The sequence below is a fragment of the Bacteroidia bacterium genome (genome assembly GCA_027493955.1).
Lineage (GTDB): Bacteria > Bacteroidota > Ignavibacteria > SZUA-365 > SZUA-365 > JAOSJT01.
Window position 1 is genome coordinate 4,902,082 of sequence record JAOSJT010000001.1, and the last position, 57,671, is coordinate 4,959,752.

At 55.0% G+C, this 57,671-nt stretch carries 42 protein-coding genes and 1 tRNA gene; 28 read left to right on the forward strand and 15 right to left on the reverse strand.

Annotated elements, in window-relative coordinates; translation table 11 throughout:
* The first annotated feature begins 401 nt into the window (after positions 1 to 401).
* The 3 genes from M5R41_18590 to M5R41_18600 are packed head-to-tail and all read left to right on the forward strand — an operon-like array spanning position 402 to position 3,127.
* Entirely contained in the window at positions 402 to 854 is a 453-nt protein-coding gene (locus tag M5R41_18590) for a transcriptional repressor (GenBank protein MCZ7558400.1), read from the forward strand.
* The gene (locus M5R41_18595) at positions 851 to 1,069 is read left to right on the forward strand and encodes a ferrous iron transport protein A (protein ID MCZ7558401.1); all 219 of its coding nucleotides are present in this window, start codon (positions 851 to 853) and stop codon (positions 1,067 to 1,069) included. Before M5R41_18590 ends, M5R41_18595 begins: the two co-directional genes overlap by 4 nt.
* Positions 1,070 to 1,099: 30 nt before the next feature.
* A complete protein-coding gene (locus M5R41_18600) occupies positions 1,100 to 3,127 on the forward strand; it encodes a ferrous iron transporter B (GenBank protein ID MCZ7558402.1) in 2,028 nt (675 codons plus the stop codon).
* Positions 3,128 to 3,494: 367 nt separating this feature from the next.
* On the opposite strand, the gene M5R41_18605 is transcribed toward M5R41_18600, so the two are convergent.
* Positions 3,495 to 5,198, reverse strand: a complete 1,704-nt coding sequence (locus M5R41_18605) for a T9SS type A sorting domain-containing protein (GenBank protein ID MCZ7558403.1) — start codon at positions 5,196 to 5,198, stop codon at positions 3,495 to 3,497.
* A 19-nt stretch (positions 5,199 to 5,217) separates the two neighbouring features.
* Positions 5,218 to 9,432 carry a T9SS type A sorting domain-containing protein gene (locus M5R41_18610; GenBank protein MCZ7558404.1) on the reverse strand — a complete coding sequence of 1,405 codons (4,215 nt, stop codon included), beginning with the start codon at positions 9,430 to 9,432 and terminating at the stop codon, positions 5,218 to 5,220.
* Positions 9,433 to 10,439: 1,007 nt separating this feature from the next.
* On the opposite strand from M5R41_18610, the gene M5R41_18615 reads away from it, so the two are divergent.
* A complete protein-coding gene (locus tag M5R41_18615) occupies positions 10,440 to 11,369 on the forward strand; it encodes a hypothetical protein (GenBank protein MCZ7558405.1) in 930 nt (309 codons plus the stop codon).
* A 253-nt stretch (positions 11,370 to 11,622) separates the two neighbouring features.
* Here M5R41_18615 and M5R41_18620 read toward each other — a convergent pair whose 3' ends face one another.
* Positions 11,623 to 12,864 (reverse strand): DUF1015 family protein, encoded by a 1,242-nt coding sequence (locus M5R41_18620; protein MCZ7558406.1) that lies wholly within the window; start codon positions 12,862 to 12,864, stop codon positions 11,623 to 11,625.
* Between the two features lie 24 nt (positions 12,865 to 12,888).
* Positions 12,889 to 13,797: a D-2-hydroxyacid dehydrogenase gene (locus M5R41_18625; GenBank protein MCZ7558407.1), complete on the reverse strand. Its 909-nt coding sequence runs from the start codon at positions 13,795 to 13,797 to the stop codon at positions 12,889 to 12,891.
* A gap of 235 nt (positions 13,798 to 14,032) precedes the next feature.
* Here M5R41_18625 and serC point away from each other — a divergent pair, with 235 nt between their 5' ends.
* Entirely contained in the window at positions 14,033 to 15,118 is a 1,086-nt protein-coding gene (gene serC / locus M5R41_18630) for a 3-phosphoserine/phosphohydroxythreonine transaminase (protein MCZ7558408.1), read from the forward strand.
* Positions 15,119 to 15,202: 84 nt separating this feature from the next.
* Positions 15,203 to 16,168 (forward strand): D-glycerate dehydrogenase, encoded by a 966-nt coding sequence (locus M5R41_18635; GenBank protein ID MCZ7558409.1) that lies wholly within the window; start codon positions 15,203 to 15,205, stop codon positions 16,166 to 16,168.
* 280 nt (positions 16,169 to 16,448) lie between these two features.
* Here M5R41_18635 and M5R41_18640 read toward each other — a convergent pair whose 3' ends face one another.
* The 3 genes from M5R41_18640 to M5R41_18650 all read right to left on the reverse strand — a co-directional run bounded on the left by M5R41_18640 (position 16,449) and on the right by M5R41_18650 (position 18,745).
* Entirely contained in the window at positions 16,449 to 16,868 is a 420-nt protein-coding gene (locus tag M5R41_18640) for a helix-turn-helix transcriptional regulator (GenBank protein ID MCZ7558410.1), read from the reverse strand.
* Positions 16,869 to 16,874: 6 nt separating this feature from the next.
* The gene (locus tag M5R41_18645; protein MCZ7558411.1) at positions 16,875 to 17,045 is read right to left on the reverse strand and encodes a type II toxin-antitoxin system HicA family toxin; all 171 of its coding nucleotides are present in this window, start codon (positions 17,043 to 17,045) and stop codon (positions 16,875 to 16,877) included.
* Positions 17,046 to 17,266: 221 nt separating this feature from the next.
* Positions 17,267 to 18,745: an aminoacyl-histidine dipeptidase gene (locus M5R41_18650; protein MCZ7558412.1), complete on the reverse strand. Its 1,479-nt coding sequence runs from the start codon at positions 18,743 to 18,745 to the stop codon at positions 17,267 to 17,269.
* 532 nt (positions 18,746 to 19,277) lie between these two features.
* Between M5R41_18650 and M5R41_18655 the strand changes: the two genes are divergently transcribed.
* The 3 genes from M5R41_18655 (at position 19,278) to M5R41_18665 (ending at position 21,217) form a co-directional block, all read left to right on the forward strand.
* On the forward strand, positions 19,278 to 20,024 hold the full coding sequence (locus tag M5R41_18655; protein ID MCZ7558413.1) for a DUF1573 domain-containing protein: 747 nt from the start codon (positions 19,278 to 19,280) through the stop codon (positions 20,022 to 20,024).
* A gap of 67 nt (positions 20,025 to 20,091) precedes the next feature.
* A complete protein-coding gene (locus M5R41_18660) occupies positions 20,092 to 20,823 on the forward strand; it encodes a PASTA domain-containing protein (GenBank protein MCZ7558414.1) in 732 nt (243 codons plus the stop codon).
* Position 20,824: 1 nt separating this feature from the next.
* A complete protein-coding gene (locus M5R41_18665) occupies positions 20,825 to 21,217 on the forward strand; it encodes a hypothetical protein (GenBank protein ID MCZ7558415.1) in 393 nt (130 codons plus the stop codon).
* On the opposite strand, the gene bshB1 is transcribed toward M5R41_18665, so the two are convergent.
* From bshB1 to M5R41_18680, 3 genes are all read right to left on the reverse strand, one after another.
* Positions 21,210 to 21,938, reverse strand: a complete 729-nt coding sequence (gene bshB1 / locus M5R41_18670) for a bacillithiol biosynthesis deacetylase BshB1 (GenBank protein ID MCZ7558416.1) — start codon at positions 21,936 to 21,938, stop codon at positions 21,210 to 21,212. The two genes, M5R41_18665 and bshB1, sit on opposite strands and share 8 nt — an antisense overlap.
* 17 nt (positions 21,939 to 21,955) lie before the next feature.
* Positions 21,956 to 24,886, reverse strand: coding sequence for a hypothetical protein (locus tag M5R41_18675; GenBank protein ID MCZ7558417.1), 2,931 nt, complete (start codon positions 24,884 to 24,886; stop codon positions 21,956 to 21,958).
* 319 nt (positions 24,887 to 25,205) lie between these two features.
* Entirely contained in the window at positions 25,206 to 25,598 is a 393-nt protein-coding gene (locus tag M5R41_18680) for a hypothetical protein (GenBank protein ID MCZ7558418.1), read from the reverse strand.
* 394 nt (positions 25,599 to 25,992) lie between these two features.
* On the opposite strand from M5R41_18680, the gene M5R41_18685 reads away from it, so the two are divergent.
* The 7 genes from M5R41_18685 (at position 25,993) to M5R41_18715 (ending at position 27,836) form a co-directional block, all read left to right on the forward strand.
* Positions 25,993 to 26,163, forward strand: coding sequence for a hypothetical protein (locus M5R41_18685; protein ID MCZ7558419.1), 171 nt, complete (start codon positions 25,993 to 25,995; stop codon positions 26,161 to 26,163).
* A 13-nt stretch (positions 26,164 to 26,176) separates the two neighbouring features.
* Positions 26,177 to 26,401: a 50S ribosomal protein L31 gene (gene rpmE / locus M5R41_18690; GenBank protein MCZ7558420.1), complete on the forward strand. Its 225-nt coding sequence runs from the start codon at positions 26,177 to 26,179 to the stop codon at positions 26,399 to 26,401.
* Between the two features lie 5 nt (positions 26,402 to 26,406).
* The gene (rpsR, locus tag M5R41_18695) at positions 26,407 to 26,667 is read left to right on the forward strand and encodes a 30S ribosomal protein S18 (protein ID MCZ7558421.1); all 261 of its coding nucleotides are present in this window, start codon (positions 26,407 to 26,409) and stop codon (positions 26,665 to 26,667) included.
* Between the two features lie 30 nt (positions 26,668 to 26,697).
* Positions 26,698 to 26,922 (forward strand): 50S ribosomal protein L28, encoded by a 225-nt coding sequence (gene rpmB / locus M5R41_18700; GenBank protein MCZ7558422.1) that lies wholly within the window; start codon positions 26,698 to 26,700, stop codon positions 26,920 to 26,922.
* A gap of 257 nt (positions 26,923 to 27,179) precedes the next feature.
* Positions 27,180 to 27,377, forward strand: coding sequence for a type II toxin-antitoxin system HicA family toxin (locus M5R41_18705; GenBank protein MCZ7558423.1), 198 nt, complete (start codon positions 27,180 to 27,182; stop codon positions 27,375 to 27,377).
* The gene (locus M5R41_18710) at positions 27,374 to 27,613 is read left to right on the forward strand and encodes a hypothetical protein (protein ID MCZ7558424.1); all 240 of its coding nucleotides are present in this window, start codon (positions 27,374 to 27,376) and stop codon (positions 27,611 to 27,613) included. Before M5R41_18705 ends, M5R41_18710 begins: the two co-directional genes overlap by 4 nt.
* A 134-nt stretch (positions 27,614 to 27,747) precedes the next feature.
* Positions 27,748 to 27,836, forward strand: a tRNA-Ser gene (locus tag M5R41_18715).
* Between the two features lie 2,423 nt (positions 27,837 to 30,259).
* Here the strand turns inward: M5R41_18715 and M5R41_18720 are convergent.
* Together M5R41_18720 and M5R41_18725 are read right to left on the reverse strand one after the other, a co-directional pair.
* Positions 30,260 to 30,745 carry a hypothetical protein gene (locus M5R41_18720; protein ID MCZ7558425.1) on the reverse strand — a complete coding sequence of 162 codons (486 nt, stop codon included), beginning with the start codon at positions 30,743 to 30,745 and terminating at the stop codon, positions 30,260 to 30,262.
* Positions 30,732 to 31,859 (reverse strand): AAA family ATPase, encoded by a 1,128-nt coding sequence (locus M5R41_18725; GenBank protein MCZ7558426.1) that lies wholly within the window; start codon positions 31,857 to 31,859, stop codon positions 30,732 to 30,734. Before M5R41_18725 ends, M5R41_18720 begins: the two co-directional genes overlap by 14 nt.
* Positions 31,860 to 32,605: 746 nt before the next feature.
* On the opposite strand from M5R41_18725, the gene M5R41_18730 reads away from it, so the two are divergent.
* The 10 genes from M5R41_18730 (at position 32,606) to M5R41_18775 (ending at position 49,333) form a co-directional block, all read left to right on the forward strand.
* The gene (locus tag M5R41_18730; protein ID MCZ7558427.1) at positions 32,606 to 33,271 is read left to right on the forward strand and encodes a hypothetical protein; all 666 of its coding nucleotides are present in this window, start codon (positions 32,606 to 32,608) and stop codon (positions 33,269 to 33,271) included.
* Positions 33,272 to 33,379: 108 nt separating this feature from the next.
* Complete coding sequence (locus tag M5R41_18735) at positions 33,380 to 35,605, forward strand: site-specific DNA-methyltransferase (protein MCZ7558428.1); 2,226 nt, start codon at positions 33,380 to 33,382, stop codon at positions 35,603 to 35,605.
* Positions 35,606 to 35,719: 114 nt separating this feature from the next.
* Positions 35,720 to 36,550, forward strand: a complete 831-nt coding sequence (locus M5R41_18740) for a KilA-N domain-containing protein (protein MCZ7558429.1) — start codon at positions 35,720 to 35,722, stop codon at positions 36,548 to 36,550.
* Positions 36,550 to 39,237, forward strand: a complete 2,688-nt coding sequence (locus tag M5R41_18745) for a DEAD/DEAH box helicase family protein (protein ID MCZ7558430.1) — start codon at positions 36,550 to 36,552, stop codon at positions 39,235 to 39,237. Before M5R41_18740 ends, M5R41_18745 begins: the two co-directional genes overlap by 1 nt.
* Before the next feature lie 48 nt (positions 39,238 to 39,285).
* The gene (locus M5R41_18750) at positions 39,286 to 43,674 is read left to right on the forward strand and encodes a hypothetical protein (GenBank protein ID MCZ7558431.1); all 4,389 of its coding nucleotides are present in this window, start codon (positions 39,286 to 39,288) and stop codon (positions 43,672 to 43,674) included.
* A 105-nt stretch (positions 43,675 to 43,779) separates the two neighbouring features.
* On the forward strand, positions 43,780 to 44,667 hold the full coding sequence (locus M5R41_18755; GenBank protein MCZ7558432.1) for a DUF1186 family protein: 888 nt from the start codon (positions 43,780 to 43,782) through the stop codon (positions 44,665 to 44,667).
* 393 nt (positions 44,668 to 45,060) lie between these two features.
* Positions 45,061 to 46,314, forward strand: a complete 1,254-nt coding sequence (locus M5R41_18760; GenBank protein MCZ7558433.1) for a TlpA family protein disulfide reductase — start codon at positions 45,061 to 45,063, stop codon at positions 46,312 to 46,314.
* 78 nt (positions 46,315 to 46,392) lie between these two features.
* Positions 46,393 to 46,710, forward strand: coding sequence for a hypothetical protein (locus M5R41_18765; protein MCZ7558434.1), 318 nt, complete (start codon positions 46,393 to 46,395; stop codon positions 46,708 to 46,710).
* A 414-nt stretch (positions 46,711 to 47,124) separates the two neighbouring features.
* Complete coding sequence (locus M5R41_18770) at positions 47,125 to 47,685, forward strand: hypothetical protein (protein MCZ7558435.1); 561 nt, start codon at positions 47,125 to 47,127, stop codon at positions 47,683 to 47,685.
* Positions 47,686 to 48,346: 661 nt separating this feature from the next.
* The gene (locus tag M5R41_18775; protein MCZ7558436.1) at positions 48,347 to 49,333 is read left to right on the forward strand and encodes an NAD(P)-dependent alcohol dehydrogenase; all 987 of its coding nucleotides are present in this window, start codon (positions 48,347 to 48,349) and stop codon (positions 49,331 to 49,333) included.
* An 849-nt stretch (positions 49,334 to 50,182) separates the two neighbouring features.
* Here M5R41_18775 and M5R41_18780 read toward each other — a convergent pair.
* Together M5R41_18780 and M5R41_18785 are read right to left on the reverse strand one after the other, a co-directional pair.
* Positions 50,183 to 50,680 (reverse strand): hypothetical protein, encoded by a 498-nt coding sequence (locus tag M5R41_18780; protein MCZ7558437.1) that lies wholly within the window; start codon positions 50,678 to 50,680, stop codon positions 50,183 to 50,185.
* Complete coding sequence (locus tag M5R41_18785; GenBank protein ID MCZ7558438.1) at positions 50,670 to 52,271, reverse strand: hypothetical protein; 1,602 nt, start codon at positions 52,269 to 52,271, stop codon at positions 50,670 to 50,672. Before M5R41_18785 ends, M5R41_18780 begins: the two co-directional genes overlap by 11 nt.
* Positions 52,272 to 52,840: 569 nt before the next feature.
* Between M5R41_18785 and M5R41_18790 the strand changes: the two genes are divergently transcribed.
* Positions 52,841 to 54,736 carry a T9SS type A sorting domain-containing protein gene (locus M5R41_18790; protein MCZ7558439.1) on the forward strand — a complete coding sequence of 632 codons (1,896 nt, stop codon included), beginning with the start codon at positions 52,841 to 52,843 and terminating at the stop codon, positions 54,734 to 54,736.
* A gap of 179 nt (positions 54,737 to 54,915) precedes the next feature.
* On the opposite strand, the gene M5R41_18795 is transcribed toward M5R41_18790, so the two are convergent.
* Positions 54,916 to 56,139 (reverse strand): hypothetical protein, encoded by a 1,224-nt coding sequence (locus tag M5R41_18795; GenBank protein ID MCZ7558440.1) that lies wholly within the window; start codon positions 56,137 to 56,139, stop codon positions 54,916 to 54,918.
* A gap of 387 nt (positions 56,140 to 56,526) precedes the next feature.
* Between M5R41_18795 and M5R41_18800 the strand changes: the two genes are divergently transcribed.
* On the forward strand, positions 56,527 to 57,504 hold the full coding sequence (locus tag M5R41_18800) for a hypothetical protein (protein ID MCZ7558441.1): 978 nt from the start codon (positions 56,527 to 56,529) through the stop codon (positions 57,502 to 57,504).
* Positions 57,505 to 57,671 lie beyond the last annotated feature (167 nt).

The following is a 57,671-nucleotide window of genomic DNA, read 5'->3' on the forward strand; positions in this document are numbered from 1 at the left end:
GGTCCATAGCACAAACATCGCTACATGCGAGCGCAAGCGGGCCCGCCCGCCGTAGCATCACAGGTCCATAGCACAAACATCGGTACATGAGAGCGCAGGCGGGACGATTTACGATTTGTCGCAAAACGTTGTCACCGAAGCTGAGGGTTATCTCTCATCGTAATCAGTATTTCATACTGTATCCTCGTTTAACGTTTAACCTTTAACGTTTAACGTTTAACGATTCCCGATTCCCGATTCCCGATTCCCGATTCCCGATTCCCGATTCTCTCCGCCCTGATCACAACGAACTCCAGCCCCACCCGTGGAAGCAGCGGACTTCACATCGTACATCGTCAATCTTGCTCCGTGCTATGCTTTTGTGTATGTTCTATTTAGATTTTATCTAAATTGTGCTTGTTATGAAAATTGCCGATCCCAAAACCTATTTCACTCAGTACCTGCGCAACAACAATTTGCGCGTCACGCCGGAGCGCTTTGAAATCCTCGATGCCGTCATGGCCTGCGGGGGACATTTCGACGCGGACGATCTGTACCTGAAAATGAAGAGCAGCGGCAGCAAAGTGTCGCGCGCGACAGTGTACAATACGCTGGAAAAGCTCACCCTGTGCGGCATCATTTCGCGCTACCGCTTCGGGGAACGACTGGCACGCTACGAGCTGATGTACGGCAACGAACATCATCATCATATCATCTGCAGATCCTGCGGACGCATCGAAGAATTCATCGACAAGCGGGTGGATCGCTTCGCGCGCGATGCGGCGCGTATGATGCATTTCGATTTTCAGGATGCCGTGCTGCATATTTACGGCTTTTGCAGGGAATGCGTGCGCGACGGAAAGGCGGTACTATGACGCTCGGAACACTGAAAAAAGGCGCGAAGGCCCGCATCCAGGGTCTCCCCGAAGGAGAAATCCGTTCGCAGTTCATCCGCCTCGGCATTGTAGAGGGAGCCACGATTCGCTGCATTGATCGCCTTCCGGGCGGAACCATCGTGCTGGAATTCAGCCGACAGGAAATCGCCCTCAGTGGCGATCTCGCCGCCTCCATTACGATCAGCGTCGCCTGACACAGCATATCAACACGAAAGACTCGCACCATGGCCGCACCTGCCGTAGACCACAATCCGCACCGCCACCTCATGACCGAGGTTCTTCCCGCCGATCCGCTCAAGCCGAAAATCGTTCTCGTCGGAAATCCCAATGTGGGCAAATCCGTGGTGTTCAATTATCTCAGCGGTCTGTACGTGGACGTATCCAACTTCCCCGGCACGACGGTGGAAGTCTCCAAGGCGTCGTACCTCCATTACGAAGTCTACGACACGCCGGGGATTTACGGTGTTTCCTCATTCAACGACGAAGAGCGTGTCGCGCGGGACATCATCCTCAACGCGGACATCATCATCAATATCGTGGATGCCGTGCATCTCGAGCGCGATCTCTTCCTCACGCAGCAGCTCATTGATATGGGCAAGCGCGTCGGCGTAGTGGTGAATATGATGGACGAGGCGCGCAAAAGAAAAATAGGCATCGATCTCGCCGCGCTCGAAGAAGAGCTGGGCGTACCAGCCGTCGGAGCGGTGGCGATAAAGAAACAGGGACTTGAACAACTCCACGAGCTTGTGGTCCATGCCCGGGAAGGCAAACAGAAAAAGGAATTACATCAGCGACTGCACAGCATGCTTTCCTCCGTCGGCTCGCAGGCCGAGGCGCTGATGGTGCTGGAGGGTGATGCCGTCATCGCGGAACGTCATGGTATCGCTCCGGCCGCGCCGGATCAGCGCGAGGAGCTGTACATCGACCGCCGCAACCGCGTGAACAAGCTGCTCTATCGTGTAGTGCGGGACGCGCATGCCGGGACGCGCCTGGGCGCCGTGCTCGGCCGGGCTTCGGTCAGTCCCTGGCTGGGTTTCCCGATACTCGCCGTGGTGTTGTATGCGATTTACCTGTTCGTGGGCGTGTTCGTCGCGCAGGATGTCGTGGGTGTCACGGAAGGTGAGATAGGGAACCGCATCGTGGAATTCCACATCAAGCAGTTCGTCGCGGGCAATGCCGCCGTCACGGTCACCGCCTCCATACTGGATGCCGAAGGCGAAGCGGTGGAAGAGCGGGAGGAGAGCTTTCCCGACGGACTCAAAGTCGATCCCGCGCGTTGGCAGGAGGTGAAGGGGTGGGTCGGTGCGCGCGATGCCGAGTTCAGCTTCGAATTCGGGAATCCCTGGATTGTACTCTTTTTCGGTGAATTCGGCGCCGTGACGATGACGTTCACCTATCTTATTTTCCTGTTACTCCCGCTGGTGCTGGGCTTTTACTTCGCGCTTTCCGTCCTCGAGGACAGCGGATATCTGCCGCGGCTCGCCACGCTTGTGGACCGTGCGCTCCGCGTGATCGGACTGAACGGGCGGGCGGTGATTCCGATTATCCTCGGTTTCGGTTGCGTCACCATGGCAACGATCACCACGCGACTGCTGGGCACGCAGCGCGAGAAAACGATTGCCACGACCATTCTCCAGCTCGCGATTCCGTGTTCCGCGCAGTTGGGCGTCATCGCCGCACTGCTGGCCACGGCGGGACCGGAAGCGACGCTCGTCTACACAGGCGTGATTTTTACTTTCCTCGTGCTGGTGGGGACAGTGATGAACCGCAGTCTCCCCGGCGAGATTTCACCGTTGCTCATCGATCTGCCGGCCATGCGCTTCCCGCAGATGAGCAATGTGCTGATGAAGACCGCCTACAAGACCTGGTTTTTCATGAAAGAAGCGAGCCCGTGGTTTTTCATCGGCGCGCTGGCTGTGAGCATATTGCAGGTCACCGGGGCGCTGGTGCATATCATGAACGCGCTTGAGCCGCTGGTCTCGGGCTGGCTGAAGCTGCCGCGCGAGGCCGCCACCGCTTTCGTGATGGGCCTTGTCCGCCGCGACTTCGGCGCCGCCGGTCTCTATGATCTCGCCCTGTCGCCCTATCAGACCGTTGCCGCTCTGGTGACGATCACGCTCTTCGTTCCATGTGTGGCCTCGCTCATGGTCATGCTCAAGGAGCGCGGACTGCGCGAAGGCATGATCATCTGGGTGGGCAGTCTCGTGCTTGCGATGACCATCGGCGGCCTGGTGGCGCAGGCGTTGGTGTAAGCGGAGCGAGGGGAGCGGAGAGCAGAGAGCGGGGAGCAGAGAGCGGAGAGCAGAGAGCAGAGAGCAGAGAGCAGAGAGCAGAGAGCAGAGAGCAGAGAGCAGAGAGCACGTCCGTACAAGCCGGGCGTACGAGCAGTGCATACTACCCGCTGCTCGTTTCTTATTCCAGATTGCGCTTTTTCGCACATACGTGCTCTAAGCTCTCCGCTCTATGCTCTCTCCCCCTCCTACGCCACGACGGATCATCGATATGTGCTGAATCTGTGCAATGGCTTCGGGGGCGGGCGCCCTCCACTTCCCGTTCTCCGCATGCGTTTATCCTGTGCTCTTTCTGCGTGTTCTGTTTTTTCATCGCATTCTGTGTTCATCACTGACACACCACCCCCGCCGCGCTGCGCGTGCTGCCCGTGAGTACGATGGTGTAATAACCGGGCTGCAGCGTAACATCCTGTATTGTGATCTGCTGCACGCCGGGTACGAGCGCGTGCTGCCTGCTGTACACGCGGCGGCCGGTGATGTCGTGGATCTCGAGTGTGCTCTGTTCCGCTGCTTCGGCTGTGAGGCGTATGTGCAGCTCGCCGCGACCCGCAAGCACGGGATTGGGATAGACCTCCAGTTCCGGACCGGGCGGCAAGGCCGGCGGAGCGGTAATGCCCAGCAGTTTTTTACTGCCTCCGTATATGAGAAAGCCCCCATCACCCGGAATATGGTCGGGTCTTGTCATACGGCTGAGGAGCAGCACGTCGTCGTAACCGTCGCCATTGACGTCGCCCGCGGGGAAAGCTCGGGAATTGTCGATACCATGCCAGTCCCATTGGACACCGAAGCCCCCGGCTGATTGTTTAAAACCCGTACCGCGCTTGTTCGGATAACAATGGAACGCGGTCGAGTTAAGAAAAGGTTCGCCGGTATAGCCCACCATGATGTCGCGCGTACCGTCGCCGTTGAGATCGCCCACCGCGTTGACGGACACCACAGTCTGATAGTCATACGGATTTGAAAGCGTATCATCCGCCGCTATTGAGGTAATGACGGGACGCCCGTAGGAGAAAATCAAATCACCATACGGCCTTTCGAATGCATTCGCGAAAATCTCGTCGCAGCCATCGTTGTTCAGATCCGCGATCGCGGGGTAATACTTGTCGAAATACCACCCGATGTCCTTGCGGAGCGTGAAATCCGCAAGCGGTTCCTGCTCGATGTGCTCGCGGCCGAGAAACACCCCCCAGGCACTCGTCCATGTCATCAGGGAGTCTGTGCGGTATACGCATCGAAGGAGCACGTCCGTCCTGCCGTCGCCGTTGATGTCGCCAACAAGATGGGCCCCTTGCATTTTCCAGTACTCACCATACGCCGCTCTGCTTAACCAGTGATCCGGTTGCCGGCGCCAGGGGTAAGGACCAAGAAAAAGTCCGTAATGCGTATCGTTCGTTTTCCAATCCCTGGTGGTGATGAGCAAATCGATGTGACTGTCGCCATTGAAATCGATAAGCTCGATGCCGTGATAGACGCCGCTGTTCAGCGCGCCCCACAATCCGGTTGTGGTTTTGCTCGTATCTCCCGCCAGCACCATGTCCGGAGGGTCGGAAAAGTACGTACCTCCACCGTTATTCAGATACACGCGAATCCGGCCCGTAAGCTTCGGGTCCGGATCGGTTTTGCTACTGGTATTCTTGGAAGTCACGAGATCGATACGCCCGTCTCCGTCGACATCCACCGCGCGGAGGCCGGAGTGCCCCCCCAGCACATACGTCAGCGGCTCCTGCCAGACAGAGATGCTGTCGCCGCCCATATACACGAAAGTCGTGTCGCTGTACGTGCTCACGGCGAAGTCGGCATAACCGTCGCCGTTGATATCCCCCAACTCGGCGGAAAGCCAACCCGTCATGGGATGATTTTGCGGTCGCACTCGGGCGATTTCCTTCATAACACTCCACATAATCTCCGGCGGCTGCCCGCCGCCGCCCGCCTCCTGGGCGGGCAGCGGGGTGGGAATGAGAAGGTAGATCGCGGCGACTACGACGAAGTATGCCAGTGCCGCGGAGAGTGTGAATTGTCTGTATGTATGCATAGTGCGCTCCATGGCCTGTCTAGTGAGTCAACAACAGTTTTTGCGTCAGTACTTCCGCGCCGAGTATAAGTTTGACAACATACAATCCCGACGTCCACAGCGCGGTGTTGAGCCGGAAGGTATGCGTGCCGCGGGAGCAGTCCCGTATCTCCCGCTCCGTCATGACGGCACCGTGCATGTTGTATACCACGAGGCGGCCGCTTCTGCTGTCGTCAAGTCGTATCGTGACGTAGGTCTCGTTTTTCGCGGGATTCGGATACGGCGGCAGAAGTTGGCAGTCCGTCGGCTTGTCGTACACAAGGGCGCTTTCGGTCAACTTCGGTGCGCGGGCCGAGTTCGCGGCATCGAGACCGGAATACAGGTAGGGGTAGAGTTCCACAAAACGCAGGTACACGGAGTCGCTCGCAAGCTGCGCCCGCAATGAATCCAGCGCCATGACACCCATTCCGTAGCCATATCGCCTGTCCATGGCACAGGTCATCGCCTTCAGCGCATGCGCATGCCGCGCCTGCGCGGAGACGCCGCCGAAGCCGTGGGAGTACAAGGTCCGCAACGCGTCGTCGTAGAGCCCCTCGCCGCGAAACAGATCGGAAAGTATCAGTTTGCAGGACAACTCGTTTCTGTTGTCGAGCACGGTGACCAAACTCTGCAGTTGTCCGCGGCTGTGCCGTCGCGTGAAGCGCACCAGCGCATTGAGCTGATGGGGCTGCGCATTGCTCAACGCATTCGACGAGATCATCGAAGCGAGGGCGTTTCTGGCGCCAACGGAATCGTTCGCGGCAATCCGCACGAGGACCTGCTTTACCAGATCATTCACCGTCGATGCGGTGCTCATGGAACCTGACGAACCTTTTGACAGCTTGTTAATCTGGTGATCTCCCGTGAACGGTACGGGATTGACCATGAGGTTCGGTATCCAATCGACATATCCCGAGGTGAGTGCGTCGGGAAGTATTGCCGGAGGCGCACCCGGATGGATCCAGAAATTTTGCTGCGCGGCTATATACGAATTGGACAGGGCATGAAATCTTTGCGACGAGGGCCACCAGGTTTGGGGACTCCACAGTATCTGGAACATATTGTCGGTGTAGTACCAGGTGCCGCCCGATTCAATGCCCGCGACAATATAGGACTGTTCTTCCGCATGCAATGCCAGATTGTCGCAGATGATCTTGTTCCTCGGTGAAGTAAAATCACCGGGTATCCCGGCGTACACCACCGCGTTTCCGGCAGTATAGATGCCACGGTGTTGATTGAGTAGGCGAAGTCTCTTGAAATAGAGATTTCCGCCCAGTACGTGCACCGCATAATCTTGGCTGAGCAACATATTCCAGGTATTGACGCTGTCGCCATTGAGAATGGTCTCTCCATCGGCTTGGTACAGATACTCCCTGCAGGATGTCGCTATGGTGGATTGCGATACGAGATTGCCGCCCAGGTTATTCAGAGCGATGTCGCATTCCACGAATTCGCAGTTGTCCGTGAGCAGCGCGTCCGACAGCGGACCGACATTCAAACTTCCCTGCACCACCGTGGTGGTGTTGAGTTCGACGTATCCGCCGTTACGCGAGAATACGCCAAGCCATGGCTCGATACAGGGCTGCAGACGCGTACCCGGAGCCGTGCGGAACGTCCCCTCCGCGAATATCCCGCACCCGCTGTTGAAGGAGAGTTCCTGATTGTTCGTCGTGCTCAATGTAGCGCCGCGCCAGACGTACAGATTCGACGGCAAACAGGGATCGAACGTGCTCGTGGTATCGCCCATCGGCTCGAGTTTTAGAAGCGTCGCCTCTCCGCGATCGAGGTACAATCGGAGTCCGTCGGAAATCGATTGCTGATCGGGGTTATCGGAAGCAAGGACGATGTGGACATCCCCGTTTCGTATATCCGTCACCTTATACTGCGTACCGCCCTGGGAGCTGAGTTTGACGCAAACATGGCGCTGCCCCTCCTTGTGCGTACGCAGGTTTACCACGAAGACGAAGGTCGTGTCGCCGACTCCTTTGAACTCCGCGGTTTCAACCAGGGTTGTGTCCTGATGATCCACCCACGTATAGGCCGACGTGCCCATGCGCGACGTCGTGATTCCCGACACGAACTTGCTCTCGCCCCGCTCTCCGCCGCCGCCGGCGGCGTACCAGGATCTGCTCATTTCCCAGGTCATGGGCAGCAAGCGCTCGCCCACGGGCCGCAGGAAATCATTGATCAATTTCCGCGTCGAATCCCACTTGTTCTCGCCATGGACATCGACCGTGTCCGGCCTCTCGCCGCCGGCAAGGAAGCCGATTGAGCCGAACGGATCGTTGAGATTGCATGTGGAATCGGCTTTGTACTCTTCCCAGGTCTGTGGCCACAAGGGACGAAGCGACAAACTGTCACGAGCCGCCTCGGCGGGATCGGTGCCATGCGTATTGAACTGATAGAACATAAGGCCCTTCGCACCATGCGCGAGTCCGAGGTTGCACATCAGTTTAAGCTCGGCCGCGTTTGGTTGCCGAAGAGTATCGTAGTCGAAGTTCGAAATCGAGTGATTGCTGTGATTCTGGACAAAGGGAATCCACGGCGCTGTTATGTTCTGCCTCTTGCGTTCCTTCGCGTACCGCCGATAGTAGTACACATTTTCCCAAATTCGACCTGCTCTCGGCTGAACCCCGGGATGGCCGAAGATGCTCCACGAATAATAATCGTTGGGTTCGGTTTCATGCGCCCAGCGCGGATACTCAATGTCGTACGCGTACGCGTAGTAGCCCGAGGCCATGTCACGGTGTAACTCTACCAATCCGGGCATGTCGGCCGTATCGATGATGCATCCTTTTGCCGAATAGGCCATGCATGTCGTGCCGCCCATTGCATCCTTGGTGTAATTCCGGATCATTGTCTGGAGCAGGCGCGTGTTCCTCCAGTAGCCGGCATAGGGATCCTGTTCCGGCACGGTAATGAGCGAAACACGCGAAAGACGATTACCGTTGTTGTACTGCGTTAAGCGTTGCATGAAATCATCGAGTGTCGCACGGGCGGTGCTGTGTGCCGCGAGGACGTTGCCATCGCCGGGAGCGAATAAACCGTAGGAATGCGGTGAGGTCAAGCACACCGCATCGACATAGAAGGCGTGATCCGTTGTCGCCGCCAGTTCAATGTCAAACTCCTTCACGATATTCCGGTCCGCACGGTGCGGGTGGAGCTCATTCCAATAATCCAACCTGTTGGTAAGAAATGAACCTGTCCTGAGCCACCGGTTGGACAAGGGCCCATCGGTAATGGTAAGCACCGAATCCAGAGCCGGAGGAGTCTTCGCATTATTCGTGTACCTGTCCACCTGTAGCTCGATTCGTCCGATATGCACTTCAAAAGGGTCGGTACGCAGGGCGCCTCCGTCGTAGAAATCGCTGCCTCGGACCACCATTTGCAGTACCTGCGTCGTTATGGCATTGTTGTTGACCGTCGCCGCGCCGTCCGCCCCCGTGACCCGGACGGTCAGTAGCACAGTGTCATCGTCGGGTGGTGGAGCGCCATCGTCTGCTCGCAGGACCACCGACACATGATACAGCCCGGAATTCAATTCCGTATCACTCGGACTCGGCATCGCCGAGTGGAAGGCCGAGAGTTCCCTCTTGCGCTTGAGCGGTACGCCGCTGAAAGAACATGGACCGGAAATCCGCACGCAATTGTCACCACTTCCACCCCTTTCGATGCAGCGGGAGAGGTTTAATCCTGTCATGCTGAGATTGTCGAAGTTATTATACTGCTCGAAGCTATAGTCAATGTCTTCGATTCCCGTCTTCACTTTGAAATCCAAAGTGTCTTCCGGGTGCAGCATGATTCTGTCGCCTTTCCCTTCGTACTCCGTCGTCCAGGTGAAGGCGCAGATATCTATGTTCTTGCTTGCGTCGGACGAGGTCATGGCGACTTCCAGAGTGCGGTTCAGGTTTTCGACGATGGCGTTTCTTCCCGAAGCGACCGTGACGTTTGGATCGTTAAAATGAAATCCACCAAGATTCAATCCAAGCGAATCCATTTGTCGCAACCTCGCCTGCGGCATGATCTCGCAGGGTTTCTCCAGACCATACAGTGAGATGGTTTCCGGATTCCCGGAGCTGTTGATGTACGGTGAGAGGAATTTGATCGCCCCCGGATTTTCGGACCAACTCTGTTGCGAATCTCCGCCTACCCAGAATGCGCCGATATAGAATTTTGAGGGAAATTGCGCGAAGGCGGTGTCGAGCGCGGAGGTCATGAGAAACAGGAGGAAAGAGAGGACAAGAACGGACTTGCCGAATAGCGCAGCGCGCTAACCGGACCAGTCAATCCTTTGTTTGTGTGTGTGTGTGTGTGTGTGTGTGTCAACTATCGTGCCAATATATTGACCCGAAGATTGACACGTACAAGGTACTGTATCCATATTCATCACCTGTAGAGACATGAAATAAAACCGTTTGTCAGTTCGGCTTCAACTCCGTCGTATTCGTGCCGGTCCCCGTGGCACGAAGCGTCGAACGGAGGTACTTCATCATGTCATTCGTCGTATCGAGGGTGTATAGGCGAATGGTACGGTATGGGCCGTACTCCGGTTGCTGTCGCGTGCGCTTCGCGGAGCGCAATTCTCGTCGCGTAGTCTTTGAGTGTTGGCACCTCCTGTTCCATCGTGTCTAAACCGTCACATTGCTCATACGATCAGGTCTCTCAGCAACGCGGGATGCGGTCCTCGTCTCCAGCACGTCGTGTATCCGGTCGTTCGTAGGCGGCGAGGCTGCGGGCCTGAGCACCCGGGGTTTCCTCGCGGTTTCCGTTACGTTGCTCCTCCGGATCGATTCAGCCCGCTAAACGTTTGGGTTTGCTTGCGTGTAGCAATAATTGTCATCCGGATGTAAAACTCGGAAACATATTCTCGGGTAACTTACACATTGCAACTCTCAATGTCAAGGAACATAATATATCGTAGGAGTTTACGCTGTATATGTATTGCATCCGGATTCGCCGATAGGCGAGAGGGAAGAGGAGAGAGCACGTCCGTACAAGCCGGGCGTACGAGCAGTGCATACTACCCGCTGCTCGTTTCTTATTCCAGATTGCGTTTTTCGCACATACGTGCTCTAAGCTCTCCGCTCTATGCTCTCCCCCTCCTACGCCACGACGGATCATCGATATGTGCTGAATCTGTGCAATGGCTTCGGGCGGCGGGCGCTCGCTGCTTCTTCCGCCGTACTGGACATTCAGGCAGGCAGGTTGTAATTTGGGAGTACCATGTCGATTCTGAAGAACACACGGCGCTATCACATTTTGATCGGATCATTTCTGGTCGCGGCTTCGCTGTGGTTTTCCGTGACGATGGGAAATTTCTATCGCGCGCAGATCGAGGTCCCTCTGGCGGTCGTGAACATGCCGCGTGACGTTGCGCTTGCCCGTCCCCTGCCCGCGACCATCAGCGTGCTGGTGGAGGCGAGCGGCTGGCAGTTGCTTTTTCTGAATGCGGGCAAACCGATCACATTCGAGATCCCCGGAGAGGCGTTACGCCGAGGCGTGATACTCACCAACCGGGTCCTCGCGGAAATGATGAAAATGCCGGCGGGTATTCAGGCCATACGGGCGTATCCGGATACGCTGTTTGTTTCCGTTGACAGGTTCACCGAGAAAAAAGTGCCGCTGCGGGCAACGGCGATCAGCATGAGTTTTAAAGAGGGCTTCGGTCTGGTGCGGACTATCGATGTGCAGCCGGATTCCGTGGTGCTAAAGGGCGCCGAGAGTGTATTGGACGGCATAGATTCCTGGCCGCTCGAGGCACGTTCGTATCCGGACCTCGCCATGCCCGTCGCCGAAGAAGTACCGCTGCTCGATTCGCTGCGGGGTGTGCTGCGTTTCTCTGTGGACCGGGCTACGGTGTACATTCCAACCGAGCAGCTCGCGGAAATGCTGTTCGAGGATATTCCCATCGTCATACGTGAGAAACCGGAACATGGCGAGGTGCTGCTCGCGCAAAAATCCATTTCCATTCTCGTGCGCGGCGGCGTCAATGTGCTCGCCAATCTTTCGCAGGACGACTTCCGTGTGCAGGTCGATTTCGAGGACCTCGTGGCCGACACCAGCGGTAGCTTCATACCCACCATCATTCTCCCCGCCGGGTTGCAGCTGCTGAAAATCGAGCCGGCCGAGGTGCGGTATACGTTGAGGAGGTAAATCGGTGAATTGGTAAAGAGTAAAGAGTAAAGAGTAAAGAGTGAAGAGTGAAGAGTAAAGAGTAAGGAGTAAGGAGTAAGGAGAAAAAGGGAATCGGGAATCGTTAATCGTGAATAGGTCCGCCTGGGGATTTGCTGCTGCGGCGGACTGGATGTGAGTGTTCTGAATATATTTCAGTTATCTTTTTCTGCCCGATAACGACAAAGGCCCCGCTGTGACGGGGCCTTTTACATGATCGGGGGATGGTTCTGAATCAGTCGAGGAAATGCACGAAGAGGCCGTCGCGCAGTTTCGGCTCGAACCAGGTGGATTTGGGCGGCATGATCTCGCCGGCGTCGGCGATGGCCATGAGTTCGGTGATGGACGTGGGATGCATGCTGAAGGCCAGCACCATCTCGCCCGAGTGTACGCGGCGCTCAAGCTCGCCCAGCCCGCGGATGCCGCCCACGAAATCGATGCGCTTGTCGGTGCGGGGATCGGCAATGCCAAGTATGGGGCTCAGCACCTGATGCTGCAGTATTGCGACGTCGAGACGGGCCACGGGATCGGGATTGTCCAGCAGTGCGGCACCGGCCCGCATGCTGTACCATTCACCGTCGATGTACAAGCCAAACTCGCCTTTCTGCGCGGGACGGACCTGCGCGTCCGCTTTTGTCAATGTGAAATGCTCACCGAGCTTCGCGAAAAACTCCTCCTTGCTCAGTCCGTTGAGATCCTTCACCACGCGGTTGTAATCCATGATGCGAAGCTGACCGGCGGGGAAGTACACGGCGAGGAAGAAGTTGTACTCTTCGTCGCCCTTGTGCTCGGGATTGGCGGCGGCGCGCTCGCGACCAACGATGGCGGCTGCGGCGGAACGGTGGTGTCCGTCGGCCACATACAGCGAAGGAATGGCTGCGAACAACTCCTGGAGACGTTGCACTGTCGGCTGGTCCGCGATCACCCAGGTCTGGTGGCGGATGCCGTCGGGAGCGACATGATCGGTAACGGGAGGAGCGGCTTTCACGTTGTCAACAATGGCGTCGATGCCGGCATTGTCGGGATAGGTCAGGAATATGGGTCCGCTATGCGCGTTGGTGATGCGCACGTGATTGCAGCGGTCTTCTTCCTTGTCTTTGCGCGTGTGCTCGTGCTTTTTGATCGTGTCATTCCAGTACTCCTCTACAGCCGCGCAGCCGACGAGTCCGTACTGCGTGTGCTCGCCCATGGTCTGTGCATAGAGGTATACGCAGGGCTGTTCATCCTGAAAAAGAACGCCGTCGTTGATGAGTTTCCAGAGATTTGTCTTGCCCTGTTCGTACACCACCGCGTCGTGAATGTCGATGGAGGGATCGAGATCCACTTCGGGTTTGCCGACGTGCAGAAAGGAGAGGGGATGCCCTTTCACTTCCTCGCGCGCTTCGTCGGAATTGAGCACGTCATAGGGTTTTGCGGCCACTTCGGCCGCGAATTCGGGTTTGGGTCTGTAAGCGCGGAAAGGACGAAAGGTTGCCATGTCGGTTTGAATTCTCCTTTCGGCTCAGGCGTTGAACGCGTCAATGACACGCTGCGCGATTTCGGCGCCGACGCGGTCCTGTCCTTCGACGGTGGAGGCACCGATATGCGGCGTGACGGACACATTGGGATGGTTGATCAGCGCGGTCTGCGCTTCGGTGACGGGCTCGTTGACGAATACGTCGATGCCGGCCGCGCGTACCTTGCCGCTGTTGAGCGCGTCGAGCAGGGCCGCTTCGTCCACCACGCCGCCGCGGGCGCAGTTCACGATCACGACGCCGTTCTTCATTTTATCGAGCTCGGCGGCGCCGATGGCGGGTCCGGCCTGCTTGTCGAGCGGTATGTGCAGACTGATAAAATCGGCCTGACCGATCAGAGCTTCTTTGTCGACGAGCGCGACGTTCAAGTCGGTAGAAGTGATGAACGGATCATGCGCGATGACGTTCATGCCGAGGCCGAGGGCGCGCTTTGCGGTTTCGCGGCCGATATTGCCGAGACCGAAGAGGCCGAGCGTTTTGCCGGTGAGTTCGATACCTTTGCTGAATTCCTTCTTCGGCCACTCGCCCTTGCGCATGACCACGTTGCTCTGCGCGATAAAACGGCAGCAGGCGAACATATGCGCGATGGCCAGCTCGGCGACGGAGACGGACGAGGCGCCGGGGGTGTTCAGGACGGCGATGCCTTTGCTCTTCGCATAGGCGACGTCGATGTTGTCGAGTCCCACGCCGCCGCGGCCGATGACTTTCAGATTCGTGCCGGCGTCGATGACGGCGGCAGGGACCTTCGAAGCGGAGCGCACGAGCAGCGCGTCATACGCGGGAATCTGCTGAAGGAGTTCTTCGGGAGTAAGTTTTTGCTCGACGACGTCATGGCCGGCGTTGCGGAGCATGGCAGCTCCGTCAGGGGAGATGCCGTCGGTGATGAGGATTTTCATAACGACTCCGGTAACTGATGAAAGAATACTGCGCGCGCGACACGAGCCCTGCCGGATGCCTCCCGGCAGGGCTCGTTCCCATTTGATATACAAAGGTATTAAAAAGCGGCGGCAGGGGCAAGCGCCGGATCAGACAACCGTATGGCGATATCGGAAATTCTCCGTAAGTTTCGGGACAGGGCTGTGTCAGCGGCCCTTGTCAAGATCGTATCGCATCATTACACAGGAGTGACTCATGGCTACGCGCGCACACAATTTCTTCGCCGGTCCCGCTGTACTTCCCCTGCCCGTCGTGGAGGCTGCCCGGGATGCGGCATTCGATTTTGCCGGGCTCGGCATGTCGATTATGGAGATCAGCCACCGGTCCAAGGAATTTGACGCAGTGATTCAGGATGCCCAGCGGGACATGCTGGAGCTCATGGGACTGTCGGCGGATGAGTATTCGGTTCTGTTCGTGGGCGGAGGCGCGAGCACGCAGTTCGCTATGCTGCCGATGAACTTCCTCCACACGCGCGCCGAGTACATCAATACCGGCGAATGGGCCACAAAGGCGATCAAGGAAGCGAAACTCTTCGGCGAAGTTTCCGTCGTCGCGTCGTCGGAAGCGGAAAATTTCAATCATATCCCGAAGAATGTGCAATTCTCCGGCACGGCGGATTACGTGCATTACACGTCGAACAACACGATTTACGGCACGGAATACAAGCACATCCCCGACACGGGTAATGTGCCCCTTGTGTGCGACATGTCGTCCGATATTCTGGGCCGCGCCATGGATTTCTCGAAATTCAGTCTCATCTACGCCGGCGCGCAGAAGAATCTCGGTCCCGCAGGTGTGGTGGTTGTGGTCGTGAAAAGGGCCTGGGTCGAGGAAAAAGCCAAGGACGGCATCCCCACCATGCTCAAGTACAAGATTCATGTCAGCAAGGAATCGCTGTACAACACGCCGCCGGTATTTCCGATTTTCGTCGTCGGTCAGACGCTGAAATGGATCAAGGGTCTCGGCGGTCTCGAAGCGGTGCAGGAAATGAATGAGAAGAAAGCCGCCCTGCTGTACAATCTCTTCGATGCGTATCCCGAGTTCTACAAGGGTACGGTCGTGCATCCTGAGGACCGTTCGCTCATGAACGTCACCTTCCGCCTCCCGAGCGAGGAACTGGAAGAGAAATTCATCGGCGAAGCCAAGAAGCTGCGCATGTTCGGCCTCAAGGGCCATCGCTCCGTCGGCGGCTGCCGCGCGTCCATTTACAACGCCTGCCCGACCGAGAGCGTCGAAGCCCTGGCGAAGTTCATGGAAGACTTCATGGCGGCGAACAAGTAACAGTATTCAGTTTTCAGGCGGAGACGCGGAGCTGCTCGCATTGCTTCACGTCTCCGCCTTATTTTTAGCAGGATCAGCAACGAGATGACCATGAAACCCCGCGTGTTTGTCACCAGAACCATTCCTGAAGCCGGCCTGTCGCTGCTACGCGACGCGGCGGAGGTCACCGTGTTTGAGCATGACCGTCAGATCGAAAAGGATGAGTTGATGCGATTACTGCCTGAGTATGACGGCTTGCTCTGTTTGCTCAGCGATCCCATCGATGCGGATGTGATCGCGGCCGGCGGCAAACTCCGCTGCGTCAGCACCTACGCTGTGGGCTACAACAACATCGACGTCGCGGCAGCCAAGGAGCGGGGCATAGCGGTCACCAACACGCCGGGCGTGCTTACCGAAGCCACGGCGGATATTGCCTTCGCCCTGATGATAGCATGCGCCAGGCGCATCGTCGAAAGCGATGCCTGGCTGCGCGAGGGTCGCTTCACCGGATGGGAGCCGATGCTATTCCTCGGCCACGATCTCGGCGGCCGAACCCTCGGCATTATCGGCGCGGGACGCATCGGCCAGGCGCTGGCGCGCAAGGCGGTGGGGGCGTATCACATGAATGTGCTCTATCACAACCGCTCCCGCAACGAGAATTTCGAATCACAACTCGGCGCACGCTTCACGGCTCTCGATACGCTGCTCACCGAGTCCGACGTCATCTCCATTCACGTGCCGCTCACGGCCGAAACCCGGCACATGATTTCCGCGCGCGCGCTGTCGCTCATGCAGCCGCATGCCATACTCATCAACACCGCACGCGGTCCCGTCATTGACGAAGCCGCGTTGATCGACGCATTACGCGAGCGGCGCATTTTCGCCGCCGGACTGGACGTGTATGAAGAGGAGCCAGTGATACCGGATGAACTTATCCGACTCCCAAACACCGTGCTTCTGCCCCATATCGGCAGCGCCTCCATCGCCACCCGCGACCGCATGGCCGTCATGGCCGCGCAGAATCTCATTGACGAACTACAGGGCAGGGGGGCGGAGCATCGGGTGTGCTGATTGACGATAGAATGCCCGCCGAAGCATCGTGGGAGTTTGGTACGACCGTTGGTGGTAAAGGGCGAAGGCGGGACGGCTTACGACTTACGAATTGAGGAGGATTGATAGGCCCCGTCTTTGCCGATGGTTTCCCTATAGTGACGGAGCGGCTTGGTGTGGTTTTGATCAACGCTACGACGATGAAGAGGATTCCATTGATCTCGATATGCAGCGGCGCAACCCGATGCGCTTTCTTCTCTCCAGCTTCGACAATCTCCTCAAATTTGGGGAGGTGGGGGTGCTACGGTACGCGGTTCAGGGATATGGTGAAATCCTCACCAACGGCGACTGCCGATAGCAATTTCCCCAACGTTTCGATAGTGGGGACGGTTTTTCCCTGTTCGTATCGCGCGTAGGCATTGGGTGATTTCGAACCCATTCTTTCAGCTACTTCCTGCAGGGACAAGCCATACTTTTGCCGCATCCGCTTAAGCATGAAGGCTACGAATGTCGCAAGATCGTTCGACCCAATCTCGAAATACTCCTTTTGCCCGGGATGAACCGAAACCGAGAATCCTTCCCGGTCAACGAGGGATTCGACGGCGTCTTTTACCATGTTGAATGCATCTCTTTTCGTACGTCCCTGGGTCGTAATTCCCAGCATCGGCACTTCGATAGCCCAAAAATTCTTCACCTTGAACACACGACCGCTGAATCTCATAACGCTTTATCCTTTCGCTTCCTTCAAAATTGCTTTTGCGGTATACTCATTGATTTCCCGGTGGCGGGGAATTGCGATTTCGCGTTGCCCATTGCTCCACACATCATGTCTTCTTCCGTTCCTCAACAAGGTCCAACCGAGATGCCGTAACTCCGCTTCAAGGTCTTGTCGTTTCATACCCGAATATTACACCGATATGTGTAAAGAAGCAAGCAGACGAACATTGAAACCCATTCGCCTGAGAGCTGCAAGGTGCACTCACGGGGAGTTGGGTTTTCTGAGGAGAATCGTTAATCGGGAATCGTTAATCGGTCCGCCTGGGCGGAGAGAATCGTACATCGTATATAAAAAATCCCCGCGCGTGAGTGCGCGGGGATTGGAGAAAGATGTTGCAGATATTACGCGACCGGTGCTGCGCTTTTGGCGACGTTCTCGAGGGTGCGGGTCACGAGCTGCCAGAACTTCGCCGTGGTGGGGATGTTGAGGCATTCGTCGGGGCTGTGCGCGCCCATGATGGTGGGTCCGAAGGAAATCATATCCATGGCAGGATACACTTCGCCGATGAGTCCGCATTCGAGCCCGGCGTGAATGGCCTTGATTTCGGGATCGGTGCCGAAGAGCTCCTTGTGGCTCTGGCGCACGAATTTCAGGGCCTTCGATTCCATGTTGGGCTGCCAGCCGGGATAGCCGTCGCCCTGCACGATGTCGAAATCGGCCAGTCTGAACACCGAGGCGACGGAGGTCACGATGTCGAATTTTTCGGACTCGACGGAACTGCGCTGGCTGGTGCCGATGGTGATGGAGGCGTCATCCATGACAAGCGTGGCGAGGTTGGTGGAGGTTTCCACAAGGCCCGGGATGTCGGCGCTCATTTTCTGCACGCCATGCGGCAGCGCGAACAGCACGTCGAGCAGACGCTCGAACTGTGCGCGGTCTATGACACTGCCGTTGCCGTCAACGGTTTTCATGGTCACGGCGAGGTCCGGTTCGACGGTGCGGATTTCCTTGAGGAAGGTGCTCGTGAACTGCGCGGCCAAGGCGAGCGCTTCCTCTACGGCGTCGGCAGGCACATAAACGATACATTCCGCTTCGCGCGGGATAGCGTTGCGCTTGCTGCCGCCGGAAATGGTGGAAAGCTGCATCGTGGGAAACAGCGCCGCGAGAGACGCGAGTACGCGCGTGAGGAATTTGATGGCGTTCCCGCGTCCGGTATGAATATCGAGGCCGGAGTGTCCGCCCTTGAGACCGCTGATCATGATTTCCACAGCCGTATGCGCGGCGGGAGCGGCCCCGCTGTTGAAGCGCAGTATGCCCGCCGTGTCCATGCCGCCGGAGCAGCCGACGTACAGCGCGCCGTCTTCTTCGGAGTCGAGGTTGAGCATCATGCTCGCGTTCAGGAAGCCGGGTTTCAGGCCCTTGGCGCCGGTGAGGCCGGTTTCCTCGTCCACGGTGAAAAGGAATTCCATGGGGGGATGGATAAGGTCCGTCGCTTCGAGCACAGCGAGGCCCGCAGCGACACCGATGCCGTTGTCCGCGCCGAGCGTGGTTCCTTTGGCGCGCACCCAGTCGCCGTCCACATAGGCGTGTATGGGATCGTTGTCGAAATCGTGCTCGGTGCCCTTGTTCTTTTCGCAGACCATGTCCACATGGCCCTGAATGAGCGTGACCGGAGCGTTTTCGTAGCCCGGCGTGGCCGGCTTGCGCACAACGAGGTTTCCGGTGTCGTCCTGCTCGTAGGTATAACCGAGGTCGGCGATGAGCTGCTTGAGGTACGCGAGGATTTTCTCTTCTTTTTTCGAAGGTCGCGGGACGGTGGTCAGACCGTGAAAGTGTTTCCAGAGAATGGTGGGTTCGAGTTCGGGCAAGGTAGTCGACACGTGGGATCTCCTGTATGGTTTGCGAATAACAACGCGGCACAATCATATAGTATAAGAAAAATTGAGCGAGGGGGAAAGGTCGAAACGCCGTGCCCGAATCCGTATCGGGATGCTGTGCTCTGACGTACATCTAATCGTATGCCGGTATTGTATCATTGTAGCTTCAGCATCGGTGCGCGGATGACACGGATGCTCGCGGATGACCTTTTGCCGGGTATCAATGCGACAATCATGCGTGTTGCTGCCCCGGCATTGCTCTCCTCGCATATCCGTGCCGATCCGTGCAATCCGTGTACGTATTCTGCCGTGAACGCTGTGCGTCGAATACCTGCGCTGCTGACGCGGATGCGCGCAGATCCTCAGGGATGGGCAACGGAGCCAAAGTCGAACGACGCCGACCGATCGTATCCCGGGGCCTTTGCAATGCGGCAGGACTATTGCGCAAATCGAGATAGCGCGCGCCGGGTTGCCCATTTACCGGATTTTCCCAACATTACAATGATTTGCTGTCATTAATCCAACGTGGACGTGTATGAAACGCAGCTCGAATCTTATTCTCCTTGCCATCCTTTTACTCGGTACCTCCTGCGAAGCGCAGAAACCGGCGGGTGACGTACTCGACATCGAGGGCGGTTCCACGAAGCATTTCGGAACCGTGACGCATAAGGACAGACTGGAGCACAATTTCGTTCTTCGCAACAAAGGCGCGGATACCATTCGCATCACCGATGTGAAGGCCGCCTGCGGCTGTACCGCGGTGATGGTGTCGGGCAGCACCGTAGCCCCCGGGGGAAGCGCCACTGTATCCGTGCAGTTCACTCCCCCGCGCACCACCAATGGTCATGTGAGCAAGAGCGTGTCCGTCTATGCAGAGGGTGCGGGGCGGCCTGTGTACGTGCTGCGCATCGAAGCAGACGTTCTCTCCGCGTTCGAGGCCGAGCCGGCTCTGGTGGATGTGGGCAGCTCCGCAATTGGAAAAGCCGTCACGGCAACGTTCCGGTTGAAGAATCGTTCCGATCAAACCCAGAGTATTATGGCGGTGCAAAGCGCACTGGCCATCGAGTATCGCGGTCTGGATGGAGACGGACCGCCGGAGGTACGGCCGCTGGACGGTGTGACCATCGAACCGAAGGAATTCGAACTCGCAGCCGGAGCTTCGCGGGACATCACCGTACGCTTTACGCCATCCTTCGGCGGGAAGGTTATGGGGAGTGCGGTATTTTATGCTGCGGATGAGACACGGCAGGTGGAATTCACCGGCCTGGTGAAAAGGAAATAATACAACGTGTGGCGGACTGCGTCGTGTCGCTCCGGCGGCAAGAGTGCGGCGCGCCAGGACAACGGACATGTCACTGAAAGAACGACTCACCTCACAACTCGCGATCAAGCTGTACATCATCGGATCCAGCGTGTTCATCGTGCTGTTCATGTTCGATGCCTGGCTCATGCCGGCGCTCGTGCATTCACGCTCCGAAATCTCCATCCCCGATGTGCGCGGCAAGCGCGCGGACGAGGCGGTGCGTATGCTCGAGGAGGCGTCACTCACTCCTATCATTGTCGACACCCTGCCGCATCCGAAAATCGAGGTTGATCATGTCGTGTACATGAACCCCGTGGCCGGAAACGTGGTGCGCGAGGGCAGGAATGTGTTTCTGACCGTGAGCGGCGGCGAGGAAAGGATAAAGATGCCCGACCTCATGGGCCGGTCGTTGCGCGACGCGCGCATCGCCCTGGAACGCCTCGAGCTTCGGATAGGAATGATTTCATACGAAGCATCCGACATGCCGCCCGAAACCGTCGTGCGGCAAAGTACTCCAGCCGGCCGTCCCATACGGAAGAATACCATTATCGAGATCACCGTGAGCGGAGGAGAGAATGTCGAAATCGAGGTCCCGTACATCATAGGACTCAGTCTCGACGACGCGCAGCGCAAGCTGTTGGACAACGGTTTGCGTCCCGGCGCGATCCAATACAAACAGAGCAAGTCGCTGCTGCCCAATACCGTGATCGGGCAGAACCCCGACGCCGGAGCCATGGCCCCGCCGAACGCGCTGGTGGACATCACCGTGGTGCATTGACATGACCATTCATGACATGATGCAGCAGGTGGCGCTGCTCTCCTCCGGCGTCTATCACCGGGAGAAAAACATCAGCCGCATTGACATTCGCACCCCGGGAAACAGAACGCAGGTGTTGTACGGACATGTGCAGCGCATCGGCAGGGAGAATGTCGGTGTGCTTTACACCAGGGTGGGGACGCTGGCCGATGATATCGACCCCGTGGAGTTGCTTTCGATGAATGCGTCATTGCGCCATACGCGCATCGCAGTACTGGAGCGGCACGACATCATTCTCATCGCGATGTTCGACCTGGTGCGCACCTCCATCAACGAATGCGCTCCCATGCTCCAGGAACTCGCCGCCGTGGCCGACGATCTCGAGCAGCAGTGGTTCAAGCTGGATCTTAGCTGAGCAGCCACTCGGCCTCGAAGCGCCGCGGCTGCAGCGGCAGGAAGCCCTCGCCGTATTGCCCCCCGACAAGAAAACCGAGACGCTGCGAACGGCCGAGCAAACCGTGCAGGAATTCCGGCGTACTGATGTAGGTCTGCGTCCCGTCGTCGCCCGCGCCTGTAAAAAACTGCGTGGCGTAGGCGCGTATGGCCGCGAGCTTGCGCTCCTGCGCGGCACTCACATCCACGATGATGGTGGGCTCGAAATCACGTGTGAGCATGTAGTAGTATGCGGCGGGGGGACGCCAGGCGGTCTGCTCGTTTCCTTCAACGTCCTGTGTCCGCAATTTCACCAGTCCTGAAAGAAACAGCGCGTCCTTGACCAGCGCGGAAGCGTGCACGTGGTCGGGATGCCGGTCTTCGGGATAGGGCAGAAAGACAGTCCGGGGCCGCAGCGTGCGCAGAACGCGAATGATTTCAATGCGCTGCTCTTCGGTATTGGCGATTGCGCCATCGGGTAAGCGGAGATTGACGCGGGCGTCGAGTTGCAGAAGACGGGTGGCCTCCGCGGTTTCGGCGGCGCGGCTCTCCAGCGTGCCGCGTGTGCTCAACTCGCCGAGCGTGAGATCCGCGATGGCGGTGCGGAAACCCTTGTCCTTGAGCAGCAGCAGGGTGCCGGAGCAGTAGAGCTCCGCATCGTCCGGGTGCGGGGAAAAGGCGAGAACGTCCACGGTGCCTGTCATGGTGATGCTCCTTGATATCAGCGTTGTTCAGGCAGTTTTTCCAGCCGCTGTTCGACGTCGGTCAGCATGGGATCCATCGGCGTGGCGACGCGCAGATAGCCCTCATAGCTCTCGCGCGCAAAATCGTAGCGTCCCTGCTCGGAATAAAACAGTCCTTGCAGGTACAAGGCCTTGGCGGGATAGTAGGCCTTCTCCTTTGCCTGATCCAAAACGCGAACGGCTTCCCACACGCGCTGCTGGCTGAAATGGAAGGACGCCATGTTGCAGTAGAACTCCTCGTTCGAAGGATCGAGCGTGATGGCGTTTTCATACAGGAGCAATGCATCGTTTGTCGCGCCCTCTTGTGCGCGTATGGTCGCCTGATTGTCGCGATACCCCGCGTGCAGCGGATCGAGCTTCTTGAGACCGTCAATACTGAGGGCCGCCGCCTCACGGTCGCCCGTCTGAAACGCGGAGATCATGAGCAGGCGAAGCAGATAGGTGTTGAGAGGCACCAGGGCCATGGCGGAGTTCAGCAACTGCAGCGCATTAGGATACTGCTTTTCACCGACAAAGCCCGCTGCCTGCCGGAGAAAAATACTCGCAAGGGCGGCACGGGCTTCGGTGTTACGTGGTGAATCACGCAGGATCCCGGACAGTAATTTGGCCGCTTCCTGATCATTCCCCTGAAGAGAGAGTACGCGCGCGTCGAAAATGCCGGTACGTTCGTTGAACACCTTCTCCGTCAGGACGCGCAGCGAGTCCGGTACGTCGGCGCCCATCGCTGCGGGTGCGGAACGGCGGGTGAAAAGCGAGCGGGTTTCTGTCCAGGTCTTCGCGGGATCGCTGTCGGCTAAACGTACGGGCAGGGGGGTGAACAAGCTTGGCGTGTCCGCGCCGGAGGCGAAAGCGCGGAGCGTGGCGTCGTCCATGCTCCATGCCGCTGCGAGGTCGGACCAGCCGGCTACCTCGATCTGACGGAAATGGAACATGATTTCCGGCGAGGCGAGCAGCGTTGCGAGACGTTGCACGGACGGAACTGCGGATGCTGGTTTTTTCCTGAATGCGAGAATTCCGGCCATGGCGTTTTCGGGATCGGGTCCGCTGATCCACAACGCGATATGCGGGAAGGCCTCACCCACCGCGGAGGCGATGGCGCGCAGACCGTCCACGCCGACCCGGGACAGCGGCAGCCACTGCGCGAAGACGCCGTCCTCCGACAGGCGCCCGGCGATACGCCGCATGGTCGCGGGCGTGAGAGCTTCATTCACGGAACCGGGAATCGCGAACGGTTCCGCCGAGATGATAACGTCGAAGGTCTGATCGGAGCGGCGAACGTAGCTCTCGATGCGCTCGGCATGAAAGGTGATGTTTTTCAGCCAGGGACGCGGCCGCTTGTCGCGTTTGGTCTCGCGCGCTATGGCGATCGTCGGTCCGAAGGGTTCGACACAGTCCACCCGCTGCGGAGCATGCATCAACACACCTTGCAGAGGGATGGTGGAAGCGAGTCCCAGCATGAGCACACGCGGCTTTTCCGGTGCCAGAAGCATCGGAATGTGTCCCATGCGGTACAGGGCGCTGTGCACCAGGCGCGAGGACTGCGTGAGCGATTCCGTCGAGCGCCAGAGCAAGGCGTGGAAAGGGTCGTCATAGTCGCGGGACTGCAGCAGCGTGAGTGTACCGGCAAAGGTCGGTCGTTCGGCGGTGACTCTGAACTGCGAAGGATTCAGGAAGCTGTAGAAACCGAGGGTTGGCTGCAGAATCGCGGTGGCAAGAGCGGCGGCCGTGACGCCGGCGGATACCCAAGTTGCACTGACAGGTACAAAACCGCGTGCAAGTTGCCAGGCGGCGAAGAGCGCAAGCAGCACACCCATGCCGCGGACCGTTTCCTGCCAGCGCAGCACATCCGGAATGAATGCATACACGACCAAACCCACGAGCACCGCCGCCGCATTGATCAGCACGGGGAGTGCTTTCCCGTCACTGTCCGCCGGAGCGGGATGCATGGATGCGATGGCTGCCGCCACGAGCAGAACGGGGATGTGCAGGAAAAAGAGAGGGAAAAGCACGCTCCAAAGTGAGGAATCGAGGCCTTCGTAATAGGCCATATACATGGAGGCGAAGCCCCCATCTGCGAAGGACCACGACGCCAGGAGCAGCACCGCCGCCGCCGCGGAGGGGAGCAGGCCATCCATGGCGCTGTCGTTGCGCAGCGGCAGGCGCTTCCCGAGCAACAGGCCCAGGCCGGCGGCAAGAAAGAGAAAGCCGAGATGCAGCGCGACCGCATTAGGGGAGATGAACGGCATTTCCGCATACGTGCGCAGCAGTACGCTTATGGCGAAGGTGCCCGCGGCAATCAATACCGGAAGAGTAAATACGGATATATCGGGCAAACGCCGGGTGCGGGCGCGCTTCCCTTTCGCGGCTGCGCTTCGCACAGGTTCCGCGGCATCGTCGGCCGCAGTTTTCCATTCAAGAAAAAAGAAGGGGAGCGTCTGCAAAAGCCAGAGCAGCGGCAGAGGCAGGAAATCCGTCGCCAGCAGCTGCACAACAAAGCCCACAGCGGCTCCGATGAATATCTGCGCGGCGGGCGGACGCCGCTGCAATCTCAAGGCCACGGAATCCACTGTTACGCCTGTGAACAGGGCGTACAGCAACAAGAGCGGGAGCAGAGAGAACAGATCATAGCTTCCGCCTATGAAGGCGAAGGCGCTCGTGGCATCATATTTCAACCAGAACAGGACCGGCAACAACAACGCGGCGGCTGGCGGAATCCATCGTGTGCGCGAAGTATTTGCGATACGCAGAAGCAATGGGCGGCCGAGAAGGAGAAATACGGCGAAAGGGAGCAGGGCCAGTAGCAGCGGCAGGGTTCCCCACGGATAGGCCGGGAACATATAGCTGTGTACGGCCAGCCACATCCCGGCTGCGCTTCCCGCCGCCGCACCCGCGATCATATATCGATTCATGCACACTCCCGGACGTTGTGGAAACGAAAGCATCGATACGGAAAATACACAACGCTTGGGAGAAGTACACGAGAGCCGAGGTGGGTGGAGTGCAGGTTGGATACCCACGGTGGGTACGCAAATCTTACGGACGGATCGATGCGCGGATTGCGCGGATTGCTACGGATTATCGCGGAGGACAGGTTATGAGGGATACTCTCGGACTATTATCGGATCGAGCCCGAGGAAAAGGCCATCAGTGAGAATCCGCGTCCGTCCGTGGCATCAGCGACTCGTGCGGCGGGGCAGGTGCACGGATCGCACGGATCAAGGATGAGGTTCAGTAGGGGCCGCTGCCTTGCGTGTCCCGGTCCTCATAGGAGCAATGTCCGCGTTCGACGTGACCTTTGTACGCGAGCTCCATGGTCTCGAGGTAGTGTTGCTCCAGGGAGTGGCAGAGTTCGGGAGGCTTGAGCCAGCTGCCGTCGGGTGCCAGGCAATACTGTACGTCGAGCGGAATTTCCTGCTTGAGATAGAGGCCGAAGAGCTGTACTTCGTCGGGATGGACGTCGTTTTCGTCCAGGTATTGGATCAGGCCGCAGATCGTATCGGCGAAATAATCGTTGTGCACTGTGTCGTCGCCCTCGATGGCCGGCATGCGCGCGACGTAGGTATAGGGGATTCCGGGATCGTACTTGGATTTCGGACCGAACAAGGTGCTTCTGATGCTCATGGCGTTCTCCGCGAAAAATATACCGCCAATATCGTGATCACGCGGTCTTGTTCCAATATGCGAATACGATTCACGGGTGCGCGAGCGGGACGGTGCGCGTATTGGTGTAGAACTTGTGCAGAGATGACGCGGATCGGCGCGGATAATCGCGAAGGAACAGGGGTAAGGGGCGTTCCCCGGATGATTGCAGGCACAGAACTTGAAGAATCCACCCGCGATAATCCGTATTGATACGTTCTCTGCGCACGAAGGCGCTATTGACGTCGACGCAAGAATCCGCTCCCATTTCTTGTTGAATTTTTTATACAGGCTTGACACGAAAGTGATTCTTTCGTACATTTCTTTCTGCTTTGACCAAAGCGAAAAAAGTCCAGAAGCGCTCAGGAGAATAGAAGTGGCCAAACAACAATCATTTGCGGACAAGAGCAAGAACAAATCGCGGTCCGAATTCACATTTGTCAAGTGCATCGTGTCGCAGTACGACAAGAACACCGAGTCGTGGAAGTTCCGTGAGAAGATGGTGAAGGTAAAGGCCATCGCCGAGCTCCAGGACATGACCTTTTAACAGGCGAATGACGATGAAAGAAAATCTGCATCCCCGATACCAGAATTGTGCCGTGTCCTGCAGTTGCGGGGCCACATTCAACACCCGTTCGACGAGGCCGACGATCAAGGTAGAAATCTGCTCCGAGTGTCACCCGTTCTTTACGGGCAAGCAGAAAATCATTGATTCCGCGGGTCGCGTCGAGAAGTTCAATCGCCGCTACGCCAAGTTCAACGAAGCACAGAAGAAGGAGTCATAAGAACCATGAGGCCTGTACAGAGAAGGCCGCGCCGTCGCTCGTCGAACGTCGCGAAGCGCCGTCCGGATCCGTTCCGCGGTAAAGACGCCGTATACGTTGATTTCAAGGAACACAAATTTCTCGAGCGTTTCACCAACGATCAGGGAAAAATTCTTCCCCGCCGTCTGACCGGTCTGAGCGCGAAGAATCAGCGCCGCATCACCGAAGCCATCAAGCGCGCGCGCTTCATGGCCTATCTTCCCTACGTCGGCGAAGGTCTGAAATAAGAGAACGATTTAGAGAAGGATACCATAGCCATGTCACGCAAATGTCAGATAACGGGTAAGGGACCGCTGGTCGGGAACAACGTCTCGCACGCGCACAACCGCACGAAGCGTCGTCAGCTTCCCAACCTGCAGAAGAAGCGCATTTACGTTCCCGAGCTCAAGCGCTTCATCACCGTCCGCGTTTCCGCGCGCGCGATCAAGACCATCAACAAGAACGGCGCCATGGTCACCCTGCAGAAGGCCGGGTTGCTGTAAGCGAACGCTCCTGTTCTGTTTAAAAAGGCGGCCCATTGTGGCCGCTTTTTTCAATGGCATACGCAGGATGTGCGCTGCCGATCCGACCATGGGTTTTGGACACGTTGCAAATGATGGGGAGTCTCAGAATGACACGTTCCGAAAATACGATTCACTCGTCCTCCGTCTTGCGCTTAAGAGACAAGCTCGGTATACTTCTCTCGAAATATTCTCGCGTGGAGAATATGAAGTCATTATCCTGGAATCATAGTTGAACATTGCCACCAAAGCTTCGTGAACGTGTTCGTTCGCTTGAAAAAGTCGGTTTCAATGACAGAGGCGGGCGCGGTGGTCACAGAAATTTCGTTCACCCGAACGTTTCGAAACCCATCACCATCGCCGAAAATCCAGGCGACGATGCATTACATTATCAGGTACGGGCCGTACAAAAGGTAATCGAGGAGTCAAAGAAATGAAGGAAAGCACAAAATATGCGAAGATTGTCGAGTGGTCGCCCGAGGACGGATGCTACATCGGCAGCGCTCCCGGCTTGCTCTTTGGCGGTTGCCACGGAGACGATGAAAAAGCGGTCTTTGAGGAACTCTGCGTTATCGTCGAGGAAACGATCGCGCTCTATCATAGTGAAGGCCGCACGCTGCCTCCTGCAACCTCCGGCAAGGATTTCGCGAACAGGATGCAGGATGCTGCATGAAGGAAGTGCCGGGGAGAATCTCTGTGAAACGATATATCCGTCTATTTTCAGCGATCGCGCGATAGGGATGAAATGACTCTTGCTTTTCAGATTCCGCCTTTGTAACTTGAAAATCAGCTTGAAACAGCTCCCCCGGAGAGGTGGGTGAGTGGCTGAAACCAACGGTTTGCTAAACCGTCGTACGGGTTAAACTGTACCGAGAGTTCGAATCTCTCCCTCTCCGCTTCCGAAGCGCTCGACTTATGTTGAGCGCTTTTTCTTCAAACCCAATGTGGCTGAAACCAATCCGCCTAGGCGGACTAAACCGTCGTACGGGTTACACTGTACCGAGAGTTCTGCGCCTGAGGCGCATCCCTCTCCGCTTCCGAAGCGCTCGACTTATGTTGAGCGCTTTTTCTTCAAAACCAATGTGGCTGAAACCAATCCGCCTAGGCGGACTAAACCGTCGTACGGGTTACACTGTACCGAGAGTTCTGCGCCTGAGGCGCATCCCTCTCCGCTTCCGAAGCGCTCGACTTATGTTGAGCGCTTTTTCTTCAAACCCAATGTGGCTGAAACCAATCCGCCTAGGCGGACTAAACCGTCGTACGGGTTACACTGTACCGAGAGTTCTGCGCCTGAGGCGCATCCCTCTCCGCTTCCGAAGCGCTCGACTTATGTTGAGCGCTTTTTCTTCAAACCCAATGTGGCTGAAACCAATCCGCCTAGGCGGACTAAACCGTCGTACGGGTTACACTGTACCGAGAGTTCTGCGCCTGAGGCGCATCCCTCTCCGCTTCCGAAGCGCTCGACTTATGTTGAGCGCTTTTTCTTCAAACCCAATGTGGCTGAAACCAATCCGCCTAGGCGGACTAAACCGTCGTACGGGTTAAACTGTACCGAGAGTTCTGCGCCTGAGGCGCATCCCTCTCCGCTTCCGAAGCGCTCGACTTATGTTGAGCGCTTTTTCTTCAAACCCAATGTGGCTGAAACCAATCCGCCTAGGCGGACTAAACCGTCGTACGGGTTAAACTGTACCGAGAGTTCTGCGCCTGAGGCGCATCCCCTCTCCGCTTCCGAAGCGCTCGACTTATGTTGAGCGCTTTTTCTTCAAACCCAATGTGGCTGAAACCAATCCGCCTAGGCGGACTAAACCGTCGTACGGGTTACACTGTACCGAGAGTTCTGCGCCTGAGGCGCATCCCTCTCCGCTTCCGAAGCGCTCGACTTATGTTGAGCGCTTTTTCTTCAAACCCAATGTGGCTGAAACCAATCCGCCTAGGCGGACTAAACCGTCGTACGGGTTACACTGTACCGAGAGTTCTGCGCCTGAGGCGCATCCCTCTCCGCTTCCGAAGCGCTCGACTTATGTTGAGCGCTTTTTCTTCAAACCCAATGTGGCTGAAACCAATCCGCCTAGGCGGACTAAACCGTCGTACGGGTTAAACTGTACCGAGAGTTCTGCGCCTGAGGCGCATCCCTCTCCGCTTCCGAAGCGCTCGACTTATGTTGAGCGCTTTTTCTTCAAACCCAATGTGGCTGAAACCAATCCGCCCAGGCGGACTAAACCGTCGTACGGGTTAAACTGTACCGAGAGTTCTGCGCCTGAGGCGCATCCCTCTCCGCTTCCGAAGCGCTCGACTTATGTTGAGCGCTTTTTCTTCAAACCCAATGTGGCTGAAACCAATCCGCCTAGGCGGACTAAACCGTCGTACGGGTTAAACTGTACCGAGAGTTCTGCGCCTGAGGCGCATCCCTCTCCGCTTCCGAAGCGCTCGACTTATGTTGAGCGCTTTTTCTTCAAACCCAATGTGGCTGAAACCAATCCGCCTAGGCGGACTAAACCGTCGTACGGGTTACACTGTACCGAGAGTTCTGCGCCTGAGGCGCATCCCTCTCCGCTTCCGAAGCGCTCGACTTATGTTGAGCGCTTTTTCTTCAAACCCAATGTGGCTGAAACCAATCCGCCTAGGCGGACTAAACCGTCGTACGGGTTACACTGTACCGAGAGTTCTGCGCCTGAGGCGCATCCTCTCCGCTTCCGAAGCGCTCGACTTATGTTGAGCGCTTTTTCTTCAAACCCAATGTGGCTGAAACCAATCCGCCTAGGCGGACTAAACCGTCGTACGGGTTACACTGTACCGAGAGTTCTGCGCCTGAGGCGCATCCCTCTCCGCTTCCGAAGCGCTCGACTTATGTTGAGCGCTTCTTCTTCAAACCCAATGTGGCTGAAACCAATCCGCCTAGGCGGACTAAACCGTCGTACGGGTTAAACTGTACCGAGAGTTCTGCGCCTGAGGCGCATCCTCTCCGCTTCCGAAGCGCTCGACTTATGTTGAGCGCTTTTTCTTCAAACCCAATGTGGCTGAAACCAATCCGCCTAGGCGGACTAAACCGTCGTACGGGTTAAACTGTACCGAGAGTTCTGCGCCTGAGGCGCATCCCTCTCCGCTTCCGAAGCGCTCGACTTATGTTGAGCGCTTTTTCTTCAAACCCAATGTGGCTGAAACCAATCCGCCTAGGCGGACTAAACCGTCGTACGGGTTACACTGTACCGAGAGTTCTGCGCCTGAGGCGCATCCCTCCGTACGCAAGCCCTGATTCTCTGTGCTTCAATTTCCTGAGGAATAGAATGACAGAAACTAAGTTTTCGCTGAGTGGGGGAGGTCACTTGAACATAAAAGGCACCACTATATCCGATAGACGCGCTGCTTCGGTCTGATTGTGCGCCAGATATTCATGTGACCACAACGCATCCGATCCCTCTGCACACTCCGTAGCCAGATGCTTACCGATTGCCTCCTTTTTCTTCCCGCATGCACGGGACAGTGCTTCTGGATCGTGCAGGGAACCGAGCAGAAACACGCGATCACGGATGTCCGCAGGGATCTGCTGTTGAAGCTGTGGGATGCGGTCAACATCACCGTCACAATCGAACACGAGCAGGATGTGTCGGAGAGGAAAGTCCAACATCGAGGCTGCATAATCGTTCAAAAATGCATCCCTTACCTTTGTACATCCACCCGATACGGGCAACGATTGAACGCGGCGGATAGCGACACGATCATCCAAAAGAAACCCGAGAACAACCTGACGAACGGCATCATCCTCGGAAAGAATGAGGAGGTGTTGCGTGAATTTATTGATCCCCATCGTAGATATCCCCGGTGATAATGGCATTGATCAGATCTCCACTTTGAGGCATGTCGCTCAGCAAGCGGATCTGTGTCGGCTCAAGGTGACTGCGTCTGTCGAGAAACAGGGTGCTTTCATCCGTGAACATTCTGATCGTTTCGGGATGATGCGAGGTGACAAGAATCTGTCCTGCATGCACGAATTCCCTGCGCAATTCAAGCATCAGTTGACCGATGTCGGTGAGTGAGAGGTAATTGTCGGGCACATCCCAGAAACAGAACAAGGGGCCATGGGCCTTGTTGGCGGTGATGATCAGCGCGATAAGGAACAGGCAGCGTTCGCCGTCGGAGAGGCGGTCGAAATGTACCATCAGAGTGTCGGCACCGCGATTGAATCGCAGGGAGAGCCGCTTGATTTCGATACCGACAGTCTCGTTGATCACGTCCACAAAATCGGGAATCAGGAGCTTGAGGTTGGACTCGAAGGTGCTATAGATCGAGAGCCTGGGACTCATTACCCCATTGAACCAGTCGGCGATGTTGGAACCATCCAGTGCCGGTTCCATGGTTTCGCCGCTACTTAGACCCGTCATGAACGGCGGAATGGGGGCGAGTAACACCATTCGGGACAACCATGACTTTACAATGGCAACCGGATCATCCGCCGACTTTGTGTGGATCAATGGTAAAGCAAACAGATGCCAGTCGATGGCGAACTGGGATGATCGCTCGGGCTGATCTGTTGCGGTGCGTGGGAGAACAACCGATGCGTGGTTTCTGTGAAATACCACGATGTTGCCGGCCGTCAGTTTCTCTTCGAGTACCCGGTATTCCTGAAATCCGGAGGGCAGCTCAAGAGCGATTTCATACGAATAAAGCTTCTGCTCAAGTTTTAGTTCGATGCTGAATCGCATCGGGATGGATGTTCGGCCGTGCGCGCTGTCAAGCTCTGTAATGAGAGTGCTGACGCGATTTGTGCCCCGGGCGATACTCTGGAAGATGATCAGCACATCGCGTACGGTGGACTTTCCCATGCCGTTTCTACCGATGAGCAGTAGGGATGTCGCGTCTCCCGTAACTAATTCGAAATTCTCAAGGCAGCGAAAGTTGTGTACGTAGAGTCTTTGCAGCATGGATGGACCTCGTTCCTGAAATCTGTTCTGGGGCAATATAGGAAAAGGGGGATCAGGTTGCGAGACTTGTCAAAGAAACGTTAGCGCACCGAAGTAGCTCAAGAATGGACAGGTCCGTGAGACCATCAAGGCTCAGGGCGGCCCGAAACTGATCTACATCGATCATCCATTTGATGTGGGAACGGATTTCTTAAGAGCAGATTGGCCAGTCCCTACGCTAACGGCAAAGCTGTGCGTAGGGTCCAGTGTACCGGTGCAAGAAGCGGCAGCAACGGCTCCAATCACCAGCTCTTGTACGTTGTCGCAATAAGTACTATTATGCTCGCTTGAAGCGAAAGATCCATCAAACGGAGGTGGTTGGCGAGTAAAACGAGGATTGTTGAAGATGCGCGTCGGTGATCACAATGCACGGCTTGGACTTCTAAAAATCAGTCGGACCCTCGTGCTATCGGTGTGCCAGAGATTGTCTACAAGCGAGAAGTACAAGAAAGGATGGAGCCAAAGTGAGTGTTGAGTGGTCATCTTTGTACATGCGGCTACACTATGCAACTGCGACCTGCGGTCTACAAATGGCCTATTGATGATGAAAGAAAATTGTGAAGGGCAAAAGACAGACACATCAACATCCAAGAATGCGTATCCAACAGGGTGTTCGAGTCCGGTTCGGTCTTATCATCGAAGATGCTAGTTGCGGCCTAGGTTCAGAGCTCCCAATCATTTAACTACAAATAAATAATTCACTAAAAATGGATAGAATACTAGAATTGTTTATATCTTCCGTACTGGGTGGCTTTGCAGCTTCTGGCATGACCGCTTGGGTTACATGGAAAATCATGAGAACCTCTAAATATATTGAAACCGTTACAAGTGAGCGAATAAAATGGATTCAAGTGGTCAGAGATGATTTCAATCGGTTGATATCATCGATATTAATTCATTGGAAAAATACTGATTATCTGAATAATCTGGAGAATGAAAAAATTAGACAAGACCTTACAGAACAATCATGTGGACCATATAGAGAAAATACAGATGAGGATTTGCAAGAATATTCAAGACTGAATCATGATATTATGAATGTTGGGCAGGCAATATCAAAAACGCTATCACGTAGTGAAATTGCAAGTTATGCCTTGTTGATAAAATTAAAACTGAATCCCGGGGACGATATTGAGATAATTAAAGATTTAGACAATATCGTAGACTTCTTTTCTGACTATTCAAAAAATATGAAAGAATTTGACCTTAATTTGAAGTTATTAGTGGAAAAAACCCAGACATTACTGAAAAGGGAATGGGAGAAAGTGAAAGCCGAAGTTCGGGAAAAAAAAAGTGAAACGCCAATGCGAAATTCTGCCAATGACGGAGGGAGTGGTAAATTGACACGTTCTTACCAGCATCAAGGTTTTTAACGGTGTGGAGTTACAAAGCCCGCATTCCGCCACTGCGCCAAGCGCCAAAACGTTGAAACTCACTCTCCCCAATTTCAAACCCTGACATTATCAATCACCCACACCCCTATGCTCAAACTCACCGACCAGGAAAAACAGGATATCATACGCTACATAGAAGCGAATCGCGAACTGCCTGAAAAGTACCGATTCCTGTTGTTTGAGGACAAGCGCGAAGTGGAGCTGGTGTGGAACGGCAAGACCAACGAGGTGTGCAATATCGTGCTGCCGTTCCAGACCATCGAGCAGGTGGATGAGCCGCGCACGGAGCAGCCCTCGGCTTCGGATTCGCAGTTTGATCTGTTTTCCACGGACGCGCGGGGACGGCAGCTCAAGGGCTGGACCAACAAGCTGATATGGGGCGACAATAAGCTCATTCTCTCCTCGCTCAAGAATGGCCCGATGCGTGACGAAATCGAAGCGCAGGGCGGACTGAAGCTGATTTACATTGATCCGCCCTTTGATGTGGGCGCGGATTTCTCGATGGATATTGAAATCGGTGGAGATACTTTTACCAAAAAGCCCAACATCCTCGAAGAAATCGCGTACCGCGACACCTGGGGTAAAGGCGCCGACTCTTTTATCGCGATGATTTACGAGCGGCTGATTTTAATGCGGGATTTGTTGGCAGAGGATGGGAGTATCTATGTGCATTGTGATTGGAGGGTGAATGGATTCCTACGTCTTGCACTTGATGAAATATTTAATTCAGATAACCACCTGAATCAAATATGCTGGAAGAGAACACCATTCGCTGGGAGCAGTAAGGCAAGAGCAAATAAATATCCGATCAATCAAGATACGATATATCTATATTCACGGACTGCGGAAGATTACACGTTTCATCAACAATATATTGATTACTCTGAGGAGTATAAGGAGCGCTTCAAATACCAAGATGATATTGGTTTATACAGGAAAACCTTGCTAAAAACGTACTCAGCTGAGACTGAAGTACGTTTGAAAAAGGAGAATAGATGGATTGATCCGATCAGACCCGGCGCTTATCCATCTTACAAACAGTACTTGCATGAATCCAAAGGAAAGCAGATCGAGGATATTTGGGTTGACGTTAATTCGGCGAATCCGATGGCGGGAGAACGTGTTGATTACCCCACCCAAAAACCCGAAGCCCTTCTCGAACGAATCATCAAAGCCTCCTCCAACGAAGGCGACCTCATTGCCGACTTCTTCTGCGGCTCCGGAACGACGGCAGCCGTGGCCGAAAAACTGGGGCGAAAGTGGATAGCGACGGATTTGGGCAAATTCGCCATTCATACCACGCGCAAGCGCATGCTGGGTGTACAGCGGCAGCTCAAGGCGGAAGGGAAAGGGTATCGCGCCTTCGAAATCCTGAATCTCGGCAAGTATGAGCGACAGCATTTTGTGGGCATCAACCCGAACCTGCGCGAGGAGGAACAACGGCAACAGCTCGCACAAAAGGAGGCTGCGTTTATCGAACTTATTCTCAAGGCTTACCGGGCGGAGAAGGTGGAGCAATTTGAAAGTTTCCACGGCAAGCGCGCTGGTCGTCTTGTATCCATCGGTCCGGTGAATCTTCCGGTAACACGCCTCTTCGCGGAGGAAATTATTCTGGAATGCCGCCGCAAGCATATCACCAAGGTGGACATACTCGGCTTCGAGTTCGAAATGGGTCTCTTCCCGAATGTGCTGGACGAAGCGCGCGGCAAGGGCATAGACATCGCGCCGAAGTACATCCCCGCCGAGGTGTTCGACAAGCGCGCGGTGGAGAAAAACCAGGTGGTGTTTCACGATGTGTCATTTATCGAGGTCAAACCGCACGTCACGAGTGCGAAGAAAAACAAGCCTGGGACCGTAGCGGTGGAGCTGACGGATTTCTCCGTGTTCTACTCGCAGGACAGCATAGCGCAAGCGGAGGAAAGTCTGGGTAAATCGGACAAAGCCGGGAGTAAAATCGTGGTTGAAAAGGGCCAGATCGTTAAGCTGGTGAAGGACAAGAGGGGGGTTATGAAGCGCGAGCAACTCACGCAGCACTGGACAGACTGGATCGATTACTGGAGCGTAGATTTCGATTTCCAGAGCAAGCGCGAAATCATCCGGGTACAGGATCCCGCCACCGGAGAGGTCAGCGAGAAGTGGACGGGCGATTACATTTTCGAGAACGAATGGCAGAGCTTCCGCACTAAAAAAGACCGCAATCTGGAATTGAAGAGCATCGCTGTCGAGGTGCCCACGGGTCGGCGCAAAATTGCGGTGAAAGTGGTGGACATTTTCGGCAACGACACCATGACCATTGTGGAGGTGGGGATATGAGCGGAACCGGTATCGCGACGGCATGCACCGATAAGTCTCAACGCAAGCACAGATGTTGCAGGTGGATGGGCGCAACACACTGCTCTCGTGCTAGTTTTCTGAGTGGAGGTTTGCATGGCTGGGAGTAAAACAATGACCGTGTTGAACGAAACTGTTCATGTACGGACGTTCAACGAGTCGGACTTCATCTCGCTCACCGACATCGCGAAGCACAGGAATCCGGATACACCTGCTGATTTGATCAAGAACTGGCTGCGCAGTCGCAGTACTATCGAGCTGCTTGGTCTGTGGGAGAAGCTGAACAACCCGAATTTCAAACTGGTCGAATTCGACCAGTTTAGATTCGAGTCGGGGACCAATGCCTTCGTGTTGTCTCCCCAGAAATGGATAGAGTCGACACACGCAATCGGTTTGATATCCAAATCCGGTCGCCACGGTGGCACCTTCGCACACAAGGATATCGCATTCGAGTTCGCCTCCTGGGTGTCGGTGGAGTTCAAGCTTTACCTGATCATGGAATTCCAGCGGCTCAAGGAAGCCGAGCAACAGCAGCTTGGTTGGGACATCAAGCGCAATCTGGCGCGAATCAATTACCGCATACACACCGAAGCGGTCAAATCAAACCTCATTCCTCCGGAGTTGAGCGCCGATCAGGTGCGCTTTGTGTATGCGGCAGAGGCGGATGTGCTGAACATGGCACTGTTCGGTATGACGGCAAAGAACTGGCGCGATCCGCATCCCGGCGAGAAAGGAACCGTCCGCGATCAGGCGACTGCGGCACAGCTTGTGTGTCTGGCGAATCTTGAAAATCTGAACGCGCTGTTTATCAAAGAAGGCCGGTCGCAGGAATGGCGCTTGCGGAAACTCAACCATATCGCCATCGAGCAGATGACTATACTGAGCGCTGACCGGGGCGTACGGCAACTTGAAGGAGGAAAGGACTGATGGCCTTGCATCCCGATTTCCCCGCTTCGCCGCACGCGGTGATCGATCCCGAGCTGCGCTGGTTTCCCGCGGACGAAGCTCTGCGCGAAAGCACCATGGACAAGCTCATGCCGCCGCTTGTGGCTGAAATGCGGCGCAGAGTGAAGGACTTTCGCGACAGCGGGTATGCCGAGGCCAGAGAAACCTCCCGCAGCCTGCTCACCTGGTGGTTTCTGGAGCCGCATTTGCTGCCCGGCAAGGATACCATCATGGGCAGCTTTGAGTATTATTTCGCGCAGCGCGAAGCCATCGAAACCGTTGTGTACCTCTGCGACGTCCTGAGGGTGAAAGACAGATTCGACCTGATGCGCTTCGACAGCAGCGGTCTTGTTTCGGCGAGTATGTTCGATGAAAGCTGGCGACGCTTTGTGATAAAAATGGCCACGGGCAGCGGCAAGACCAAGGTGATGAGCCTCGTTCTGGCGTGGAGTTATTACCACAAGCTCTACGAAACCGATTCGGAGCTATCGCGGAATTTCCTGGTTATCGCACCAAACATCATCGTGCTGGACAGGATTTATCACGATTTCCAGGGACTGCGGATTTTCTTCGAAGATCCCGTATTGCCCGACAACGGCTTCCACGGCCGCAATTGGCGCAACGATTTCCAGCTCACCCTGCACAAGCAGGACGAAGTGAACGTTACGCGCAAGACGGGGAACATTTTCCTGACCAATATTCATCGCGTATACGCTGGCGACGACATCCCGCCGTCGCCCGATGATGAAAACACCATGGACTACTTTTTCGGGAAGCGTCCGTCGGGAGCCACCACGGATTCCAAAGTCGATCTTGGTATGATCGTGCGCGACATCAGCGAGTTGATGGTCATCAACGACGAGGCGCATCACATACACAACAAGAAGCTGGCGTGGTTCAAATCCATCGAAGACATACACAATCGTCTGTTGCAGAAGGGGGCGAACCTCAGCCTGCAGGTGGACGTCACAGCCACTCCACGACACGACAACGGCGCGATATTCGTGCAGACCATTTCGGACTATCCACTGGTGGAAGCGATTTCGCAGAACGTGGTCAAGCACCCGGTGCTTCCCGACGCCCCCAGCCGCGCGAAAATGCACGAGAGGCAGAGCGCCAAATTCACCGAGAAGTATGCCGACTACCTCAATCTCGGCGTTGTGGAATGGCGCAAGGCGTATGACGAGCATCAGAAGTTGGGGAAGAAGGCCATATTGTTCGTCATGACGGATGACACCCGCAATTGCGACGAAGTGGCGGAGTATCTGGAAACGCATTACGCCGAGCTCAAGGACGCCGTGTTGACCATTCACACAAAGAACAACGGCGAGATTTCCGAAGCTGCATCCGGAAAGGCAAAGGAAGAGCTGGAACTCTTGCGGAAGCAGTCCAACGAAATCGATTCCAACGCCAGTCCGTACAAGGCTATCGTTTCGGTGCTAATGCTCAAGGAAGGCTGGGATGTGCGCAACGTCACCACCATCGTCGGTTTGCGCGCGTATGCCGCGGCCAGCAACATACTGCCCGAGCAGACGCTGGGACGCGGCCTGCGCAAGATGTATCCCGGCAGCCAGGAAGAATATGTGAGCGTGATCGGTACGGATGCCTTCATGGAATTCGTCGAATCCATACAGGCCGAGGGTGTTGAGCTTGTGCGCAGCGCCATGGGCGAAGGAAGCAAGCCCAAGACCCCACTGATCGTGGAAGTGGATACCGGCAATGCGAAGAAAGATATAGAGGCATTGGATATCGAAATTCCCGTACTCAGCGCGCGGGTGTATCGCGAGTACAAGAACCTCGCTGATTTGGACATCAACAGCATGACATTCCAGACTGTTGAGTACTTGCAGTTCAGCGAAGAGGAGCAGCGCGAGATTGTATTCAAGGACATCACCACCGGAGAAATAACACATAGCACGATGCTCGACGGCGCCGGCATTGCGGATTACCACAGCGTACTCGGCTATTTCGCGCAGACCATCATGAAAGAGTTGCGCCTCGTCTGCGGCTACGACGTACTGTACGGCAAATTGAAGCCCTTTGTACGTGACCTGCTGTTTGCCGCATCGGTTGATTTGGAATCTCCCAACACCCTGCGCAATCTCTCCGAGCTGGTCCCCACGAAGACCGTGATCGAGACCTTCAAGCAGGCGATAAACAATCTCACCGTCCGCGACAAGGGGGACGCCGTGATTTGCGACACCATCAAACTGCGGGAAACACGCCCATTTATCGTGCAAGACCAGCAGTACATGCTCCCGAAAAAATCGGTGTTCAATCGCGTCATCGGCGACAGCAAATTCGAGTTGGAGTTCGCCTCATTTCTTGACCAGTGCCCCGATGTTGTCTCCTACGCAAAGAACTTTCTCGCCGTACACTTCAAGCTCGACTACATCAACGCCGCGGGCGACATCTCCAATTACTACCCCGATTTCATCATCAAGCTCACCGACGGCCGCATCGTCATCGCCGAAACCAAAGGCCTGCAGGATCTCGACGTCCCCCACAAGATGCATCGCCTCCGCCAGTGGTGCGAAGACGTCAACGCCGCTCAAACTAGTACCGTGTATGATTTCGTCTTTGTCGACGAGGTTGGGTTTGAGAAATACGCCCCGAAAAATTTTGAAGAGGTGATGAAGGGGTTTGCAGGGTATAAGGAGGAGGGATGAGAGGGCGGCTTGTCGAATCTGACGTAAAGTATGGAATCGGTATAGCTGATGTCATTTCAGATCAGCCACGTAATACATGACCGTATTGCTCATCATGGAGAGGAAGCGGCAATGAGCTCGACAGGAACCGATTATATCGAACTAAAAAGAACCTTTCGCGAGATATCGGATACATGTATCGAAGATTACGATTTCGATTATCAGGACCTCTTGGGTCGTGATGGACGCCTTGCTTGGTCCGACCTTCTTGAGAAGAGTGTGGTCGTAATTCTTGCGGAGGCGGGAGCGGGCAAGACGACGGAAGTCAGGGAAATAGCACTAAGGCTTAGAAGAGAGTCTAAAGTTGCTTTTTTCCTTCGCTTGGAAGACGTGTGCGCAAATTATGATTCGGCTTTTGAGGTCGGTACACAAACAGAATTAGATGATTGGCTAGAAAAACCCACTAGAGGTTGGGTGTTTCTGGACTCTGTGGATGAAGCACGGCTGAAGGATCCACGCGATTTTGAGCGCGCAATTAAAAAACTGGCTGGGAAGCTCAATGCGGTGTTGGGTTACGTAAGTATAATCATCACGAGCAGACACTCGGCATGGCGTTCAAAGACGGATCTTAACCTTGTTCGGCAGTACTTCGGCGCTTCATTGCAGAGAGTGGCGATGGTACCCTTACCGATTGAAGATTCAAGCGATCAGGATATAAGCGTAGGAAGCTATACAGCAAATTCGGAAAAGCAGGGAGTAACTGTTGTTGCGCTTAAAAATCTCACAAAAGAGCAAATAGCCTGTTTTCTCAAATCTCGCGGTGTCAATGATTTTCAAGATTTCCTGGATGCATTGGACCGTACTGAGTCTTGGCCCTTTGCATCCAGGCCACAAGACCTAGAAGAACTTATTTGCATGTGGACACAGAAGGGTCGCTTTGGTACACGCTCAGAGATGATTAAGCATAGCATAGCACGACGCCTGCGAGAACGTGACCAGAATCGTGCGGAGATTGAACCACTTGTGGAAAAAGATGCACTCAGGGCAGTCATGTGCCTCGCTGCAGCAACTACGCTGGGAAAGAACCAAAATATTGGCACTCCGGACGGTGCGTATGCAGGACATGGCCTCTCAATACAAGAAATTCTACCCGATTTCGATCAAAAACAGCAGCGTTTGTTGTTGTCTCGTCCAATTTTTGACGAGGAGATTTATGGAAGCGTCCGTTTCCATCACAGGACGGTCCGTGAGTACCTAACTGCGCTATGGATAAAGGAACTCCTCGACAGGTCAGCCTCTAGCAGAAATATCGAAGATTTGTTTTTTAAAAGGCAATACGATCAAGATATCGTGGTACCAACGCTTCGTGCAATCCTCCCATGGCTTATTCTGAAGGATCAAAGGATGCTGACGCGAGTCCAGAATCTTGCGCCTGAGATATTACTCGAAGGTGGTGATCCTGTACAGCTGCCAAGGGAAATCAGATCGGAAATACTTCGTAATCTTTGCAAAAAGATGGCGACAATGGCCACAAACGATATTCAAAGGGACTATGCTGCAGTCCAGCGCTTCGCAAGCAAAGATTTGACGGAAATCATCCGCGAATTGCTTGGTATATACTCGACCGACAATGAAGTGAAGCCATTCCTCGTCCGCATGGTCTGGATCGGTCGTCTAAGTGAGGCGCTGCCTGAGGTACGGAGAATCGCTGAGGACTCATCAGAGAAAGTGTATACGCGTAGTGTTGCGATCAGGGCAGTAAATGCTATTGCATCTGAGGCGGTGAAGGATGAGGTCAAGAAGTCGTTTCTTAGGGAGTCGAACAAATTAAATAGGGAACTGCTTTCAGAGCTTCTTAAAGGCGTGTCTCTGACAATCGAAGCTGTGGAATGGTTGATCGCATGTCTGGAAAAATGCCCCGCCAAGCCACTCTATCAAGTTGATCATCTTTCTACGACGCTTGAAGAGCTAATTAGCCGAGCAGATATAGATTCACTGCCGTCTTTGGTGGCAGGTTGTAGCAGGTTGCTGAATATACCACCGTTGATTAACGCTCCATATTGCAAGATTTCAGCACGCTATCACTGGATTATCGTCCCTGCGATGAAGTGCGTGAAGCGATTGATACTTGAGCGTAATTCTAACGCACTAACTTTTGACGCTCTGTCTGTGCTGCATGCGGGATCTGGGCTGTGTCCACATGAAAGCGGGGAATGGGCTGAGCTAAAACAAGAGCTCGCACAGATCGTTCCGGAATGGACGGAATTAAACAGAGCACTGTTCTGGCATCAGATAAGGACGCGGAGAAACCAAATAGAGAAGCAAGCTGGAGAGAGACTAACTTATTATCGGCGAGCTTCGATAGGAAGGGAATTTTGGAGATTCGAGGCAAATGATTTCGGGTACATCCTAGAGCAAATATCCAAATACGCGACCTCCGATGATAGTCTGGTAGCCTTATCCTTAGCATTTGATATCTACAGGCAAGAGCATTCTCCAGTGAATTTGAGAAGTCAGCTTGAGCTTTCTGTATCCGTGAGTCCTGAACTTACGGAGGAGCTGAGACGATTACTCAAGCCACCTGTTAAAAGTCCAACGATTCGAAAGTTAGAGAAGCAGCACAAAGAATTCGAGAAACAGGTAAAGCAGCAGAGGCTTGCGGAACGGAAAAACCATGATGAATGGATAGAGCACATAAATGCGAATCTTTTACATTTCAACACAGTTCCATCAACCGAACCCGCAAAACTTCGTGCACTTCAATATCTTTATAATATTTTGCAGAATGGCAATATTTCATCTGGGCAATGGTCCGACTACAGATGGGAGGGGCTACACCAGACTCAAGGAGCTTCTATTGCTAAGTTCTATCATGATGGCGTGGTAGCATTATGGCGGGAATGTAAACCAAAATTGCGATCAGAAGGGGCGTCCATGAACGGTGCTCTTCTTGTTACAATCCTTGGTCTTGCAGGACTTCAGATTGAATCGGAGGAAATATTGGATTGGCCTCTAAACTTGTCGGCCTCTGAAATTGATCACGCCTGTCGCCATGCAGCTTTCGAATTAAATGGTTTTCCCAGTTGGTTCGGTGGACTGTTCAAGAAATATCCAGGGCAGGTCGGCAAATTTATCCTTCAGGAAATACGATTCGAATTGTCATTAAAGAAGGACGAAAAAGCAACCACCTACATGTTGTATGATATCTGTTGGTCTGGACAATGGTCGTGGGATTTGATCGCCCCAGAGATCCTCGATATGCTACAAGTTGAACCAATGAGTTTATCAAATCTCGAACACATGTTGCACATAGTCCAAGGATCAAATCAACCGGATCAAGTGATTGCGAATCTCGCAGCAAGAAAATGCCGTAGACTGAGAAATCCAGAGCACTTGGCTCGCTGGTTTGCGGTTTGGGTAGGTGTCGAGCCTGACCCCGCTATTACTAATCTTGAAGACCATATTCGGGTTATTGCTGACATCGAGTATCGAGTGCGGTTTTCCATGATATTTATCACAAATTTGATAGGAGACCGATTCGAAGAAGGCAGTATGGCCCGGCACGCATACCAATCACCTGATCACCTGAAAAGACTTTATTTGCTCATGCACACATATATACGAGTTGAGCATGATTTGAACCGCTTGGATTCAGGTATTTACTCGCCCGCACTACGCGATGCGGCTCAAGAGGCACGTGATAAGCTTCTAAGAGTTCTGAATCAGCGCTCAGGTAAAGAGGCGTACCATGCTCTCATTGAAATTTCGAAAAAGCATCCACAAACGGCGGCCCGGTCATGGATTATGTCGCTTGCGAGAAATAAAGCAATGCAAGACGGCGATTTCGAAAAATGGACGGAAACGCAGGTAAGAGAATTCCATCAAAATTACGAACGAACTCCAACTTCTCAAAAGCAGCTCTCAGAGCTTGCGATAAGTCGTCTGTTGGACTTAAAGGACGAGCTTGAGCGTGCGGACGATAGCACTGCTGAGACGCTCCGTCGATGTGAATTGGAGACGGAGCTACGGAATAACATCGGCAACTACTTGAAGTTGCAAGCACAAGGCCGTTACACCATTGTACAGGAGGAAGAACTCGCTGATGGTAAGAAGCCCGATCTCAAGTTCAGAGGTACAGCGACCACCGCTACAGTTCCGGTGGAAATTAAAATCGCTGAGAGGTGGTCAGAAAGGAAGTTACGTGAGAGAATGGAAGGGCAACTACTCAATGACTACATGCGGAGTTCGGAGTATGGGGTTTATCTGCTTTTTCGATTCGGTGATAGAATTCAACCGAGCAAGGGTAAATGGCATGGCTCAGCGTCAGAATTTGAGAAATTGATACAGTCGCTACAGAGCCGTTGGTGGAAAATATCGCCTCGATCCCCCAACATCCAAGCGATCACCGTTATAGGTATTGATTTGACAATAAGGGCGAATAGGAAGTTCGTGAAGTAGCTGAGTCAATGGAGGCACATTCCTGATTTCGTATAATAGCTTCCTCGAGGGTGTTCCTTCTACTTCGTCACCCCTAACCGATTCAATGAAGTCACAGGCAGAAACATGTCAGAACAGCAAGACCGATCCCCTGATTTAATCGCCGACCTCCTTTCAGCATTCAAAAATTTCGACAGCAGCTATCGTCGCCACGAGGTGGATGCGGCTGTCGAAAGGCAGGAGGAGATAACGCCGTATCTGCTCGCGATATTGGAAGACGTCGTGCGAGCACCTGAGCGATACTCCGATGATCCGGACCGATTTGATCATATTTATGCTTTGATGATCCTCGCCTATTTCAGGGAATCGAGAGCACATCAACTGCTTGTTAACATTGCCTCGCTTCCGCATGATGTGCTGTTCGATATGTTCGGCGATATGGTGACCGAAGATTTTGGTCACATGCTCCTTGAGACTTGCGGAGGAGATCTTGGTCTGATCGAGAGCCTGCTTCGGAACAAGGAAGCGGATGATTATGCCCGCGGCGCCGCGGCCGACGCTCTGGCGTATGCGGTCGTGGAAGGTGTCGCTTCGCGGGAGATGGTCATGACCATACTCATCGGCGTTTTCGATGGGTGGAAAGAGGAGGAAGAATTCAGAGACTGTTATCAATTCATTGCTTTGCGCATGCTCGCTCTGCAGCCGGTAGCGGTTGCGGAGAAAGTCCGGGAGGCGTATGAACACGGTATGATAGACGGGTTATACCTGAATGAACGGACTATAGAGGAAAGTGTAAACTTCCCGAATATCCGCTTCAGCTACCTGCAACACGATATTCTGAGACGCGAGGAGCGAGGTGTGCATGGTCGCCTAGGATGGTGGGCATGTTTCCGGGAGAATGCTCGTGTATATTCTGAGCGGGACGATTCACCCAGGAAACCAGCGAAGGTCAATAAAGCCAAGCAGCAGAAACGCAAGGCACAAAAACAGTCACGCAAGAAAAACAGACGTTAAAAATGGAGCGGCCTGGAACGCTCCACCCGCGCATCGGGATGGTGTCAACATGCCCCGGCGAATGCAAATGGTTCGGAACAGTCGCATGCGACGCCTCGGTATGGAAGCGGCGTGCGCATTAGCCCTGTTTTGCGATGTTGTCGGTGCGTCCGGTATGTGATAACGGCCGGATGGATTGTCACAATCAACCCTACCGGATCGAGACGTTTTTCGTCCGTACCCCCGTGTGCATGCAGCGCGCCGATCAGTGTCGTTCCGCGTTGACCCGTTCATGTATTTACAGTGGATGAGATTATCTTTGTACTGCCGGCACCTTGCGAATAATGCACAGGCGGCTTCAGGGCTGGCGTCGGCAATGGTCCGTTCTGTGCCCCAACACCGATGGAGGAATGTATGCGTCGTCACTTGCAGCGTGTGTCTCAATCGTTATTCCGGCCAGCGCGTATCTCGGTACAAGGTGCGGGCGTGGTGTTCGCAGCGCTGCTCATGGCGTTGGCGGGGAGCGAGAGTTTCGCGCAGTCGGTAGCGGGCTCGGCCGAGGACCTTCTGCGTGCCGCGGCGGCGAAGATTGGGGTTGCGAAGACAATGAAGGCCTCGGTGGATGTCCGTTTGACGACGGCTGGCTCGGTCGATACACTGGAGTCGCATTACTATCTTGTCGCCGAACGCTGCGATAGTCTCCGTCTCGGTTGTCGTCTGTATGGCGTCACTTCCAGGGATGAATTTTTGCTCTACGATGGCGATCAGATGCTGGTTGGCTATCCGGACGTCGGGAGGATGACGAGGTATCGACGGGGCCGTATACCGGGGAGTTTGCTCTACAGCTCCTTCATCGGCTGGGAAACTCTTCCCTTGCCGCGAGCGGAGTCGTTCTGCCTCAAAGTTCTGAACGACTCGACAACGCGATACGACGCACCTCGATTTGGGGTCGATGGAAAGGATTCCGTGATTTTGATAGCAGTCCAACGAGGAGGCAACAGCGAAATCGCGGCGCTACATCATGTGATCAGCTTGCGTGCGGTGGATTTCGTGCCGATGCGCATCATCACGCTTGTGGATGTACGCGGTATGGGCCGGCAATACACCGATATCCGCGCCGATTACCTGATGCTCGACAGTCCGGTGGAGCCGGGGCTGTTTTCCGGCGCAACATTGCCGAAGGATCTGGAAATCACGGACGCGGATACAACACTGCACCGGAGTTTGCCCACATTGCAACCTGGCGAGGAGGCGCCGGAGATAGCGGCGCGAACCTGGGATGGTGATTCCTTGCGGTTGTCCGATTTCCGGGGACAGGTGGTTTTTCTGGATTTTTTCTACGCCACCTGTGCTCCGTGCAGACGGGCCATACCGGACATCGTGGCTTTGCACGAAGAGTTCAGGGACAGGGATGTCGTTTTCTTGGGAGTGAATTCAACGGATTCCAGCGGGGACAAGGTGCTGGGCTGGCTGCTCGACACGAACCGAGTGCGCTATCCGATACTGTTGTCCGAAAGGGCGACGGACTATGCGTACAAAGTGACGGGTTTCCCGACGACGATGATCATCGGCAGGGATGGACGCATTGTTTCGGTGGATGTCGGTTACAGTTCCGAGGAGTCAAAGGCTGCCTGGCGCCGGGAGCTGTTGCACGCGCTTGAAGAGTGAAATCGAGTTACGCCGCGCAGCACAAAGGCAACATCCGCGCGGACCATAGCTCCAAGTGTTGGTGTTCAGACGGACGGGGTGGATGAGTCGCGGCGCAAAGAACGCGATACAAGGCGAAGCGACGGCCCCGGCGGCGATGGAAAGCAGGAAGCGGACGGCAGCGCCTCGCTCGAGCAGGTTTCGTCAGTCCTCGTCAGTGTGTTCGAAAAGTGGAGGGATGAAGAGGATTTCAGAGCCTGTTATAAATTCATTGCCAGCGCCATGCTCTCTCTGGATCCTGTCGCTGTTGTGGAAAAGGTTAGAGCAACGTATGCGTATGGCGCAATTGATCCACTTTTCCTCAATGACCGCTATCTCGATGAATGTGCACGCTTCCCGGCTGAACGACGTGCTTAGTTGCAACAAAATGTGGTTAGACGGGAAAAGAATGGTGTGCATGGCCGCCTAGGATGGTGGGCATGTTTCCGGGAGAATGCTCGTGTGCATCCACTGGAAGTCCAACTTCGTTCCGGCACCGCAAAGGTGAAAACGACGAAGCAGAACAAGCGCAAGGCCCAGAAAAAGGCGCGCCGCGGTAACAGACGGAAATAAGGGAGAGCAGAGGGGCGCTACGCAACGTATATGGGCTGTTCGATGCGGGCTTGCATCCGTCGCCGCGCAGCCGCTCGGGCGACGCGACGTTGCGCGCTGCCAACGATCAATTTGCCCGTTTACTCAGAAAACTGTACATCTCCGACACAGTCGCCGAAGCGTTTCTGTATATTGCTGTGTGCCCGGGAAGGGCTTTGTGTCACATTGACTGAGGAATTAATGAAGCTGTTTACCTCGAATGTCCGAATCGGGCTGTTCCTTGTCTGCCTGCTCTGCGCGCTTTCCTCGCCTCCGCTGCAAGCCCAGGTGCGCTCGCCGTTTCCCTGGCTTCCCAAGAATTTCGATACAACTGTCGCCAACAATTATCGCGGTGCGCGTATCACCTCGTTTGCGCAACTGGACTCGATGCGACGCGTCTACGGAATCCGCACGATCATTAACCTGGCCAAGGACGCGCTTCCGAAGAAGGGACCGAGCGAAATCGATTGGTCCGGCAAACTGGGCATCGAATATGTATCCGTGTACCTCGGGGATGCACCACCATCTGCGGAAAACTGGGAAAAAATACGCGACCTTCTCTCTCGCGGTGGAGTGTACCTCCATTGCGCTCACGGCGCCGACCGCACGGGCGCCGTCGTCGCGAAATACCGCGTGGAGGTGGAGGGTGTCAAGCCCTGTGACGCTTACGGCGAAGCGAAGCGTTTCGGCTTCAAGCCCTGGCTTGCAAAACTCCGCGCATGGATAGGGTGCGAAGATGGCGAGGAGACTACTGAACGGTGAACAGGCTGCTGTCTCTATCGTGGAACAGGCTTCTGAATTGTGTCATAATGACCCTCGCCATGTTACTGTATCTATCGGTCTCGGGGTGCGCGCAAGGAGAAGCGTAAGGAAATGCGTATTGCAACGGAATCGGCCGTCGCCTGACAGGTGCGTGGCCGCTGATGAAGCAGTCGAATTCCATCCCGTCAGGCTGGGTACCCGCTGCTATCAATTTCCAAAGGATTCCATCGTTACCTCGGCTGCCGGCTTGCGGATTTTGGGGACTCCGCCTGGAGGGACGGGGGGATGCCGTATTATCGCAGACAACACGCCCTGTTAAGCGATACATATCAATGAGAAACAGGGAAGCACGTGTACGTTCATGGCTTTCGCTTTGCGAAGTATTCTCTCAATCGGTGTGCTTCAATGGCTCGCAGAGATTTCCACCAACGAGTGGCCTTACGTGCTGACGGTGTAAAGGAATAGCGGCTTCACGTCCAGTGAAGCTGGCTTGCTCCACCAGGGCTTGACCTCGTGCAGTTGTGCGAGCCACGCAGTGTCGGGTTCCCCCTCCGCTCGAGTCGCCTGTCCGGGCCGCGTTCAGCACCTGCCGGATGAGCGTCAGGTTACGATGTGAATGGTCCATGGATTGAAACATTGCGGCGAAATGATCGTCACAGATATGTTCACAGTAGTCAGTACAATAATTGCGGATCCCATGGAAAAGATGAAAGCGGTCGTGTATGACAAAAAAGGCCACCCTGAGAGACTGATACTTCGTGAGGTTGATACGCCGATACCAGGCGATAATGAAGTCCTTGTAAAAATTGCAGCCGCATCAGTGAATGCGGGGGATTACCGCTCAATGAATATGGGGAGTATTCCAAAGCGAAGGATATTCGGAGCTGATATTGCAGGCACAGTAGAATCTATCGGAAAGGGTGTCCGGCACCTCAAACCCGGCGACGAGGTAGCGGGAGATCTGTCCGCCTGCGGCTTTGGCGGTTTCGCCGAATACACCACGGCCCCGGAGAACGCGCTGCTTCGAATACCGTCGGGGGTTGCCTTTGAAGCAGCAGCAGCGATACCGATGGCGGGCACCGCAGCTTTGCAGGCATTGCGGGATGAAGCCGGAATTCAAGAGGGGCAGTCGGTACTGATCGCGGGAAGCGGTGGGGGAGTAGGGACGTTTGCGGTACAGCTCGCAAAACATTTCGGCACAGAAGTGACGGCCGTCTGCGGTCCGCGGAATGTGGAACTGATGCACTCCCTCGGGGCGGATAATGTCATCGATTATACTGTGGAGGACTTTACGCGCGGCAGCCAGCGTTACGACTGCATTGTGGCTATCAACGGAAATCGTTCGCTCTCAGGCATCATGCACAGCCTGAAACCGAGGGGGATACTTGTCGTGGCGGGTGGCGCCTTGTCGCAGATCATGAAATCCCTTGCTTTCGGATGGCTGCTGTCGCTGGGCTCGAAGAAATTGCGTACGCTGGTGTCGAAGCCAAAGCGGGAAGATCTTGCATTTCTGTTTGCGCTCCTGGAGAACGCCAGTATCACGCCGGTGATCGACAGGCGCTACACGCTCGACAACACCGCTGATGCAGTGCGATATGTACGCGGAGGACACGCACGAGGAAAAGTGATACTGCATGTAAAAGGATAATGTGCGATCTCTGGATTCATAGAGCTTTCACGAGTCATGCTGCGACGACGACTGCCTGGCAGAGCCTTCGTGTGCTTTTTCCTGCGTGAGAGATGAATCACTTCCGAAAGTGATTTCAGTCGTTTTTGTATTTGCGAATATGAGATCACTGCGGCCAGGCAACGACATCCAGGACAACAATTATCGCGGTGCGCGTATCACCTCATTTGCGTAACTCGACTCGATGCGGCGCGTCTACGGAATCCGCACGATCATTAACCTGGCCAAGGACGCCCTTCCGAAGAAGGGACCGAGCGAAATCGATTGATCCGGCAAACCGGGCATCGAATATGTATCCGTGTATCTCGGCGACGCACCACCATCTGCGGCAAACCGGGAAAAAATACACGACCTTCTCTCTCGCGGTGGAGTGTACCTCCATTGCGCACGGCGCCGACCGTAGGGGCGCCGTCGTTGTGAAATACCGCATGGAGGTGGAGGGTGTCATGCCCTGTGACGCTTAGGGCGAGGCCCGGCGTTTCGGCTTCAAGCCCTGGCTCAAAAAGCTCTACGCATGGATAGGGTGCGAGGAGGACGGGGAGCAGTAACCAGGGAAGCAGGTGCTCTTCACCTGCGCTGCACGATTCGTTCGCATCGGGAAGCATGGAGGTCACGACTTCTGTATATCCGGGAATCCGTCCGTTGGCCGCTGTCATGATGATGCCGGAGACATGCGACACAGGGAACCCGCTTTCCGGTCATTCTGCCTGCCGACATACGCGCGGAGCTTCGCCGCCGTTTGTGTCGCGCAACGCTATCGAAGCTGCGAAAGCGACGTACGTGAAGGACGAATACTCACGCAAGTTCTTTTCAGCGATGAATATCGGCCAAATCCAGTTTATCAGGCACTCCTTGCGGGAACCTGGCGAACATCCGGTATTTCACGAAATCCATGTCCCTGTCGTGGTACACAAATGCGTGCCGGGCGTCGACGGACACTGCGATGGTCGTGATAAGGTGCATCGGCATGGTGAGAATGGAATACCAACCATTGATGAACGGAAGGACAATGAAAAAGGGAATGGTCCACTCATACCCGGAGGAAGTCGCATACCAGATTTTGAAGCTATAAATATCCTCCATCGGTACTGACAGGCAGCGATTGGATGCATCATCCAGAATGATCATCCGGCTGCTGTCAAGCGCGATCAACTCGCCTTCCATACTCCGATTCGGCTTGTGATGAATCGCTATATGTGATCCATACGGATGGACGTCTACCATTTCCGGTGGAGGCAGATACGCAGGATACTGACACGCACTGAGGACGATCGCGAGCAATCCCGAAAGGAGAATGTTAGTTTTCATGGTAGGTAAACGTTTTTGTGTCGACTCGTGAGTTCCAGAATTCCTGTTCCATGACGGCTTCGTAGCGCTTGAAATTCCGTGCTTCTCCCCGCAGGTAGTGCTTTGGGAATTCGATCATCTGTGCAAATTTCAGCAGGTCCTTGTCTTTTAACCACTCCCTGCGCATCCATTCGAGATAATAACCCTTCGAGCAAAGGAACAGCTCGTATTCCGCGGCGGGGTCAGGCAGAGTGAAATGGAATCTGAACTCGTCGCCGGGCATGGAGATAAGGTGTGTGTTGGGATCTCGGAGGTCGGCAAGCGCTTTACCGTCGACTCGGCCCTTGTTCTCGACGCTGACGGGAGCCAGATCCACGGGATGCACTTTTTTTCTGATGGTGGCAAGAGCAGCATAATCAATGCGCCAGAGTCCTTTGTTCAGGACGAGCTTCAGCCGGCAGGGAGAGCCCGCGGACAGATTTCGCAGGGGAACGAACTGCAGGTTTCGCGCTATCGGCCCTGTCTCCGAAAAAGCGTGCTGGAAGTCCCACGCACGCGTCCGCGGATTCCATGAGTATACATCGATGTTTCCCAGTTCCTTCTTTATTCCGCCGTGGAGTTTGTCCATCGTGTTCGCACCGGTTTCGATTTTCGCGAACACTTCCGAAACCGCGTCACCCATGTACCCCATGGCGCTATACATGAGATAGGTGGTCATCAGGGTCTGACGGAAACTCAGGAGCAGTCCCTCCTGCTTTTCGGAGTCGGGTGCATCGAAGGTCAGCTCAATCTCCTCCTTCGCGCTCAGATTGGTGCTGTCGGCGGGGCTGAAGCGTTCCCGCATATCGCAGTGCCGAAGCAGCGGAGTGAGGTCGCCTTCCTCTCCTGTCGCGCTTCGAATCGGCCGCGTACGATCGCAGAGGTAGAATTCCTGTCCGGGCGACTGATACACGCGCTCTCCCGGGCCGAGTGGATACGCGAGGAGTTTCACTTCGCGGACACAGTGCGTTTCAAGCGCCTCGTTTTTCATGGTGATGGAGAAGGACGATTGGGTATGCACGGTGGTGTTCAGAGCGTCGATATCCGTGTATTCGAGTGACGGTGCTATGGCGTTGGTAAATCCCTCCGCGTCGGCGTAATGGAAATTGTCGTCAGCATTGAGATAAAATGTCGGACAGGAACCGAAGCACGCTTTGGGATTGGTCAGGCAGATAATTCCCACGATGACTTCGACGCCTGTCATAATGGTCAGCGCCAGTACTCTCCCCGACTCGGACGTTTCCAGCTTACGGTTCGTTTCGAAAATCGCCACGCTGTCCATCGGAATGATGAGAGCGCCTTCGAATTCAACAGCTCTGTTCGCATTGTACCGTATTCCCTCGCCATAGACCGTATGCGCGATTGTATCTGCGCGCCAGCCATATTGGAGGATGCAGAGCTCGCCATTTTTGAGATGGGCTTTCAGCGCGGGTTTCGTGAACGCACTGTCCGTGTGGTCCAGGAGGCTGTTCACATCATGAAAGTTCGAGCGGAAATGATGCGTCGTGCAGGACAAGACCACCATCAGAGCAAACACAGCTGTCAGGAAGGCAAGGAGAATGTTTCTGGCCATGGAGGTTCGGGAATGGAATTCGGTTTCAGGTGCCGTAACCGCCCGTCTGGCGCGTCCCCGGAAGCAACTGCACGGGGATGGATGCTCGTTGCGATGTTCCATCCTTCGGACGTGCTCGTCCCGTGGTTTGCCGCGAGTGCGGGCGACAGGCAAGTATATGCCGGAAACATACACCATTATCCCGTAAAGAGCAATGCCCCGGATTGCAGGGGGCATACCCGGCGGTTCGGTACCCGGAGGCATGCGCATGGAAGCGACATTCGGAAAAAATGTACGGAATCAGGAAAAAGCCTTGACTTCCTTTTTTTCTCCGAGTATATTGTGTCAGTCAATTATCCTCATTCCTGCACGACGCAATAGAAGGATACACTGTATCCCGCGTCCGGCAGAAGTCCATCATCGAAGCACACGCCGTACGTAATCATCTGAGGTCCGGGCACGCATGTCCGCACCCCTCCCGATTTCGGAGGCTGCTTGTACGCCTTCGACCCTACGGTCATGCACGACACGTATCACACGCGGGATCTATCCGCCCGCACACTCGTTCATTTCATCAGAGGAAATCCATCATGAAGCTATACAAGCAGACCGTTTTTGCCCTTGTGCTCCTCACGGCGCTGGCCCTGCCTGCTGCAGGCCAGAATTTGACGCAGCAGAGAGAGTACAAGTCCACCGACCTCGCCTATCCGGTGCTTTCGACAAGCGGCGATGCGCAGCGAAATCAAGAGGTGTACGAGCAGGAACTCCGGAATTATGATGCCCGGAAGCGCGCGATCATGCAGGAAATGACTGCGGAGAACGCGGGCGTGTTCAGCAGCGACGACGTGCAGCGGAGCAATTCGGTCGTCACACCGCAGGAGATTACCTTCACGAACTGTCTCATCCCGCGCGACGCTTCCTGGACGGCCGTTCCGCGCAATGACGACGGCTCCCTCGGTCCGATCGCTCTTCCCTTTACGTTCAATCTGTACGGCACGGGATATACCTCCGTCTGGATCAACACCAACGGCAACCTGACCTTCACCGGACCGGTAGGCAGCTTCGTCCCTGCGAACATGCCGGTGGCGATTCCGATGGTCGCCGGTTTCTGGGCCGATATCGATACGCGCAATACCGCCTGCGGACAAATCTGGTACAAGCTTGAAGCGACACGTCTCGTGGTGCTGTGGGAAAATGTCGGTCGTTTTTCGAATGACTGTAGCCTGCAGAATACGTTCCAGATCATGATCGGGACCTGCAGCGATCCCGTCATCGGCGCGGGGAAGAATGTGAAATTCGCCTACGGCGACATGCAATGGGGTTCCAGCAGCTCGGATGGATTCAGCGGTACGCCGGCGACAGTCGGCATGTGCAACGGTGCGTTTTTCGAGCAAATCGGCCGTTTCAATCCGAACAGCAACGCATATGATGGACCGTTCGGTGCTGTCGATGGTATCAACTACCTTGACGATGCCTGCATCACCCTCGAGGGTTTTGGTCCGCTCACTCTCACGAGTTGTCCCACGGATATTGTTGTGTCCACCGATGCCGGCGTGTGCACCGCGGTCGTCGAATACGAGGTGCTCGCAACAAGCGCAAGTCCCGTGAGTTATTCTTACGAATTCTTTGGAGCGACGAACGGAGGCGGAGCGGGCACCGGCAGCGGCTCGACCTTCGAGAAAGGCACCACCAGCGTCGTCGTGATCGCATCGAACGGTTGCGGGGAAGTGCAGTGCAGCTTCACAGTCACCGTGAATGATGACGAAGCTCCGGTTGTGGTTCTGAATCCTGCTATCACGATGTGGCCTCCGAACCATTCGTACCGGACCATCACCGCCGCTGAAATGGTTGCGTCCATCTCGGATAATTGCTCCTCTCTTGACCTCTCCGACGTCGTGATTACCTCAGTGAGCAGCGATGAGCCCGAGGATGCTATTGGAAACGGCGATGGTGCGACACTGAGTGATATTCTGATCGTTCTAAATTGTAATTCTGTAAATCTGCGTAAAGAGCGCGCTGGCGGCTGGAATGGCCGCGTGTACACCGTCAATTTCACGGTGACCGATGACGACGGAAACGAAACGGCGTCTTCCTTCAAGGTCAACGTCCCTGTGGATATCGAATTCCCGGCCGTGGTTGACGATGGCGCCGGCAATGGATACACTGTGCTTTCTTCGTGTGTCGCAGCTCCGAAGGAAGATGGCGGCAGAACCGGCATCCCCGCGGGCTATGCGCTCGAGCAGAACTATCCCAATCCCTTCAATCCCTCCACAACAATCACCTTCTCGATACCGCAGGACGCTCCGGTCATGCTGACGGTGTTTGACATGTACGGACGCAGGATTGCAGTGCTGGTTGACGGACATCTGAGCGCCGGTTCGCACAGTGTTTCCTTCGATGCTTCCGGACTCGTCAGTGGTGTCTATATGTACACGCTCGAGTCAGGTGCTGTGAAGGTCAGCAAATCAATGCAGCTGATGAAGTAATCAGCTCAGCATTCTGAGAAAGCCGTCCGGATTGTCCGGACGGCTTTTTTTATTTTGCTGAGCATCTGTGCTTGAAGGACTTCGTGTTAACTGTAACGGTTTGTGCGGATGCAGCAAGCAGCCGCGAATGAGATCGCAGAGTGGATTTGATAGCGCAGCCGGCACGTCATTTCCCGCAGTTAGCGACGTTTATCCCTTATCTGCGCCTGTTTCTCCATGACTATTTGCGTTATCTCCCGAGCGGTGTCGAGGCTGATACCGGCTGCGGCCGCGGCCTGTCGTATATCGGTGACGCGGCCGGCATTTTCATTTTCCATGTAGATAGCCAGGAAACGATTAATCGCATCGAGATCGTCCTGTTGAGCTTGCGACATTTTCGGGACGAAAAGCTCTGCGTAGGCAGTGGAGGCGTAGGTTGTATTGAAGTGCTCTTCCGCGATTCTTCTGCCGAACATCGAAAGACGCAGCACACCGCTGTCGTCCACGTGCGTACCATGCGCTGCAAGCGTTTCCGTCAGCTTCCGCCAGCCGCGATCTGTGAGTGACTGCACGACGAGTAAGCGTTTTGTGGCGTCGTAGTACAGCTCACTGAAATGTGGGTGTCCATGCCAACGTTTCAGCCTCAGGTGAAAAACATTGTCGATATGCTCGATATGAAAATGCTTGCGATGCTCCTCGACGGAAAACACCATGTCCGAGACTTCGTAATAATGCGATATGAATACGTCTTTCCCGTGGACAAGGATCGGAACATTGCCAAAACGCCAGAGCATGAGGTACGGAATGGGATCGGCGTCCATTGACGCAGGGACGTCCTCCATGGTGCGAACCTTCTTGTCAATCATCCGGGCGAGAGGCAGGATGTCACTGTACAGCATGCCACCGAAGGACAGCATCGGGCCGTAGGTTTGTAAGCAATCGCCGGAATGGAAGGTCAACAGTATTATCATGCTCGGTCGACGGTGTTCCCGGATAATCGTCGTCAGCGACGAGGATCGCACAAGGAACACCTCTTCGGAACATGCATCGACCATGCGATAGAAGTGGTCGCCCACTCCTTCTATCAGGCGCATGAAGCGCCACCGCCAGGGGTGTTGGAGTTGATACTCAAAGAAGTCCAACTCGGTGCGGCTGCGTCCACGCACGGCGGCATGCGCGCGATATTTTCTCGCGAGAGCGTTTTCTCCGAACAACGTGTGCGCCATGAGTTGCGCGGTGAGATAATTCCCCCAGCCCTCGGGCATTTCTTCGAGGATATGACGGTATGGCCGCAATGCGTACGCGATGCCGCGGGAGAGGCGATCCCGCTCGTCGCTGTAGCGTAGCAAAAAATTGTCGAGCAGAGACTCAACTATCCTGCTGTCGCTCATGCAACGGAGTTCGAGGGTACGGAGGTCAATCATGCCGGCCTCGTGTATTGTGGAATGAATATGATCCTGTATGGAGGTCACGATACCCAGGATATCGCAAATGTTGGTGCACGAAACAGAGGACACGTTCTCAGGAGCAGCGTTCGAAATATACCGCACGGATAACATATAAAACCAACAGGAACATCTCCACGGAAGGAAATCACAAAATGTTGAAACCGCAGCGCGTTCGAGGACAATAGGTACTATGCACAGAGGACGATGGCATGCGTTTCCTGAACGCGTAGCATCGTCTACGTTCGGAATGTCGCACAGGTGATGCCTGTGGAGAATTGTTTATTCATCGTCGCATCGAACAGGAATTACCGGATAGATATCGAAGCGCTGAAGTCGTACTTTCAAAGATAACGGTTTGAATACATGGCAGGAATACCAAATATTCGTCAGAGTGTGCTCTCCCGTATCTGGGAGGAACTGAAGCACATCAATTATCAGCAGCTCAATGCGAAAACCGCTGCCGCGTTCAGCATCTGTCTGGCGGGGACGCGGGAGGAGCTGGCGACCATACGGGAATGGCTGTCTTCGATGGACTACCCGCTGCTGAACACATGGTCGGGGGGAGACATTCTGAAAGCCCGTGCAGATCATCGACGCATGGACCGTCGTATCCGTGAGATCGTGTTGGCCGACGAAGGCGTCCTTGCCACGATGCCCGTTGGTGATGCGGCGATGCTCCGCGATGCGCTGTTGTGTATCACCACCGCGCGCAGGAAGCAATTGCTTGCCCCGCACTGCACGCGGATGTTTCTCTACTCTGATGGCGACGGTTCGGAAATTGCGCATGAAATACTCGAGACCCTGCCGGAACATCGTTTCGCATTGAGCTACACCTTCCCCGTGATGCGGCCCGGCCATGCGCGTATTGAGATCCGCGCGACCGCGATACAGAATGCCTCATGGGCGCTGTTCACGGCCGCGCCGAATCTTTTTCCGAATCCGGGCCAAGTGTTTACCGTGCCCGCGGAGGCCGTTTCAGATTTTTTTGTCATGACAGTCAATGAAATCAAGATGATGTTTGAATTGGTGGCGCTGAACGGTCGCCGAGTGCAGCCGCTGCAATGCGTTCCGGAGCTCGGAATCATTCTCGGGCTTGCCAAGTTGGCGGAGATGACGGCCACGCAGCTCATCGGCAAGGCGCCTGTGGCGGGACCAGCCATAAAGGGCGGCGTGGCATTTGCCTTCACCAGTGCGATTGGCGAGGCATTGCTCCTATACGAAATCGGTGGTGTGCAGGTGGGGAAGGATTTCATCGAGCAACGAGCGAAGGCCTGGTTCGAAGAGGGTAAGGCCGTCGCACGTTCGCTGCTCGAGAAGAAGGGGAAAAAGAAAGGCGGCTGAAAAGGGAACGGCAAGGCAACGGCACGGCAATCGACGGCTTCGTTTTGTCGGCCCCCAGATTCCGGCGTTATATGCATTGCGTTTTACAGGGATTTCCTACCATTACGTGTACGACATGCGGATCGATGCAATCGGTTGCCAGCGAGAGGCAGGTGGTTTTTTGTACA

What these genes read in the sequence shown, in the direction of transcription:
- M5R41_18615 (MCZ7558405.1), top strand. Translation starts at nt 10,440, where the DNA reads ATGTCGATTCTGAAGAACACACGGCGCTATCACATTTTGATCGGATCA.
- M5R41_18710 (MCZ7558424.1), top strand. Translation starts at nt 27,374, where the DNA reads ATGAAGGAAAGCACAAAATATGCGAAGATTGTCGAGTGGTCGCCCGAG.
- rpsR (MCZ7558421.1), top strand. Translation starts at nt 26,407, where the DNA reads ATGAGGCCTGTACAGAGAAGGCCGCGCCGTCGCTCGTCGAACGTCGCG.
- M5R41_18600 (MCZ7558402.1), top strand. Translation starts at nt 1,100, where the DNA reads ATGGCCGCACCTGCCGTAGACCACAATCCGCACCGCCACCTCATGACC.
- M5R41_18735 (MCZ7558428.1), top strand. Translation starts at nt 33,380, where the DNA reads ATGCTCAAACTCACCGACCAGGAAAAACAGGATATCATACGCTACATA.
- M5R41_18665 (MCZ7558415.1), top strand. Translation starts at nt 20,825, where the DNA reads ATGACCATTCATGACATGATGCAGCAGGTGGCGCTGCTCTCCTCCGGC.
- M5R41_18755 (MCZ7558432.1), top strand. Translation starts at nt 43,780, where the DNA reads ATGTCAGAACAGCAAGACCGATCCCCTGATTTAATCGCCGACCTCCTT.
- M5R41_18635 (MCZ7558409.1), top strand. Translation starts at nt 15,203, where the DNA reads ATGACCATGAAACCCCGCGTGTTTGTCACCAGAACCATTCCTGAAGCC.
- M5R41_18625 (MCZ7558407.1), bottom strand. Translation starts at nt 13,797, where the DNA reads ATGAAAATCCTCATCACCGACGGCATCTCCCCTGACGGAGCTGCCATG.
- M5R41_18620 (MCZ7558406.1), bottom strand. Translation starts at nt 12,864, where the DNA reads ATGGCAACCTTTCGTCCTTTCCGCGCTTACAGACCCAAACCCGAATTC.
- M5R41_18660 (MCZ7558414.1), top strand. Translation starts at nt 20,092, where the DNA reads ATGTCACTGAAAGAACGACTCACCTCACAACTCGCGATCAAGCTGTAC.
- M5R41_18760 (MCZ7558433.1), top strand. Translation starts at nt 45,061, where the DNA reads ATGCGTCGTCACTTGCAGCGTGTGTCTCAATCGTTATTCCGGCCAGCG.
- M5R41_18655 (MCZ7558413.1), top strand. Translation starts at nt 19,278, where the DNA reads ATGAAACGCAGCTCGAATCTTATTCTCCTTGCCATCCTTTTACTCGGT.
- M5R41_18750 (MCZ7558431.1), top strand. Translation starts at nt 39,286, where the DNA reads ATGTCATTTCAGATCAGCCACGTAATACATGACCGTATTGCTCATCAT.
- M5R41_18745 (MCZ7558430.1), top strand. Translation starts at nt 36,550, where the DNA reads ATGGCCTTGCATCCCGATTTCCCCGCTTCGCCGCACGCGGTGATCGAT.
- M5R41_18680 (MCZ7558418.1), bottom strand. Translation starts at nt 25,598, where the DNA reads ATGAGCATCAGAAGCACCTTGTTCGGTCCGAAATCCAAGTACGATCCC.
- M5R41_18590 (MCZ7558400.1), top strand. Translation starts at nt 402, where the DNA reads ATGAAAATTGCCGATCCCAAAACCTATTTCACTCAGTACCTGCGCAAC.
- M5R41_18725 (MCZ7558426.1), bottom strand. Translation starts at nt 31,859, where the DNA reads ATGCTGCAAAGACTCTACGTACACAACTTTCGCTGCCTTGAGAATTTC.
- M5R41_18605 (MCZ7558403.1), bottom strand. Translation starts at nt 5,198, where the DNA reads ATGCATACATACAGACAATTCACACTCTCCGCGGCACTGGCATACTTC.
- M5R41_18795 (MCZ7558440.1), bottom strand. Translation starts at nt 56,139, where the DNA reads ATGATTGACCTCCGTACCCTCGAACTCCGTTGCATGAGCGACAGCAGG.
- M5R41_18785 (MCZ7558438.1), bottom strand. Translation starts at nt 52,271, where the DNA reads ATGGCCAGAAACATTCTCCTTGCCTTCCTGACAGCTGTGTTTGCTCTG.
- serC (MCZ7558408.1), top strand. Translation starts at nt 14,033, where the DNA reads ATGGCTACGCGCGCACACAATTTCTTCGCCGGTCCCGCTGTACTTCCC.
- M5R41_18640 (MCZ7558410.1), bottom strand. Translation starts at nt 16,868, where the DNA reads ATGAGATTCAGCGGTCGTGTGTTCAAGGTGAAGAATTTTTGGGCTATC.
- M5R41_18595 (MCZ7558401.1), top strand. Translation starts at nt 851, where the DNA reads ATGACGCTCGGAACACTGAAAAAAGGCGCGAAGGCCCGCATCCAGGGT.
- M5R41_18800 (MCZ7558441.1), top strand. Translation starts at nt 56,527, where the DNA reads ATGGCAGGAATACCAAATATTCGTCAGAGTGTGCTCTCCCGTATCTGG.
- M5R41_18775 (MCZ7558436.1), top strand. Translation starts at nt 48,347, where the DNA reads ATGTTCACAGTAGTCAGTACAATAATTGCGGATCCCATGGAAAAGATG.
- bshB1 (MCZ7558416.1), bottom strand. Translation starts at nt 21,938, where the DNA reads ATGACAGGCACCGTGGACGTTCTCGCCTTTTCCCCGCACCCGGACGAT.
- M5R41_18730 (MCZ7558427.1), top strand. Translation starts at nt 32,606, where the DNA reads ATGGATAGAATACTAGAATTGTTTATATCTTCCGTACTGGGTGGCTTT.
- M5R41_18720 (MCZ7558425.1), bottom strand. Translation starts at nt 30,745, where the DNA reads ATGGGGATCAATAAATTCACGCAACACCTCCTCATTCTTTCCGAGGAT.
- M5R41_18790 (MCZ7558439.1), top strand. Translation starts at nt 52,841, where the DNA reads ATGAAGCTATACAAGCAGACCGTTTTTGCCCTTGTGCTCCTCACGGCG.
- M5R41_18610 (MCZ7558404.1), bottom strand. Translation starts at nt 9,432, where the DNA reads ATGACCTCCGCGCTCGACACCGCCTTCGCGCAATTTCCCTCAAAATTC.
- rpmB (MCZ7558422.1), top strand. Translation starts at nt 26,698, where the DNA reads ATGTCACGCAAATGTCAGATAACGGGTAAGGGACCGCTGGTCGGGAAC.
- M5R41_18645 (MCZ7558411.1), bottom strand. Translation starts at nt 17,045, where the DNA reads ATGAAACGACAAGACCTTGAAGCGGAGTTACGGCATCTCGGTTGGACC.
- rpmE (MCZ7558420.1), top strand. Translation starts at nt 26,177, where the DNA reads ATGAAAGAAAATCTGCATCCCCGATACCAGAATTGTGCCGTGTCCTGC.
- M5R41_18770 (MCZ7558435.1), top strand. Translation starts at nt 47,125, where the DNA reads ATGAAGCTGTTTACCTCGAATGTCCGAATCGGGCTGTTCCTTGTCTGC.
- M5R41_18740 (MCZ7558429.1), top strand. Translation starts at nt 35,720, where the DNA reads ATGGCTGGGAGTAAAACAATGACCGTGTTGAACGAAACTGTTCATGTA.
- M5R41_18675 (MCZ7558417.1), bottom strand. Translation starts at nt 24,886, where the DNA reads ATGAATCGATATATGATCGCGGGTGCGGCGGCGGGAAGCGCAGCCGGG.
- M5R41_18780 (MCZ7558437.1), bottom strand. Translation starts at nt 50,680, where the DNA reads ATGAAAACTAACATTCTCCTTTCGGGATTGCTCGCGATCGTCCTCAGT.